Annotated in this window: 52 protein-coding genes and 4 tRNA genes (2 of these 56 only partly in view); 44 read left to right on the top strand and 12 right to left on the bottom strand. The window is 67.4% G+C overall.

What is annotated here, in order from left to right; genetic code table 11:
- On the top strand, positions 1-350 hold the final stretch of the coding sequence (locus tag ACWDTI_RS16345) for a polyprenyl synthetase family protein (RefSeq protein ID WP_449739150.1). It extends 667 nt beyond the left edge of the window; 350 of the gene's 1,017 nt are visible here — the last part of the coding sequence; its start codon lies off the left edge, out of view; the stop codon is at positions 348-350.
- Positions 351-440: 90 nt separating this feature from the next.
- On the top strand, positions 441-1,304 hold the full coding sequence (gene htpX / locus ACWDTI_RS16340; protein ID WP_449739149.1) for a zinc metalloprotease HtpX: 864 nt from the start codon (positions 441-443) through the stop codon (positions 1,302-1,304).
- A gap of 340 nt (positions 1,305-1,644) precedes the next feature.
- Here htpX and ACWDTI_RS16335 read toward each other — a convergent pair whose 3' ends face one another.
- Positions 1,645-2,136, bottom strand: a complete 492-nt coding sequence (locus ACWDTI_RS16335; protein WP_449739148.1) for a YajQ family cyclic di-GMP-binding protein — start codon at positions 2,134-2,136, stop codon at positions 1,645-1,647.
- 77 nt (positions 2,137-2,213) lie between these two features.
- Here ACWDTI_RS16335 and ACWDTI_RS16330 point away from each other — a divergent pair, with 77 nt between their 5' ends.
- The 6 genes from ACWDTI_RS16330 to ACWDTI_RS16305 all read left to right on the top strand — a co-directional run bounded on the left by ACWDTI_RS16330 (position 2,214) and on the right by ACWDTI_RS16305 (position 4,958).
- On the top strand, positions 2,214-2,897 hold the full coding sequence (locus ACWDTI_RS16330; RefSeq protein WP_449739147.1) for an SRPBCC family protein: 684 nt from the start codon (positions 2,214-2,216) through the stop codon (positions 2,895-2,897).
- 85 nt (positions 2,898-2,982) lie between these two features.
- Positions 2,983-3,063 (top strand) — tRNA-Tyr (locus ACWDTI_RS16325).
- A gap of 129 nt (positions 3,064-3,192) precedes the next feature.
- A tRNA-Thr gene (locus ACWDTI_RS16320) sits at positions 3,193-3,265 on the top strand.
- Positions 3,266-3,286: 21 nt separating this feature from the next.
- Positions 3,287-3,360: transfer RNA gene (locus ACWDTI_RS16315), tRNA-Met, on the top strand.
- Positions 3,361-3,445: 85 nt separating this feature from the next.
- The gene (gene rpmG, locus ACWDTI_RS16310) at positions 3,446-3,613 is read left to right on the top strand and encodes a 50S ribosomal protein L33 (RefSeq protein ID WP_003929651.1); all 168 of its coding nucleotides are present in this window, start codon (positions 3,446-3,448) and stop codon (positions 3,611-3,613) included.
- 250 nt (positions 3,614-3,863) lie between these two features.
- Positions 3,864-4,958, top strand: a complete 1,095-nt coding sequence (locus ACWDTI_RS16305) for a fused (3R)-hydroxyacyl-ACP dehydratase subunits HadA/HadB (protein ID WP_449739146.1) — start codon at positions 3,864-3,866, stop codon at positions 4,956-4,958.
- Positions 4,959-5,315: 357 nt separating this feature from the next.
- Here ACWDTI_RS16305 and ACWDTI_RS16300 read toward each other — a convergent pair whose 3' ends face one another.
- Complete coding sequence (locus ACWDTI_RS16300; protein ID WP_449739145.1) at positions 5,316-6,275, bottom strand: DMT family transporter; 960 nt, start codon at positions 6,273-6,275, stop codon at positions 5,316-5,318.
- On the opposite strand from ACWDTI_RS16300, the gene ACWDTI_RS16295 reads away from it, so the two are divergent.
- The 6 genes from ACWDTI_RS16295 (at position 6,274) to rplA (ending at position 10,964) form a co-directional block, all read left to right on the top strand.
- Positions 6,274-7,677 (top strand): aminotransferase-like domain-containing protein, encoded by a 1,404-nt coding sequence (locus tag ACWDTI_RS16295; RefSeq protein WP_449739144.1) that lies wholly within the window; start codon positions 6,274-6,276, stop codon positions 7,675-7,677. The two genes, ACWDTI_RS16300 and ACWDTI_RS16295, sit on opposite strands and share 2 nt — an antisense overlap.
- 347 nt (positions 7,678-8,024) lie before the next feature.
- Positions 8,025-8,097: transfer RNA gene (locus ACWDTI_RS16290), tRNA-Trp, on the top strand.
- A gap of 38 nt (positions 8,098-8,135) precedes the next feature.
- Positions 8,136-8,585, top strand: a complete 450-nt coding sequence (secE, locus tag ACWDTI_RS16285) for a preprotein translocase subunit SecE (RefSeq protein WP_449739143.1) — start codon at positions 8,136-8,138, stop codon at positions 8,583-8,585.
- A gap of 70 nt (positions 8,586-8,655) precedes the next feature.
- Complete coding sequence (gene nusG, locus ACWDTI_RS16280; protein WP_449739142.1) at positions 8,656-9,543, top strand: transcription termination/antitermination protein NusG; 888 nt, start codon at positions 8,656-8,658, stop codon at positions 9,541-9,543.
- A gap of 72 nt (positions 9,544-9,615) precedes the next feature.
- Positions 9,616-10,050, top strand: coding sequence for a 50S ribosomal protein L11 (gene rplK, locus ACWDTI_RS16275; protein ID WP_449739141.1), 435 nt, complete (start codon positions 9,616-9,618; stop codon positions 10,048-10,050).
- A 197-nt stretch (positions 10,051-10,247) separates the two neighbouring features.
- Positions 10,248-10,964, top strand: coding sequence for a 50S ribosomal protein L1 (rplA, locus tag ACWDTI_RS16270; RefSeq protein ID WP_449739140.1), 717 nt, complete (start codon positions 10,248-10,250; stop codon positions 10,962-10,964).
- Between the two features lie 72 nt (positions 10,965-11,036).
- Here rplA and ACWDTI_RS16265 read toward each other — a convergent pair whose 3' ends face one another.
- Together ACWDTI_RS16265 and ACWDTI_RS16260 are read right to left on the bottom strand one after the other, a co-directional pair.
- A complete protein-coding gene (locus tag ACWDTI_RS16265) occupies positions 11,037-11,360 on the bottom strand; it encodes a transcriptional regulator (RefSeq protein ID WP_449739139.1) in 324 nt (107 codons plus the stop codon).
- Complete coding sequence (locus ACWDTI_RS16260; protein ID WP_449739138.1) at positions 11,357-11,821, bottom strand: hypothetical protein; 465 nt, start codon at positions 11,819-11,821, stop codon at positions 11,357-11,359. Before ACWDTI_RS16260 ends, ACWDTI_RS16265 begins: the two co-directional genes overlap by 4 nt.
- A 155-nt stretch (positions 11,822-11,976) precedes the next feature.
- On the opposite strand from ACWDTI_RS16260, the gene ACWDTI_RS16255 reads away from it, so the two are divergent.
- The 5 genes from ACWDTI_RS16255 (at position 11,977) to ACWDTI_RS16235 (ending at position 16,125) form a co-directional block, all read left to right on the top strand.
- Complete coding sequence (locus tag ACWDTI_RS16255) at positions 11,977-12,885, top strand: ABC transporter ATP-binding protein (RefSeq protein WP_449739137.1); 909 nt, start codon at positions 11,977-11,979, stop codon at positions 12,883-12,885.
- Positions 12,875-13,654 carry an ABC transporter permease subunit gene (locus ACWDTI_RS16250; protein ID WP_449739136.1) on the top strand — a complete coding sequence of 260 codons (780 nt, stop codon included), beginning with the start codon at positions 12,875-12,877 and terminating at the stop codon, positions 13,652-13,654. Before ACWDTI_RS16255 ends, ACWDTI_RS16250 begins: the two co-directional genes overlap by 11 nt.
- A 165-nt stretch (positions 13,655-13,819) precedes the next feature.
- On the top strand, positions 13,820-14,773 hold the full coding sequence (locus ACWDTI_RS16245; RefSeq protein ID WP_449739206.1) for an L-lactate dehydrogenase: 954 nt from the start codon (positions 13,820-13,822) through the stop codon (positions 14,771-14,773).
- A gap of 118 nt (positions 14,774-14,891) precedes the next feature.
- On the top strand, positions 14,892-15,167 hold the full coding sequence (locus ACWDTI_RS16240) for an excalibur calcium-binding domain-containing protein (RefSeq protein WP_449739135.1): 276 nt from the start codon (positions 14,892-14,894) through the stop codon (positions 15,165-15,167).
- Between the two features lie 127 nt (positions 15,168-15,294).
- Positions 15,295-16,125 carry a DUF2786 domain-containing protein gene (locus ACWDTI_RS16235; protein ID WP_449739134.1) on the top strand — a complete coding sequence of 277 codons (831 nt, stop codon included), beginning with the start codon at positions 15,295-15,297 and terminating at the stop codon, positions 16,123-16,125.
- Between the two features lie 9 nt (positions 16,126-16,134).
- On the opposite strand, the gene ACWDTI_RS16230 is transcribed toward ACWDTI_RS16235, so the two are convergent.
- Positions 16,135-17,100 carry a hypothetical protein gene (locus ACWDTI_RS16230; RefSeq protein ID WP_449739133.1) on the bottom strand — a complete coding sequence of 322 codons (966 nt, stop codon included), beginning with the start codon at positions 17,098-17,100 and terminating at the stop codon, positions 16,135-16,137.
- Between the two features lie 82 nt (positions 17,101-17,182).
- Here ACWDTI_RS16230 and ACWDTI_RS16225 point away from each other — a divergent pair, with 82 nt between their 5' ends.
- Genes ACWDTI_RS16225 through ACWDTI_RS16215 form a run of 3 tightly spaced genes read left to right on the top strand, consistent with a single transcriptional unit; the run spans position 17,183 to position 20,065 of the window.
- The gene (locus tag ACWDTI_RS16225) at positions 17,183-17,686 is read left to right on the top strand and encodes a TIGR04338 family metallohydrolase (protein WP_449739205.1); all 504 of its coding nucleotides are present in this window, start codon (positions 17,183-17,185) and stop codon (positions 17,684-17,686) included.
- Between the two features lie 16 nt (positions 17,687-17,702).
- Positions 17,703-18,779: a hypothetical protein gene (locus ACWDTI_RS16220; RefSeq protein ID WP_449739132.1), complete on the top strand. Its 1,077-nt coding sequence runs from the start codon at positions 17,703-17,705 to the stop codon at positions 18,777-18,779.
- The gene (locus tag ACWDTI_RS16215) at positions 18,776-20,065 is read left to right on the top strand and encodes a methyltransferase family protein (protein ID WP_449739131.1); all 1,290 of its coding nucleotides are present in this window, start codon (positions 18,776-18,778) and stop codon (positions 20,063-20,065) included. The genes ACWDTI_RS16220 and ACWDTI_RS16215 overlap by 4 nt, the downstream gene beginning before the upstream one ends.
- 332 nt (positions 20,066-20,397) lie before the next feature.
- On the opposite strand, the gene ACWDTI_RS16210 is transcribed toward ACWDTI_RS16215, so the two are convergent.
- Both ACWDTI_RS16210 and ACWDTI_RS16205 read right to left on the bottom strand, forming a co-directional pair.
- Complete coding sequence (locus ACWDTI_RS16210) at positions 20,398-22,434, bottom strand: CocE/NonD family hydrolase (protein WP_449739130.1); 2,037 nt, start codon at positions 22,432-22,434, stop codon at positions 20,398-20,400.
- A gap of 165 nt (positions 22,435-22,599) precedes the next feature.
- On the bottom strand, positions 22,600-23,790 hold the full coding sequence (locus tag ACWDTI_RS16205) for a glycoside hydrolase family 76 protein (RefSeq protein WP_449739129.1): 1,191 nt from the start codon (positions 23,788-23,790) through the stop codon (positions 22,600-22,602).
- A gap of 281 nt (positions 23,791-24,071) precedes the next feature.
- Between ACWDTI_RS16205 and rplJ the strand changes: the two genes are divergently transcribed.
- From rplJ to ACWDTI_RS16130, 15 genes are all read left to right on the top strand, one after another.
- Entirely contained in the window at positions 24,072-24,596 is a 525-nt protein-coding gene (gene rplJ, locus ACWDTI_RS16200; protein ID WP_449739128.1) for a 50S ribosomal protein L10, read from the top strand.
- A gap of 82 nt (positions 24,597-24,678) precedes the next feature.
- Positions 24,679-25,071: a 50S ribosomal protein L7/L12 gene (gene rplL, locus ACWDTI_RS16195; protein WP_449739127.1), complete on the top strand. Its 393-nt coding sequence runs from the start codon at positions 24,679-24,681 to the stop codon at positions 25,069-25,071.
- A 334-nt stretch (positions 25,072-25,405) separates the two neighbouring features.
- A complete protein-coding gene (locus ACWDTI_RS16190; protein ID WP_449739126.1) occupies positions 25,406-26,632 on the top strand; it encodes an ABC transporter ATP-binding protein in 1,227 nt (408 codons plus the stop codon).
- A complete protein-coding gene (locus ACWDTI_RS16185) occupies positions 26,629-27,435 on the top strand; it encodes an MlaE family ABC transporter permease (protein ID WP_449739125.1) in 807 nt (268 codons plus the stop codon). Before ACWDTI_RS16190 ends, ACWDTI_RS16185 begins: the two co-directional genes overlap by 4 nt.
- A gap of 57 nt (positions 27,436-27,492) precedes the next feature.
- Entirely contained in the window at positions 27,493-28,311 is an 819-nt protein-coding gene (locus tag ACWDTI_RS16180; protein WP_449739204.1) for an MlaE family ABC transporter permease, read from the top strand.
- A gap of 2 nt (positions 28,312-28,313) precedes the next feature.
- Complete coding sequence (locus ACWDTI_RS16175; protein WP_449739124.1) at positions 28,314-29,666, top strand: MCE family protein; 1,353 nt, start codon at positions 28,314-28,316, stop codon at positions 29,664-29,666.
- Complete coding sequence (locus ACWDTI_RS16170) at positions 29,663-30,745, top strand: MCE family protein (RefSeq protein WP_449739123.1); 1,083 nt, start codon at positions 29,663-29,665, stop codon at positions 30,743-30,745. The genes ACWDTI_RS16175 and ACWDTI_RS16170 overlap by 4 nt, the downstream gene beginning before the upstream one ends.
- A gap of 3 nt (positions 30,746-30,748) precedes the next feature.
- Positions 30,749-31,855, top strand: coding sequence for an MCE family protein (locus ACWDTI_RS16165; RefSeq protein WP_449739122.1), 1,107 nt, complete (start codon positions 30,749-30,751; stop codon positions 31,853-31,855).
- Positions 31,852-33,159: an MCE family protein gene (locus ACWDTI_RS16160; protein WP_449739121.1), complete on the top strand. Its 1,308-nt coding sequence runs from the start codon at positions 31,852-31,854 to the stop codon at positions 33,157-33,159. Before ACWDTI_RS16165 ends, ACWDTI_RS16160 begins: the two co-directional genes overlap by 4 nt.
- Before the next feature lie 11 nt (positions 33,160-33,170).
- The gene (locus ACWDTI_RS16155; RefSeq protein WP_449739203.1) at positions 33,171-34,547 is read left to right on the top strand and encodes an MCE family protein; all 1,377 of its coding nucleotides are present in this window, start codon (positions 33,171-33,173) and stop codon (positions 34,545-34,547) included.
- Between the two features lie 55 nt (positions 34,548-34,602).
- Positions 34,603-35,847 carry an MCE family protein gene (locus tag ACWDTI_RS16150; RefSeq protein WP_449739120.1) on the top strand — a complete coding sequence of 415 codons (1,245 nt, stop codon included), beginning with the start codon at positions 34,603-34,605 and terminating at the stop codon, positions 35,845-35,847.
- 42 nt (positions 35,848-35,889) lie between these two features.
- On the top strand, positions 35,890-36,516 hold the full coding sequence (locus ACWDTI_RS16145; protein WP_449739119.1) for a hypothetical protein: 627 nt from the start codon (positions 35,890-35,892) through the stop codon (positions 36,514-36,516).
- Positions 36,516-37,550 (top strand): hypothetical protein, encoded by a 1,035-nt coding sequence (locus ACWDTI_RS16140; RefSeq protein ID WP_449739118.1) that lies wholly within the window; start codon positions 36,516-36,518, stop codon positions 37,548-37,550. The genes ACWDTI_RS16145 and ACWDTI_RS16140 overlap by 1 nt, the downstream gene beginning before the upstream one ends.
- Positions 37,551-37,924: 374 nt before the next feature.
- Entirely contained in the window at positions 37,925-41,413 is a 3,489-nt protein-coding gene (rpoB, locus tag ACWDTI_RS16135; protein WP_449739117.1) for a DNA-directed RNA polymerase subunit beta, read from the top strand.
- A 39-nt stretch (positions 41,414-41,452) separates the two neighbouring features.
- Positions 41,453-45,409, top strand: coding sequence for a DNA-directed RNA polymerase subunit beta' (locus ACWDTI_RS16130; protein ID WP_449739116.1), 3,957 nt, complete (start codon positions 41,453-41,455; stop codon positions 45,407-45,409).
- A gap of 205 nt (positions 45,410-45,614) precedes the next feature.
- Here the strand turns inward: ACWDTI_RS16130 and ACWDTI_RS16125 are convergent, their stop codons facing one another.
- The 3 genes from ACWDTI_RS16125 to ACWDTI_RS16115 form a co-directional block, all read right to left on the bottom strand.
- Entirely contained in the window at positions 45,615-46,718 is a 1,104-nt protein-coding gene (locus ACWDTI_RS16125) for an amidohydrolase family protein (RefSeq protein WP_449739115.1), read from the bottom strand.
- 6 nt (positions 46,719-46,724) lie between these two features.
- Positions 46,725-48,056 carry a glutamine synthetase family protein gene (locus ACWDTI_RS16120; RefSeq protein ID WP_449739114.1) on the bottom strand — a complete coding sequence of 444 codons (1,332 nt, stop codon included), beginning with the start codon at positions 48,054-48,056 and terminating at the stop codon, positions 46,725-46,727.
- A gap of 72 nt (positions 48,057-48,128) precedes the next feature.
- A complete protein-coding gene (locus ACWDTI_RS16115; RefSeq protein WP_449739113.1) occupies positions 48,129-48,569 on the bottom strand; it encodes a MarR family winged helix-turn-helix transcriptional regulator in 441 nt (146 codons plus the stop codon).
- A 102-nt stretch (positions 48,570-48,671) separates the two neighbouring features.
- Here ACWDTI_RS16115 and ACWDTI_RS16110 point away from each other — a divergent pair, with 102 nt between their 5' ends.
- Entirely contained in the window at positions 48,672-49,751 is a 1,080-nt protein-coding gene (locus ACWDTI_RS16110) for an epoxide hydrolase family protein (protein WP_449739112.1), read from the top strand.
- Between the two features lie 80 nt (positions 49,752-49,831).
- Here the strand turns inward: ACWDTI_RS16110 and ACWDTI_RS16105 are convergent, their stop codons facing one another.
- Complete coding sequence (locus ACWDTI_RS16105; protein WP_449739111.1) at positions 49,832-50,596, bottom strand: TetR/AcrR family transcriptional regulator; 765 nt, start codon at positions 50,594-50,596, stop codon at positions 49,832-49,834.
- Between the two features lie 112 nt (positions 50,597-50,708).
- Here ACWDTI_RS16105 and ACWDTI_RS16100 point away from each other — a divergent pair, with 112 nt between their 5' ends.
- Together ACWDTI_RS16100 and ACWDTI_RS16095 are read left to right on the top strand one after the other, a co-directional pair.
- Positions 50,709-52,163 carry an MFS transporter gene (locus tag ACWDTI_RS16100; protein ID WP_449739110.1) on the top strand — a complete coding sequence of 485 codons (1,455 nt, stop codon included), beginning with the start codon at positions 50,709-50,711 and terminating at the stop codon, positions 52,161-52,163.
- A 139-nt stretch (positions 52,164-52,302) separates the two neighbouring features.
- The gene (locus ACWDTI_RS16095) at positions 52,303-53,115 is read left to right on the top strand and encodes a hypothetical protein (RefSeq protein WP_449739109.1); all 813 of its coding nucleotides are present in this window, start codon (positions 52,303-52,305) and stop codon (positions 53,113-53,115) included.
- 16 nt (positions 53,116-53,131) lie between these two features.
- Here ACWDTI_RS16095 and ACWDTI_RS16090 read toward each other — a convergent pair whose 3' ends face one another.
- Positions 53,132-53,503, bottom strand: coding sequence for a VOC family protein (locus tag ACWDTI_RS16090; protein ID WP_449739108.1), 372 nt, complete (start codon positions 53,501-53,503; stop codon positions 53,132-53,134).
- 242 nt (positions 53,504-53,745) lie between these two features.
- Between ACWDTI_RS16090 and ACWDTI_RS16085 the strand changes: the two genes are divergently transcribed.
- From ACWDTI_RS16085 to ACWDTI_RS16070, 4 genes are all read left to right on the top strand, one after another.
- On the top strand, positions 53,746-55,407 hold the full coding sequence (locus ACWDTI_RS16085) for a flavin monoamine oxidase family protein (protein WP_449739107.1): 1,662 nt from the start codon (positions 53,746-53,748) through the stop codon (positions 55,405-55,407).
- A 2-nt stretch (positions 55,408-55,409) separates the two neighbouring features.
- Positions 55,410-56,207, top strand: coding sequence for a carbon-nitrogen hydrolase family protein (locus ACWDTI_RS16080; RefSeq protein WP_449739106.1), 798 nt, complete (start codon positions 55,410-55,412; stop codon positions 56,205-56,207).
- A 269-nt stretch (positions 56,208-56,476) separates the two neighbouring features.
- The gene (locus tag ACWDTI_RS16075; RefSeq protein ID WP_449739105.1) at positions 56,477-57,223 is read left to right on the top strand and encodes a hypothetical protein; all 747 of its coding nucleotides are present in this window, start codon (positions 56,477-56,479) and stop codon (positions 57,221-57,223) included.
- Between the two features lie 232 nt (positions 57,224-57,455).
- Positions 57,456-57,671, top strand: the start of a protein-coding gene (locus ACWDTI_RS16070) for a DNA polymerase IV (protein WP_449739104.1). The gene runs 939 nt beyond the window's last position; the window shows 216 of its 1,155 coding nt (coding positions 1-216); it begins with the start codon at positions 57,456-57,458; the stop codon falls past the right edge of the window.

Raw genomic sequence — 57,671 nt, 5'->3', positions numbered from 1 at the left:
ACATCAGCTCGGCGTCCGGCGACTCCGGCAAGACACCGGGCACCGACCTGCGGGAAGGCGTCCACACGCTGCCGGTGCTCTACGCCCTGCGCGCCGATGACCCGGCGTCGGCGCGACTGTCCGAACTGCTGCTCGACCCGAAGACCGGGCAGGCGAAGCCGGTCACCGACGACGCCGCGGTGGCCGAGGCGATCGAGGTGCTCAACGCGTCGTCGGGCATGGCCGCGGCCCACGACCGGCTGCGGGCCTTCGCCGACGAGGCGCGCGAGGTTCTCGCCGAACTGCCGGCGGGGCCGGCGCACACGGCGCTGTCGTCGTTGGTGAGCTACACCATCGACCGGACGGGGTAGCGGGCGGGAAACTCTGCCGATCATCCGTTCGTTTGCGACAGTGAGAGAGGCCCGCCGACCGGTGGGACCGCGTCGTGGATCGAGGATCTGATGCATTTCAACGGCCTGAAGACAGCGGGTCTGATGATTCTGATGTCGGTGATCATCGTGTTCATCGGGTCGCTGTTCCGAAACCCGACGATCCTGTGGTTCTCGGTGATCCTCGCGGTCGGCACCAACGCCTACGTCTACTTCAACTCGGCCAAGCTGGCGTTGCGGTCGATGCATGCGCAGCCGGTGACCGAGGTGGAGGCGCCGGTGCTGTACCGGATCGTTCGCGAGCTCGCGACCACCGCCCGGCAGCCGATGCCGGCGCTCTACATCAGCCCGACCGAGTCGCCGAACGCGTTCGCGACCGGCCGGAACCCGAAGAACGCCGCGGTCTGCTGCACCGCGGGCATCCTGCGCCTGCTCAACGAGCGCGAGTTGCGTGCGGTGCTCGGGCACGAGCTGTCGCACGTGTACAACCGCGACATCCTGATCTCGTCGATCGCCGGGGCGATGGCCTCGGTGATCACCGGCCTGGCGAACATGGCGTTCTGGTTCGGCGGCAACCGCAACGGTCAGGGGCCGGGACTGCTCGGAGTGCTGCTCATCTCGCTGCTCGGTCCGCTGGCGGCGACGTTGATCAAGATGTCGGTGTCGCGCTCACGCGAGTATCAGGCCGACCAGTCAGGTGCCGAGCTGTCGGGCGACCCGCTGGCGTTGGCGTCGGCGCTGGCCAAGATCAGCGGCGGCATCGACCAGGCGCCGCTGGCGCCGACGCCGCAGCTGGAGTCGCAGTCACATCTGATGATCGCCAACCCGTTCCGCGGGGGCGGCATGGCCAAGATGTTCGCCACCCACCCGCCGACCGCCGACCGCATCGCCCGCCTGCAGGAGATGGCGCGGCGGGGGCCGCATTCGGGGCGGTAGCCACCGTCGAGTGGGCGTCGTTCCGTGTCGACTGGGCGCCGTTTTTCGTTGACCGGGCCCCCAGCGCGGGCGGGGGTGCCGCAGTGCTCACTCGGCTGCTAGGTCCGACGGGGCATGTCGTGACCGATGAGTAGCGGAACGCAGCCAATCCGGGTGCCTACTCGACTGTGACGGGCGCCCGGTCGACGGAAGTGAGCGCCCACTCGACGGTGAGGAGCGCCCAGTCGACGGTGAGGAGCGCCCAGTCGACGGGAGGGAGCGCCCAGTCGACGGGAGGGAGCGCCCAGTCGACGGGAGGGAGCGCCCGGTCGACGGGAACGGGCGCCCAGTCGACGGGGCTCTACCGGTAGTTCACGAACTGCAGCGCGATCCCGAAGTCCTCGCCCTTGAGCAGTGCGATGACGGCCTGCAGGTCGTCGCGCTTCTTGCTCGACACCCGCAGCTCCTCGCCCTGGATCTGCGCCTTGACGCCCTTGGGGCCGTCGTCGCGGATCTTCTTGGAGATCTTCTTGGCGTGCTCGGAGTCGATGCCCTCGACGATCTTGCCGCTGATCTTGAAGGTTTTGCCGGACGCGGCGGGTTCGCCGGCGTCGAAGGCCTTGAGCGAGATGTCGCGGCGGATCAGCTTCTCCTTGAACACCTCGAGGCCTGCCTGGACGCGTTCCTCGGCGTCGGAGGTGATCACGATGGTCTCGTCGCCGGACCATTCGATGCCGGTGTTGGTGCCGCGGAAGTCGTAGCGCTGCGACAGTTCCTTGGCGGCCTGGTTGAGGGCGTTGTCGACCTCCTGGCGGTCGACCTTGCTCACCACGTCAAACGATGAATCAGCCATGCCTGACACCCTATCGGGCGCCTCGGACAGGTCGTTCGGCTCTGTCGATTCCCACCATGTGGCGAGAGAATTCAGACATGGGCAGCATCACCAGACGAGGCATCGGCGCCGCTGCGGCGGTCGGGCTGATCGGAGCCACATACGCGGGGGTGGTCCGCCCCCACATGCTCCGGTGGGGCGCGCTCGAGGAGGAGGTCGACGAGGACTTCCCCGACGCGGGCATCGTGCCCGACGGAACCCGCAGCGCGACCATGGCCACCAGCATCGACGCGCCGCCGGCCGCGGTCTGGCCATGGCTGGCGCAGATGGGCACCGACCGCGGCGGCTGGTACAGCTGGGATCGCCTCGACAACTGGGGCCGCCACAGCGCCACCCGCATCCACCCGGAATGGCAGGACGTCACGCTCGGCGACCGCTTTCTCGGCACCCCCGACGGCAGCCAGGCGTGGGAGGTCGTCGCCTGTGAACCGCAGCGGTTCCTCGCCCTGCGCATGACGCTGGACGGCAAGGGCCGACAGTACGACCCGGCCGACGGGCGGCCGTCGTCGTACACCGATTCGACGTGGAGCTTCTGGTTGCGACCGCTGCCCGACGACCGGACGCGGCTGGTGGTCAGCGGCTACTGGGCGTTCGAGCCGCGCTGGCTCAAACCGATCATCAGCACGCTGATGCTCGAACCGTCGCACTGGGTCATGCAGACCCGGCAGTTTCACAATCTGAAGCGGAGGGTGGCTGACAGCCGCGTGGTGAACAGTCGCTGAACTGCGGGTTTGCGCTGACCTGCGGTAGTCGTTGTATTCTTCACGGCGTTGTTCTTGCGGTCGCAACCCGGCCGAGGGGACACACGGCAGATTGCCCGAGCGGCCAATGGGAGCGGACTGTAAATCCGTCGCGAAAGCTACGCAGGTTCGAATCCTGCATCTGCCACAACGAGGTGAATCGCTGGATTTCGGCGCTCGCCACCGGTCGTCGTGAGGCGATTTGGTGAGCGCCTACTCCGGTGTGTAATCTCGTTAAGGCTCTCGAGCCGCCCACGCGAGTGGGTGACCCGGGCACGCCCCCTTAGCTCAGTCGGCAGAGCGTTTCCATGGTAAGGAAAAGGTCGACGGTTCGATTCCGTCAGGGGGCTCGCTGGACCTCCAGTCCACATGGCGGTGTAGCTCAGCTGGTTAGAGCGCACGACTCATAATCGTGAGGTCGAGGGATCGAGTCCCTCCACCGCTACAAAGCGGCTCCGACCAGCTTGGAGCCGAACTGCTAGAAGGGCGAGCCGAGCCCGCCGACGTACCACCCGAAAGAAGGCAACGACGTGGCCTCCTCAACAGATGTCCGCCCCAAGATCACCTTGGCGTGCGAGGTGTGCAAGCACCGTAACTACATCACGAAGAAGAACCGCCGGAACGATCCCGATCGCCTCGAGATCAAGAAGTTCTGCCCGAACTGCGGCAAGCACCAGGCGCACAAAGAATCGCGCTGACGACTCCGTCGTAGGAGTGGTGCTGACGATTTCGTCGTCGGAATCGCGTTGACGACTCGGTGACCCGGTCGCACCGGCGACTCGTCACAATTTCAGACTTGACCACGGGCTGTCTCGCATATCGCGAGGCAGCCCGTGACCATTGGATAAGCTGCACGTCAATCGGGCAGCGCATCGGATGGCAGCCCGTGACCCGCATTCGCGAGAGTCGTGCCGTCGAGGCGCAGGGCGCAGCGAAGGAGCGAAAAGCATGACACAGATCACCGACGGGGAGCTCGCCGAGCGGATCGGGAGCGTGAAAGACGGCCCGAAGTTGACTCCGGAAGAGATCGCGGCCCACACCAAGGAACTGGTGGGCTTCAAGTACACCGTCGACGACTATTACGAGATCGGCCGCGAGGAAGTCCGCAAGCACGCGCTCGCCGTGCAGGACGCGCACCCGACCCACTGGAGCGAGGAAGCGGCCCGCGAGATGGGTCACGACACCCTCATCGCCGCACCCACCTACGTCTCAGTGCTCGGCATCATCGCCCAACGCAGACTGTTCGAGGACGTCGTCACCGGCTACGACCTGTGGCAGATCATGCAGACCGACCAGCGGCTGGTCTATCACCAGCCGATGAAGGTCGGCGACCAACTGGTGTGCGACGTGTCGCTGGACTCGTTCCGCCACATCACCAGTCCCGAGACGATCGACCTGATGGTCACCAAGAACGTCATCTGGAATCAGCACCACGAGCCGGTGATGACCACCTGGACGTCGCTGGCCGCGCGCCCCGGCTTGGAAGTCGATCCCGAGCTCGAGGCGTCTCTCGACCACGTGATGATGAAGATCGACAAGACCGGCGTCGCCGGCAAGACCGTGTTCGCCGACCCCGCCCGACTCGACGAGCCGGACCCCACCCAGAGCCCGGGTGCCTACGCCGCGATCGACTTCGACACGCTCACCGTCGGTCAGGAACTCAAGCCCAAGCGATTCCTGCTGACCCGCGGCAATCTGACCAACTACGCCGGCGTCGCCGGTGACCCCAACCCGATCCACTTCTCCGACCACGTGGTCAAGGCGGCCGGCATGGATGACGTCGTCGCCCACGGCATGCAGACGATGGGCCTGGGCGCGACCTTCATCTCCGAGTTCATCGGCGACCCGGCCGCGTTCTGCGAGTACAACGTGCGCTTCACCAGCCCGGTGTACGTGCCCGTCGACGACAGCGCGGCGGTCGACTTCACCGGCAAGGTCAAGTCGCTCGACCCGGAGACCCGGCGCGGCACGATCGCGATCGTCGCCAAGCAGGGCGACCGTAAGATCTTCGGGCGTGCGCAGGCGGTTATTCAGTTCAACTGACCCTTTGATCCTTCGTCCATCGGACTTGGGTTCCGGTCGTTGACCAGGATTCCCGCTTGTTGGGCGTGATTCCCGGTCGTTGAGCTTGCTTTCTGGTCATTGACCGTGCCTTCAGGTCATTGAGCTTGTCGAAATGCGACGTTTCGACACGCTCGCTCGGCTGGCGCCTCGCGGGCTGCTCAACGAGCGGTGGGTGCGACGGGCGGGTGAGCTTCACGAGCGGGCGGGCGCGACGGGCTGGTGGGCTCGGCGGGGCGGTGGGCGCGACGTTTCGACACGCTCGCTCGGCTGGCGCCTCGCGGGCTGCTCAACGAGCGGTGGGCGCGCGACCGCGAGTGTGCTTGACGGGCGGGTTGTTCAACGGGCGTGTGTGCTCAAGGCGCGGGTGTGCTCGACCAGCGATGGGGGCGCAACCACCCGACTCCGCACGGTGAACGCGGCAGTCGCGATCACGGCGAGGCCGCCGACGACCAGCGCCGCGGTGAGGTGTTCGTCGAGCAGCAGTATCGACCACAGCACCGACAGGATCGGCTGGACCAGCTGGACCTGGCTGATCGTCGCCATCGGCCCGATGGCGAGGCCGCGGTACCAGGCGAAGAAGCCGAGGAACATGCTGACCGCGGACAGGTAGGCGAAGGCGGCCCACTGGCCGGTCGTCGCGTGTGGGGGAGCGACGTCGAGTCGCCAGAGGCTGAGCGCGGTCATGATCGGCGACGCCAGCACCAATGCCCAGCTGATGGTCTGCCACGATCCCAGCTTCCGCGACATCAACCCGCCCTGCGCATAGCCGAGCGCACCCAACCCGACCGCGCCGAACAACAACAGGTCCGCGACACCGATCCCGCCGATCGACCCGTGGGCGGCGACGGTGAAGCCGATCGTCGCCAGCACGCCGCAGCCGGCGCCGATCCAGAACCGTCGGCTCGGGCGCTCGCCCGCCATCGTCACGGCAGCGACAGCGGTGGCGGCCGGCAGCAATCCGACGACGACAGCCGCGTGGCCGGCGTCGGTCGATTGCAGCGCGAGCGAGGTCAGGATCGGGAATCCGGCGACCACCCCGAGCGCCACGGGGACCAGTCCCAGCCATTCGCGCGGGGTGGGTACGCGGGCACCGCCGATCAGCAGGGCGCCGGCGGCCAGCACCGCGGCGATCACTGCGCGGCCACACCCGATGAACAGCGGGTCGAGCCCGCCGACGGCGATGCGGGTGAAGGGGATGGTGAACGAGAACGCCGCCACACCCACCAGGCCCCAGAGTGCACCAGAGCGGGAAAGCGCTGAGCGACTGGGTGCGATAGCGCTACTATCAATACTCATGTCAGACGATAGCAGTTCGCGGATAGCGCGTCACCTACGTTCCCTGGCGGCGGCTGCCGACGCCGGGGCCAAGCTGCCGTCGACGCGTGTGCTCGCCGAGCAGTTCGGTGCCGGGCCGGTCACCGTGCAGCGGGCACTGGCGCAGCTCGTTGCCGAGGGAATCGTCGAAACCCGTTCGGGCAGTGGAACATTCGTGCGGAAGCGGAACGTCTTCGCGGCACCGGTGGATGTCTCGTGGCAGACCGCCACGCTGGGGCCGGAACGATCCGGCACTCCGGTCATCGGCTCGAGCATGCGGCAGATCCCGCACGACACCATCGCGATGCACAGCGGGTATCCCGACGCCGACCTCATGCCGCTCCGGGAGGTGCGGAGTGCTTTCGCCCGGATGGCGAAGCGCGACGACGCGTTCATCCGGCCCCCGACGGCCGGGCTCCCCGATCTGCGACGCTGGTTCGTCGACGATCTCGGCTCCGACGGCTGGCGCGACACCGACGCGGTGATCGCCTCCGGTGGACAGGCCGCGCTGGCCGCGACCTTTCGTGCACTCACCACGCCCGGCGACGCCGTCGTCATGGAGTCCCCGACGTACTGGGGAGCGATCGCCGCGGCGCGGCAGGCGGGGCTGGTGATCGTGCCGGTCCCGCGCACCGACGGGGCGCCGAGCGCATCCGACCTCGACGACGCGTTCGCCACGTCGGGCGCCCGGTTGGCCTACGTGCAGCCGACCTTCGCCAACCCGACCGGCGACGTGTGGACCCCGGCCCAGCGCGAGGCCGTGCTCGCCGTGGTGCGCGATCATCGGGCGTTCGTCGTCGAGGACGACTGGGCACACGACTTCGCGATGGACGGCCCGGCCCCGTCGCCACTGGTCTGCGCGGATTCGGGCGGCCACGTGATCTACATCCGATCGCTGACCAAGAGCCTGTCGCTGAGCGTGCGCGTGGCCGTGCTCATCGCCCGCGGCCCGGCCCGGGCGCGGATCGAGAACGCGCTCACGGTGTCGGACATGTACGTCGCGCCGGTGCTGCAGGCGGTGGCGCTCGACGTGGTGTCGCGTCCCGCCTGGCACACCCATCTGGCGCGGCTGCGCCGCGCGTTGCAGGCACGACGCGACGCACTCGTGGGTGCGCTCGGGGCGGGCGCGCCGATGATCGAGGTCGGCGCGGTGCCGCGGGGTGGGCTCAACATCTGGGCGGCGCTACCCGCCCACGGCGCCGACGGCACTCCGACCGACCCCGACGCCGTCGCCGCGCGAGCCCTGGCGGCCGGACTGGCCGTCGCGCCCGGCTCCGAGTGGTTCCCCGCCGAGGCGACGGGTCCCTTCGTGCGGCTCAATTTCGCCGCGGCGTCGCCGGATCGGTATGACGAGGCGGTGGAGATTCTCGTGCGATCGCTGTGACACGGACTTCCGGCCGGCACTGTGCCGGTGGTGGCTCGCGCAAGTGGGGGCACAGCGCGATCACACGACAATTATTGTCGCGAGATCGCGCAGAGCGCCCACTTACGCGGGAGACCCGGTTCCAGCGTCCACGGTCCCCCTCGGCAGGGGTCCGGGCGGTCCCAACCGGGTATGCGCGACGGGTATGGTCGAAGAGGGCGAAGGGTGGTCGGAAACCGGTTTTGGGTTCGGTCCACCCCGTGCTCTACACTGAAGTGTCAGGTTGATTCTTGACTTGCGCGCTGCCCATAGGGTGGCGCGTTGGTTTTGTCGGGAGTCAATCGACGGCGACCACCCGTTGGTCGCAAAGGGGCGTAGCTCAACTGGCAGAGCAGCGGTCTCCAAAACCGCAGGTTGCAGGTTCAAGTCCTGTCGCCCCTGCCCTGGAGAGGGCACACGTTGACGAGAGGACCTCGAAGGTGAGCAAGCGAGATCGAGCTGCCCGCGCCAAAGAAGCCGCGGACGAGACCGCGGCCGAAGCGGCCGCGGACGGGCTCGAGGCTCGCGACGACGCCGACGACGCGGAGCAGTCCGAGCTCCGGCCGTCCGGCAAGCGCTCGACTCGGGGTCGCCGATCGACGACGAGTGCCTCGACCACCGGCGGCGACGCGGATTCCGATTCCGGTTCCGACGTCGCGGTCAAGGAACGCAAGAAGAAGGCGCCTGCGGGTGAGAGCCGAAATCCGTTCATCCGGATCTGGACTTTCCTGCGGCAGGTCGTCGCCGAACTGAAGAAGGTCATCTGGCCGACTCGTCGGGAGATGATCACCTACACGATCGTCGTCCTGATCTTCGTCATCGTGATGACCGCCTTCATCTCCGGCCTCGACCTGGGCTTCGCCAAGCTGGTGCTCTGGGCGTTTGGCTGAGTCGGCCCGCACGCGGGTCACGACGCCGGCAAACCGTGAGCACCGAACCGACAGAGGAGCGTGGGCTGCAGTGAGCACCCCGGAGAACGAGATCGAGGCCTTCGAGGTCGACACCGTCGACGTCGTCGCCGCTGACGATGCCCTGGATCAGGACGCCTCGGATCAGGGTGTCGTGGACGAGACCACCGACCCGGGCGTCGAAGCGCAGTACGAGGCCGCCGAAGACGACGAAGCCGCCGTCGAGGGTGGCGAGGCGGCCGTGGAGGCTGCCGAGGACGCCGAGTTGATCGCGGCCGTCGACGAGGCCGTCGAGGAAGCGTTGCCGGCCGAGGACGCCGATCCCGTCGAGGAGCTGCGCAAGCAGCTGCGTCGTGCGCCGGGCGAGTGGTACGTGATCCACAGCTACGCCGGGTACGAGAACAAGGTGAAGGCCAACCTCGAGACCCGTGTCCAGAACCTGGACGTCGGTGACTACATCTTCCAGGTCGAGGTGCCGACCGAAGAGGTCACCGAGATCAAGAACGGCCAGCCGAAGAAGGTCAACCGCAAGGTGCTGCCCGGCTACATCCTGGTGCGCATGGACCTCAACGACGAGTCGTGGGGCGCGGTGCGCAACACCCCCGGGGTGACCGGATTCGTCGGGATGACCTCCAAGCCGTCGCCGCTGACCCTCAACGAGGTGATGCAGTTCCTCATGCCGCGCGTCGAGGCCAAGAAGCCGGCCGCCGCGAAGGGCGCGGGCGAGGGTGCCGAGGTCGCCTCGGCCGCGTCGGCCCCGGTCATCGAGGTCGACTTCGAGGTCGGCGAGTCGGTCACCGTCATGGACGGCCCGTTCGCGACGCTGCCCGCGTCGATCAGCGAGGTCAACGCCGAGCAGCGCAAGGTCAAGGTGCTGGTGTCGATCTTCGGTCGTGAGACGCCGGTGGAGCTCAACTTCAATCAGGTCGAGAAGATCTAGCTCGGCCCGAATCAAGACTTTCACGTCTCCAGCGGGCGTGGATTTGCAAGGAACAAACAAGGAACAAGAGAGATGCCTCCCAAGAAGAAGAAGCTCGCCGGCATCATCAAGCTCCAGATCCAGGCAGGCGCGGCCAACCCGGCTCCGCCCGTGGGTCCGGCGCTTGGTCAGCACGGCGTGAACATCATGGAGTTCTGCAAGGCGTACAACGCGGCGACCGAGTCGCAGCGTGGCAACGTCATCCCGGTCGAGATCTTCGTCTACGAAGATCGCTCCTTCGACTTCAAGTTGAAGACCCCGCCGGCCGCGAAGCTCCTCCTCAAGGCCGCCGGCCTGCAGAAGGGCTCCGGCGAGCCGCACACCAAGAAGGTCGGCAAGGTGAGCATGGACCAGGTCCGTGAGATCGCCAAGACCAAGGCCGAGGACCTCAACGCCACCGACATCGACCAGGCCGCGAAGATCATCGCCGGTACCGCACGGTCGATGGGGATCACCGTCGAGGGCTGAGGCTTCGACAAGCTCAGCCGGCGGTAAACGTCGGCGAGTGACCTCGATACGGCGCGTCGCTTTCGCTGGATGCCTACTCGATCAGCGAGGCAGGACCTCGTTTCGACAAGCTCAACGAGCGACGCACGCGTGGGAGGGCCGGCTCGGCCCACTAACCACCAACCCGAACAAGAACCACACGGAGAAAGAACAGAGCAATGGCACAAAAGAGCAAGGCCTACCGCGCCGCCGCGGAGCAGGTCGATCGCACCAAGCTGTACAGCCCGCTGGAAGCTGCGCAGCTCGCGAAGGACACGTCGTCGAAGAACACCGACTCGACCGTCGAGGTCGCCATCCGCCTGGGCGTCGACCCGCGCAAGGCTGACCAGATGGTCCGCGGCACCGTCAACCTGCCTCACGGCACCGGTAAGACCGCCCGCGTGATCGTGTTCGCCACCGGCGACAAGGCCGCCGAGGCCACCGCGGCCGGCGCCGACGAGGTCGGCGCCGAGGACCTGATCGAGAAGATCCAGGGCGGCTGGCTGGACTTCGACGCCGCGATCGCCACCCCGGACCAGATGGCCAAGGTCGGTCGCATCGCGCGCGTCCTCGGACCGCGCGGCCTGATGCCGAACCCGAAGACCGGCACCGTGACCCCCGACGTCACCAAGGCCGTCAACGAGATCAAGGGCGGCAAGATCAACTTCCGCGTCGACAAGGCAGCCAACCTGCACTTCGTCATCGGCAAGGCGTCGTTCGACACCAAGAAGCTGGCCGAGAACTACGGCGCCGCCTACGACGAGATCATGCGTGCGAAGCCGTCGGCCGCGAAGGGTCGCTACATCAAGAAGGTGACTGTCTCCACCACCACGGGCCCGGGCATCCCGGTCGACCCGGCGGTGACGCGGAACTTCGCCGAAGAGCCGCAGGCCTGACGTCCTGACAGTTCGACAGACCCCCGGTCGCATGCGCGGCCGGGGGTCTTCTGTTGTTGGGGGGACCTGCTATCAAAGGACGTCGCCGACGATGGCGCGCAGCGCGGCGATGTGTCCGGTGAACGCCGTCCGCCCGGTGTCGGTCAGTCGTGCGCGCAGCCGGCGCCGGCCGTGATGCGTGCGGCGTTCGACGCTGACGTAGCCCGCCTCCTCCAGCGTCGAGAGCTGTTTGGACAGCGCCGAGTCCGACAATCCCAGCCGTTCTTTGAGATAGGCGAACTCCGCCCAGTCGGCGGCGGCGAGCGTGGCGACCAGCGACAGCCGGGTCGTCGGATGGATGAGTTCGTCGAACCGCGCGGCGGGCTCGTTCGTTGTGCGCGCCGGTTCTGCGGTCATGCGCCGAACCGATGCCGCAGCGCGCGAAGCAGATCGGGCTCGCCGAATCCGATGACCAGTCCGACGATCACTCCGGCCCACAGCGAGGGGTGCCCGGCGCCGTCGGCGTCCAGGGCTATCGCGGCGGCGATCGTGAATGCCACCGCCGCGAGCAGGATTCCGATGATCAGAAAAGGAATGCGACGGTCGGCGACAGCCCTGCTCACCTGGAGATGACGGCTGGCGCGCGTGCCGTCGAACAGCCTCGAGGCCACCATCGAGTGGGCGACGGCGAAGACGATCGTCGCCACGGTGGTGACCCAGGCCGGAGCGAACTGGCCGATCGCGCCGAGCGCCATCCACCCGCCCGCCATGCACCACCAGTAGGCGCGGGGGAGTCCGATCTCGGCGGTCACCTGCTGCTCCGCGCGTTCGGCCGCCGCGAGGGCGGCGCGAGCCTGTTCCGGCGTCGGGCTCGACATCTCCCGCACCTCCTCGCTTGACTTTCCCTGCTGGAAAGTAACAATCCACTTTCCCATCAGGAAAGTCAAGGTCGGTTGCCCGACAATCCACCGTGACGTCCCGTGCCGGCGGAGAATCGGGTCATGCGGGTCGACCATCAGGAGAGGAGCACGACGTGACGCCGCCGATCGTCATCGAGCACCTGACCAAGACCTTTGGTGCCGGACGGGGGATCACCGATGTGGGCCTGACCGTCGAGGACGGCGAGGTGTGTGGATTCCTCGGGCCCAACGGAGCGGGCAAGTCGACGACGATCCGCTGCCTGCTGGGCCTGTATCGACCCGATGGCGGACGGGCACTGGTGTTGGGGCACGACATCGCCCACCGAGGCGCCGAGTACCTGCGACGCGTGGGATATCTGCCCGGCGAATTGACGTTGCCGGGTTCACTCAGCGGCGGCGATGTCCTCGCGCGCTTCGGCCGCATGCGTGGCCTGACCGACACCACCTACCGTGACGAACTCTGCGAACGGCTCGGCGTCGAACTCGAGCGGCCGATCCGCACCTTGTCCAAGGGGAACAAGCAGAAACTCGGCATCGTGCTGGCCTTCATGCATCGACCGGATCTGCTGGTGCTCGACGAGCCGACCTCGGGCCTGGACCCACTGCTCCAGGACGAATTCGCGGCGCTGGTCGGTGAGTTCGTCGAGGCCGGCCGAGCTGTGCTGCTGTCGTCCCACGACCTCGCCGAGGTCCAGCGACTCGCGCACCGGGTCGCGATCATCCGGTCCGGACAGATCGTCGTGAACGACACCGTGGAGGCATTGCGGGCCAATTCGCCGGGCAGCATCGAACTGGATTTCTCGCACGACGTCGACGTGACGATGCTCGGCGGCCTGCCGGGGGTGACGATCCGCTCGGCGAGCCCCCGACATGTCGTGCTGACCCAGACCGGGCCGGTGGGCCCGGTTCTGTCGGCGATCGCGTCCCTGGATCCCGACATCATCACCGCACGCCCGGCCGACCTCGACGAACTGTTCCTGCGCGTCTATGACCACGGGGGAGGTGGGATCGGTGACCACTGACCTGATCCGACTCGATCTGCGATTGCGACGCCGGATGCTGATCGGGACCGCGGTCGGCGCCGCGGTCTACCTGCTGATCATCGTCGCGATGTATCCGTCCTTCAAGAACGACACGTCCCTCGACGCGATGATCAGCTCCAAGGCGGCCGTGTTCGGCTTTTCGGGCTCGATCACCTCCCCGGCGGGATGGCTGAACGCCAACATGTACGCGAACTTCGGGCCGATGCTGGCGCTGCTGCTGGCCATCGGGTACGGCGCGGGGGCGATCGCCGGACAGGACGCCGACGGCAGTCTGGGGCTCGTCGTCACGCTGCCCGTCACGCGGACCACGGTGCTCGCCCACAAGGCGGTCGCCTTGCTGGTGGTCTGCCTGGTCGTGCCGATCGCGTCGTTCGTCGTCTGTCTGGCCGGTCCGCGCTTCGAACTCACGCCCGACTGGGCGGCGCTGGCCGGTGTGACGCTGGCCTTGACGTTGCTGGCCTACGATTTCGGTGCGCTGGCGCTCCTGGTCGGGGCGGCCACCGGGAATCGGGGGATGGCCCTCGGTGTGGCCGGCGCCGCGGCGGCCGCCTCCTACCTGATCAGTTCGTTGGCGATGGTGATCAACGCCGTCCACGCGATCCGGTGGATCTCACCGTTCTACTGGTCCGTCGGCGACAACCAACTGGTCGACGGGGTCAGCGCGGGCGACATCGCGGCCCTTCTCGGGCTTGCGGTGGTGCTCGTCGGGGCGGCCGTGGTGGCCTTCCGGCGACTCGACGTGCACTGATCCGGCGCTCTGCCGCACGCCGGGTTCGGTGAGGTGAACGTTGGATGCCGGATACGCAGTTTGTGCGGCACCGCGCACCGAAAGCGACTAAGACTGAAACTTGCACGTCGCGATAGGTGACCGAACACCCGAACTCCCCGAAACACGAGGTGATGGACGATGTCGATGGATAAGCGCAACACCAAGATGGCGATCATCGGAGCGGGGGCGGTGGGCACCGCGGTGGCCTACTCGTCGCTGATCCGCGGTGTCGCGCGGACCGTCGCGATGATGGACATCAACAAGGCGAAGGTCGAGGCGGAAGCGCTCGACATGTCGCACGGCCTCGAGTTCATCCCGCGCGCCGACATCCTCGGCAGCGACGACATCGAGGTGTGTCGGGATGCGGACGTCGTCGTCTTCACCGCGGGTGCCAAGCAGAAGCCCGGACAGTCGCGGCTCGAACTCGCCGAGGCGACCATCGGGCTGACCCAGAAGATCATGCCCGGAGTGCTGAAGGTGGCGCCCAACGCCATCTACATCATGGTCACCAATCCGGTCGACATCGTCACCTACGCGGCGCTCAAGTACAGCGGGCTGCCCAGCAATCAGCTGTTCGGTTCGGGCACCGTGCTCGACTCGTCGCGACTCCGGTTCCTCATCGCGCAATACACCGGGGTGGCGGTGCAGAACGTGCACGCCTACATCGCCGGCGAGCACGGCGACACCGAGATCCCGCTGTGGAGCACCGCGTCCATCGGCGGACTCCCGCTGCTGGAATGGCAGCCGCTGCCCGGGCATGAGCCGCTCGATGAGAAGGCGCGCAACGAGATCCACCACGAGGTGGTGCACGCCGCGTACAAGATCATCGAGGGCAAGGGTGCCACCAACTACGCCATCGGCCTGGCCGCCACCCGCATCGTCGAAGCCGTTCTCGACGACGAGCACCGCATCCTGCCGGTATCCACCGTCGCCGAGGGGTTCGCCGGACTCGAGGACGTCTGCCTGTCACTGCCGTCGCTGGTCGACCGCAACGGGGCCAGCCGCCGGCTGGAGATCCCGCTGTCGGCGGACGAGCGCGCGGGTCTGATGAAGTCGGCGGAGACGCTGCGGGGAATGCAGTCGAAGTTCGGGCTGTAGCCCCGCGTCCCTTCTTCACGTCAGCGCATGGGATGATTGCTGACCGTAACTCTTGTCGTTGTGGTCGGGCGCTGGCTTTATCCCAGTGCGGGCACTTTGTGTGAAGAAGGAAGTCGTGATGCGTCGCTCGGGGACGATGATGGTCGGACTGATGATGGCCGTGGGCGCTGTGGGCCTGGCGCCGGTAGTGGCAGACGCCCCGGCCGCGGCCGCGACGACGTACAAGAACTGCAAGGCGCTCAACGCCGACTACCCGCACGGTGTCGGCAAGTCGGGGGCGGTGGATTCGACCTCGGGCACCCCGGTCACCGACTTCACCGTCGACGACGACCTCTACAACGCGAACCCCGGCCGTGACCGCGACGGCGACGGCATCGCCTGCGAGAAGCACTGACGTTACGGATCGGTCAGGGCTGTTGCAGCTCAAGCGATTTGGTTGGCTGCATCGGCGCCTGACGATGCTGCGGTCCAGGAGTGGCTGCGCGCGGGAACCGCGTGGGCGCGGGTAACGTCTAAGAATCATGCGCGACGACAAACTCCTCACCCGCATCTCCGCCCTGTTGCGGCAGGCGGAGAACACCGACAATCCGCACGAGGCCGAGACGTTCATGCAGGCCGCCCAGCGGCTGGCCACCGCGTCGTCGATCGATCTCGCGGTCGCGCGGGCGCATGATCCGGCGCAGCGCAAGAGCACCACTCCGATCTCTCGGCAGGTCACCATCGGGGAGGCCGGTAAACGGGGTCTGCGCACGTACGTCCAGCTGTTCGCGGCGATCGCGCGGGCCAACGACGTGACGGTCGATGTCGCGGGCAATTCGACGTTCGTCCTGGCGTACGGTTTCGAGTCCGACATCGACACGTGCGAGGCGCTGTACACCTCGCTGGTGGTGCAGATGGTGGCGGCCAGCGACACATACCTGCGGTCCGGCGCCTACAAGGGCGAGGAGTTCTCCCGGGTGGTGACCCGCGGATCCGGTTGGCGCGCAAGGCGAGTCGTCGAGACGAAGCCGCTGTCTCCGATCACCGCCCGGCTGAACTTCCAGTCCGCGTTCGCCGAGCGGATCGGCAAGCGGCTCAGTGAGGCGCGCGAGGCGGCCCGCGACGAGGCGTTCAACGCGGATCCCGACGGTGAGCGCACACCGAGTTCGACGGCTGTCGCCCTGCGCAACAAGGAGATCGAGGTCTCCGATTTCTACAAATCCGAATCCACCGCACGCGGCACGTGGCGACCCGCGAGTGCGTCTGCCGGATATTCGGAGGCGGCACGGCAGGCCGGGGACCGGGCGGGCCGCAACGCCAAACTCGGTCCGAACCGCGAATTCGGTGGCGCGCATGGTGCGTTGGAGAGATGAGTCGTGGGCTCAGTCCGGTCGGGTCGTCGCGAGCGCGTCGGGGTCGTGCGCGTCGAGCCAGGACTGCTGGCTGTTGGGCGGCGGCGGAAACGCCTTGGGCACTCCGAGGCGTGTACGCATCCAGCGCCCGATGATCCCCTCGTCGCGCAGCAGCGCATGCACGACGATGACGCTCACCACGACGATGTAGGCGAAGAAGAACAACCAGCTGATCGCGACGAACACGACGCCGAGGGTGCCGAAATGACGGGTTGTCTCCCGCACGACATGCGGCAGCACGAAACGGCTTCCCACCAGATACGCCGTGACGAACACGCTGGTGAAGACTCCCGTAGCGGTCAGCAGTCGGATCGGCACCTGGCTCGAGATCAGGAGCCGAGGCAGCAGTGTCCACATGACCGACCAGATGACGAAGGTTGCGGCCGTCTCGAGGACGACGCCGAGCGTGCCGTAGCCGGCGATCGTGAACCCGGTGAGGTTGATGCCGTGCAACTTCGTGCTGAAACCCTGCGCGACAACCCCCAACGGGATCACGAACAGGACCACCACCCATCGCCACCAGCCGGAAATCGGGAGCTTGCGGACCTGCCAGATGGACACATACATCCGGCCCAGGGCCCGCGACAGCGATGTCGCGCCGGCGATCGTCATGAGCACGCCGATGATGCCGTAGATCGTGAACGAGTCGGGCGTCGTCATGGACATGGCATCGACGCGCTGGGGGTCGACACCGAGCTCGGAGAGCGCCTGGGACATCAGCTTGCTGCCCGGGGTCGCGCTGAGCAGGATGACGATCGGCAGGATGGAGGTGAACGCCTGCGCCGCCAGGGTCATCGCCCGATCCGTGACATCGTTGACCGCGAAGTCGTGCAGCACCCGCAGTGCCGGACGGGCGCCCGGCAGCGCTACCGCCCGTTCGGCGAGCGCCAGCCCCCGATCGCGGGCGCGGGCGATCATGACGCTAGGAGAGTTCACCTCGGTCGGCTCCTTCCCCGGCGCGCATCCCGATCGGACGGCTGCCGGTCAGATCGTAATGCGTGCCCGCGGCCGAGGCGTGATGCGGGCGCGTGACACCGCGCGCAGTCGCGTCTACGACGCGGAGCGACTCGTGTTCCGGTTGTTCGACCGTGCGGACGAGGCCCGGACGGTGCAACTGGTCGGCACCGAGCTCACCTTGCCGGTCGAGGCCCGCTTCGGTTCGGTCGACTCGGTCCGCGGTCACGTCGACCGGGTGCTGGCCATGCCGGCCGTGCGGGCGCGGTTCACCCGTGCCGCACACCCGGTGGCCGTTCGCGAACGGCGCGGGGATCGATCGGCCCACTACTCCCGCACCGCCGACGGCGACGCCGAGATCGCGATCCCGTCGTCGCGGGACGGGCGGTGGGCGTTGCGGGAGCTCGTCGTGCTGCACGAACTGGCCCATCACCTCGACGATTCCGGCGGACCCGCCCACGGCCGGGAGTTCGTCGTCTGTCTGATCGACCTGGTCGGATTGGTGCTGGGACCGGAGGCGGCGCTGGTTTATCGTGTCATCTTCAGTGACAGCGGCGTGGGGCCCTGATGTCGGACGGGGTGGGATGAGCGAACCGCTGAACGGAGGCGACGAGGAACCGGCGGTTGATGCCGGACCCGGCAACCCGGATCGGCCGCCTGACGGCGCAGAGCGAAGGTATCGGCCGACCGGCGCCCAGTGGGCGGTGGCGGGCGCGATCGTGGCCTTCGGCGCGGGGTTCGTGCTCTACCACGTGCTCAAGGGCAGCGGGCTGGGGCAATCGGCAGCGCTGTATGTGGGGATTCCGCTCGTGCTCGCGGTGGTCCTGACGCTCACTTCACCGGCCCGGAGGCCCGCGGGAATGGCGATGAAGGTGACGACGATCCTCCTGCTGCTGTCGATCCCGGTGCTCGGCGAGGGTGCGTGCTGCGTGCTGCTCGCGGCACCGATCTTCTACTTGTTCGTCTACGTCGGTGCGACGCAGGTCGCCACGCTCCGCGCTCGACGTCAGCGCGGGCCGGCGGTGTTCGTGCTGCCTGCGCTGTTGATGGTGATGGCCCTCGAGGGCACCACGCCGTGGCTGACGATGCCCGGCGACGCCACCGTGTCGGCAAGCCGAGTCGTCGAGGTGCCGGCGGATCAATTCGCCACGGCACTGGCCGCCCCGCTGCAATTCGACGACCAACGGCCCGGCGGTGTGCTCGCGATCGGATTCCCGAACCCGACGGCCGACTCCGGTGGACTCGACGTCGGCACGCGACGCGTCATCCGGTTCTCCGGCGCCCATCATCGACACGGCCCCACGGTGCAACATCACTGGGGCACGGCAGCGTCCGCGCTGACGCTCGAAGTGACCTCGCGGACCGCGTCGTCGGTCTCCTTCCGCGCGGCAGCGGACTCGACACCACTGGCGACGTGGCTGCGCTGGCGTGATATCCGCGTCACCTGGGACGAAGTGGACGCCGTCCATACTCGTGTGCGGTGGGAACTCGGATACACCCGGCTGTTGTCGCCGGCGTGGTACTTCGGTCCGATCGAACGCGTGGTGACCGGCCGCGCCGCCGACTACCTGATCAGCGCGATCGATGTCGGCGCGGCTACCGGCGGTCCGTCGGCTCCGGCCGATCCGATGCCGGCGATGCCCGGGATGACACACGCGTGACCGCGGTGCCAGAGCTGGGGGAGTGGGTCGGCAACGGGGGCATCCGTGCGCTGGTGGCACTGGTGCCGCTGGTCGCCGCCGCCGGCCTCTGGTGGGCGGTGCCCGATGTTCGACGCCGCGCGGCTGCGGTGCTGGCCCTGCTCTGGAATCTGATCGGGCTGGCGGCGGTCAACCTGCTCGCCTCGGCCGCCGGATGGTGGTCATTCGGGACGACCGGCGGCGCGTTGTTCGGGCTGCCGGTCGACATGCTGATCGGGTGGGCGGTGCTGTGGTCGGTCGTGCCGGTTCTGGCGGCGCGGTGGATTCCACCGGTCTATCTCGGTGTCGGTCTCGTGGTCCTCGACCTGCTCGCGATGCCGATGCTCGAGCCGGCGGTGGTGCTGGCGCCGGAGTGGTGGTGCGGTGAGGTGATCGCTGTGGTGACCTGCCTGCTGCCGGGGATGGCGCTGGCCGAGGCAACCGCGCGGCGCCGAGCGTTGCGGATGCGTGTGGGTCTTCAGGTCGTGCTGTTTTCGGTGCTGCTCTTGGGGGTGATCCCGGCGGTCGCCGTCGAGTTGTCCGGTCGGTCCTGGGGGCGGGTGCGGGAGGGCCTTGGTGGACCCGTCGATGCGGTTGTTTTCCAGCTCGTCGGCGTGGTGGCGCTGATCGCGGTGACGGCCGTCGTCGAGTTTGCACGGCACGGGGGCACCCCGTATCCGTGGGATCCGCCGACCCGCCTGGTCACCACCGGTCCGTATGCCTTCGTGGCGAACCCCATGCAGCTGTGCGGCACGGTGATCCTCGCGCTGCTCGGCGTGGTCTTGTGGCTACCGGCATTGGCCGCAGCGGCGCTGATCGCCGCGGCGTTCTCCTCCGGTCTGGCCGCATTCGTCGAAAATGATTCGCTGACAACGAGATTCGGACGTGAATGGGCGGAGTATCGACAGCGCGTGCGGGTGTGGTGGCCGCGGTGGCGGCCGGCCGGTGTCGGTGCCCCGGCCCGCGTCTACCTTGCGCGGGGCTGTGATCCGTGCAGCGACCTCGCGACCTGGGTCGTCGACCGGCACCCAGTCGGACTCGACGTGCGTGTCGCCGAGGAGCACCGCGAACCGTTGCGGCGGATGCGCTATGAATCGCCGACCGTGCGCTACGACGGGGTGCGGGCCTTCGGGATGTGCCTGACCCACCTGACCCTGGCGTGGGCGATCGTCGGGTGGGTTGTCGCGCTGCCGGGCATCGGGCACGCGCTGCAGGTGCTGGTCGATGCGGCCGGGGGCGGACCGAGGGAGATCGCGCGAGATCGGTGAGCCGGGGTGCATGGTCGGCGGCGGAGGGCGCTCGATCGACGGGCAGGGCGCACGGTCGACCGGGTTGGGTGCCGGCTCGACGGGTGGGGCGCACGATCGACCGGTTGGGTGCCCAGTCAACGTGGGAGGACGCCCAGTCGACGGGGGAGGACGCCCAGTCGACGGGGGAGGACGCCCAGTGGACGGGGGAGGACGCCCAGTGGACCGGAGAGGACGCCCAGTGAACGGGGGAGGATGCCCAGTGGACGGGGGAGGATGCCCAGTGGACGGGGGAGGACGCCCAGTGGACCGGGGAGGACGCCCACTCGACGAAAACGCCCGACCGGCGTCTGCTACCAGTTGCCGCCCGAGCAGAACGTGAGGTAGCTGGGGTGATGCGGGTCCAGCACGAGCCGCTGGCGGCGACCGCGGGCCTTGATCAGGTCGGGCACCACGGTCAGATACCGGGGGAAGCTCGCGGCGTAGACGTCCACCCGCAGCCGGTGTCCGGGTTCGAGAACCGCATCGGTCGGCACCAGATCCACATCGATGCGCACCGGTTCGTCGGCCGGCACGGGGAGCTTGCGTTTGTGCGACAGGTAGTGGTGCGCCGCGAGCAGGCTGCCGTCCGACGCGTAGGTCGACGCCGACGGGTCCAGCGCCCGATTCGACGACGACAACGCGCCGTTGGTGAGCACCGTCGACGTCCCGTCGGGGGCGACGTCGTTGACGGTGACCGCCCAGATCGCCTCGTGCGCGGTGGTGGCGACGTTGAGGCGGAGGTTCATCGCGCCGCTGATCGTCGTCGATTCGGTGACGGGTTCGGTGGTGAACGAGAGGCCGCCGCGCTCCTGGAAGCGCGCATCGCGGGTGAAGGCGCGGCCGAACACCATCGCGGCGCCGGCGGTCACCTGCGTCATGTCGCGTGACACGGCGCCCCGGATGTCGGCCCGTACCGTCAGCGACGACACATGATCGACCGGCGTGGCGGTCAGCGAACCGTCGTGCACGCAGTGGTCGGCCGTGCCCGACGGCGCCTCGTGGAGGTAGAGCCGGTGCGGCAGGACCCCGGTGCGGGGGAAACTCGGCCCCGACGTCCACGCGCCACCCTGCTGCAGCATGGTGACCGGCCCGTAGTACTCGACACCGTTGCGGTGGCCCTTGAGCCAGCGGTCGAACCAGGCGCGTTCGAGCACGTCGAGACGCGGGGGGTCGAACTTCCCGCCGTAGCCGGAGCCGACGTCGAAGTGGTAGCCATCGCCGACCACCATCTGCTTGCGGCCCGGCTCCATCTCCAGGCGCTCGTAGACACCGGTGGCGCTACGGCCGAACAGGTCGTGCCAAGCGCCGACGGTGAACGTCGGCACCTCGATGCGGTGCACCTTGGGATCGCGTTCGTCGAAGTAGGGGTCGTCGAAGATCCGGTCGTCGCGCGCGGTCAGGAAGCCCCAGAGCAGCGACGGCATCTCGGTGGCCGGCGACTTGATGCGGTCCACCGCCCAGCGCAACGCGTCGCCGCGGACGATGTCGCGGACCACGTTCGACGGATTCGGCACCCACTTGAGGAGATTGACCACCGACAGCCATGCCGGGATGAACGCCGACGGCATGCCGCCGGTGATGTAGATGTCGCGGACGATGTCGTCGCAGCCCTCGACGGCGAACACGGCCTTGAGCGCGGGTGGCCGCTTGTCGGCGGCCTGCAGCGAGTTGATGGCCGAATACGACCAGCCGGCCAGCCCGATGGTCCCGTCGCACCACTCCTGCTCGGCAACCCAGTCGATGATCTCCACCGAGTCCTGCTGTTCGCGATCGCCGAGGATCTGCCATTTGCCCTGGCTGGCGCCGGTGCCGCGGACATCGACGATGATCTGCGCGTACCCGCTGCGCACCAGATTGCGGTTGATGCCGAACACGTCGAACACCCCGCCGGCGATCGTTCGGGTCAGCCCGGTGAGGCCTTCGAGCGCGGTTCCCTTGCCGTCGATCGACCGGGACGCCGACGACAGCGCCTTGCCGAGCACCGGTGCGTGCAGCGTCTGGTCGAGGAAGTCGATGGCCGCCCGGTTGTACGGGTTGATGTTCACGATGGCGGGGTAGGGCGTGAGGACCGTCTGCCCGAACCGGTTGGCAGGCCGGATCACCGTCGCGCGCAGTCGCACCCCGTCGCTCATGGTGAGCACGACGTCGCGGTCGATCGCGACCCGCGGGTACAACTGCTTGCCGTCGACCTGTTCGCGCCACCGGATCGCGTCGGCACCGCCGGTGGGGTCACCGAGCGGGAGCGCGCCGAAGCGGGGCGCGGACCCGGTTCCGATCGGTCGTGCGACACGCTCGCGTCGCGGGCGTCTGGCGGCGCCACCTGCAGTAGCGTCCAACTGGTACGTCACGGTGCATCACCCTGCCTCAGGCGTGGGGCACCACTGCGCTCGCGAGGGCACCTTTGCCTGCTCGTCACCCGGCACTGTCCTGCCGGAGCGGGGTGAGGCAATGCACACTGTGGCATTCATCACCCGCCGGATGAGGATAGCCCAGCGTAGATATCGGATCGCTAACTAGGTGGGCTCGGTTTGGTGATGCTCCGGCAGCCGCAGTTCGACGGCCGCGGCCGCCTCGAGCGCCATCCACGCCGACAACTGCACTGACAGGTCCCGTTCAGCGATGGCCGACGAATTGACCGCACCCCCGATGAGCTGCGCCTTTGTGCCTGCGGCGCCGGGGATTTCGGCCTCGCGATGCCAGTCCGCGGAGAACACCGGGCCGTGCGGGGTGTCGGCGCGGGTCGCCCACGCGGCATCGGCGGTCGCCGTCACCAGGTGGGCCGCCCGGCGGCGCAGGTCGGTCCCCTGCTCGACATCGACGGGGAGGTCGGTGGCGATCAGTGCCAGATAACGGGCGAGGATCCCCATGAACAGGCCGCCGTCGCCGCCGCCCGCACCTCGGATGATCCCGTCCGGACACTCGTGGGCCTCCACCGCGGTCAGCAGGCGGTCGATGCGGTCGACGTGCACCCGGTCTCCGGTCCGCCGCGCCAACTCCACCTCGGCCCCGAGCACCACGCCCTGGCAATACGTGTAGATCGCGGTCACCTTCTCGAGCGGCTCGCCCCGGGCCGCGGGCTTCACCCCGTCGATGATCAAGTGCGACGTCGGGTCGATCAGGGTGGCGTCCATCCAGTCGGCGATCGCGACCGCCCGGTCGAGATGGCCGGTGCGCGCGACCAGGATCGCGGCCGGCCCGTTGGCCGGGGTGTTGAAGAAGAGGTCCATCTTCCGCCACGGGATGCCGCCGCCCAGCTCGGGAACCCACGCACCCAGCATCTCGCCGGTCAGCGTCCGCACGGCGGTGGCATGGTGCAGCCCCAGGTGCCGGTCGGCCCGCTCGATCGCCAACCCCAGCCAGGCCATGTCGTCGTAGTAGTTGTTGGTCCAGCGGCCCAGGTTGCGCAGCCGGATGCCGCGCAGGAGGCGGTTCACGTCGTCGGCGATCTCCGGGTCGAAGGAGTGGTCGCCGGGCGGGCGGTGGATCGCGGCGTCGACCAGCAGGTCGACGAGGTGGGCATGCCACCAGTAGTGCCACATGCCGAACCTGCTGCGCAGCCCGACCGGCCATGCCACGGACGCCAGCCGCGTGCCGGGCAGCCACATCATGTGGCCCAGATGCCGCTGCGTGACGGCGGCCTCGGCCGCCGCCGCACGGTCGTTCGCCGATGTCGGCGCAGGTCGCGATTTGGATTCGTCGCCCACGGTCGGGTAGATTATCCGCTCGGTGTGACGCGCAACCGTGCGTCGTATCGGTTCGACCAGAGACCGTCGGTCATCGGGATGTCCCGATCGAAGGTACTCCGCAGCCGCAAGGCTCCGCGGAGACGGCCCACGCAGGGAGAACGAGGATTGATCCGACGCGTTCGCGCGTCTTGTTCACGCCCCGTGCCTTTCTGTGTGCCGGGGCGTTTGTCGTTTCAGACGAACTCCCTCTCGGCTGTGGTCGGACCCGACCCAACTCCAGTGAAGAGAGGAGGCGAAGTATGGCCAAGTCCGACAAGGTCGCCGCAGTCGCGGAGATCAGCGAGCAGTTCAAGGGCTCCAGCGCAACGGTCGTCACGGAATACCGTGGCCTGTCCGTCAGCCAGATCACCGAATTGCGTCGTTCCCTCGGTGAGGGCACAACCTACTCCGTCGCCAAGAACACCCTGGTCAAGCGTGCCGCCGTCGAGGCGGGCGTGGAAGGGCTCGACGAGCTGTTCACCGGTCCGACCGCGATCGCCTTCATCGAAGGTGAGCCGGTGGTGGCCGCGAAGGCGATCAAGAACTTCGCCAAGGACAACAAGGCTCTGGTCATCAAGGGCGGGTACATGGACGGCAAGCCGCTGTCCGTGTCCGAGATCGAAAAGATCGCCGACCTCGAGAGCCGTGAAGTGCTGTTGGCCAAGCTCGCCGGTGCCATGAAGGGCAACTTGGCAAAGGCTGCCGGTCTGTTCAACCAGCCGGCTTCGCAGGTCGCGCGTCTTGCCGCGGCCCTGCAGGAGAAGAAGAACGAAGCCGGCGAGTAGTTCGCGCCGCACAAAACCAATCCCCAGCGCACGGGGATAAACCAGATCCCCCCGCATGGGGAATGACAGGAAGGACGCCATCATGGCGAAGCTCACCGCTGACGAGCTCATCGATCAGTTCAAGGAACTGACCCTGCTGGAGCTCAGCGATTTCGTGAAGAAGTTCGAAGAGGTCTTCGAGGTCACCGCCGCCGCTCCGGTCGCCGTTGCCGCTGCCGGTGCTCCGGCCGCTGCCGGTGGCGCTGAGGCCGCTGCCGAGCAGGACGAGTTCGACGTCGTGCTCGAGGGTGCGGGCGACAAGAAGATCCAGGTCATCAAGGTGGTCCGTGAGATCGTCTCCGGCCTGGGCCTGAAGGAAGCCAAGGACCTCGTCGAGAGCGCTCCGAAGCCGATCCTGGAGAAGGTCGACAAGGACGCCGCCGAAGCTGCCAAGGCCAAGCTGGAAGAGGCCGGCGCCTCGGTGTCCGTCAAGTAAGACGCACCAACGAACGATGGCCCGCGGGTGAACCACCCGCGGGCCATCGTCGTCTCCATCGCCTGTCGGTCGGCGCGATTGTGACCGGGCACCCTCTTTGCGTTTCCGATGGCATCGGCTACGCTCATCCCCGCGACAAGTTACCGGTGGGTAAGCACCGTCGGGGGTGACAGGGTCGTCGTTGGGGAACCGGGTCGATCGTCCAAATCGCCGTTGCCGCCGCATGTGGGTATCGGCGCACGTCGGTTAGAGTGACCCCAACCACAATTGTCACCAGTACGTGTGTGGTCGCGTCGACCGCCCGCGGGGGGCAGCGGATGTCTGGGAGGATGCAGTGGGTGTTGAGGTCAGCGTCGAGGGGCTCACCAAATCGTTCGGGTCGCAGAACATCTGGCGTGATGTCACGCTGACCCTGCCGGCCGGGGAGGTGTCGGCGCTGCTCGGCCCGTCGGGTACCGGCAAGTCCGTGTTCCTCAAGACCCTGATCGGTCTGCTGCACCCCGAGCAGGGCTCGGTGATCATCGACGGCACCGACATCACCCAGTGCTCGGCCAAAGAACTCTACGAGATCCGCAAGCTGTTCGGCGTGCTGTTCCAGGACGGCGCGCTGTTCGGGTCCATGTCGCTCTACGACAACATCGCGTTCCCGCTTCGTGAGCACACGAAGAAGAAGGAGAACGAGGTCCGCGACATCGTCATGGAGAAGATCGACCTGGTCGGTCTGGCCGGCGCCGAGGACAAGCTGCCGGGTGAGATCTCCGGCGGTATGCGCAAGCGTGCCGGTCTGGCGCGCGCGCTGGTGCTCGACCCGCAGATCATCCTGTGCGACGAGCCGGACTCGGGTCTGGATCCGGTGCGTACCGCCTACATCTCTCAGCTGCTGATCGACATCAACGCGCAGATCGACGCGACGATCCTGATCGTGACGCACAACATCAACATCGCGCGCACCATCCCCGACAACATCGGCATGCTGTTCCGCAAGGAGCTGGTCATGTACGGCCCGCGCGAGCAGCTGCTCACCTCCGATCAGCCCGTCGTGAAGCAGTTCCTCTCCGGTGACCGGTTCGGTCCGATCGGCATGTCCGAGGAGAAGGACGAGGCCGTTGCCGCGCAGGAGGCGGCGATGCAGGCCGCGGGTATCTCCGGTGGCGGCACCAAGGACGACTTCTCCGAGATCATCCCGCAGGTGCAGCCGAATCCCGGGATGCCCGAGCGCAAGGCCATCAAACGTCACCGCGAGCGTGTGCTGGAGCTGCTGCCGTCGCTGCCGGAGAACGCCCAGCGCGCGATCCGCGAGTCGATGGAAGAAGAGGACCGCATCCGCGCGGAGTCCCGCGAGGCGGTCGCCAACGGCGCGGTGCCCAGCTCCGAGGAGGGCGCCGACGGCGGTGACCAGGGCGAGTGGACCGGCGCGGATCAGGGCGAGAACCGGTCCGACGATTACGCCGGCGACGACGCACCGACCCAGACCTGGGAAGTCCCCGAGGGCGACACCCAGCAGACCGGCCGGCAGCAGGACACCCAGCAGTTCGAGAACACCCGGGGTCGCCGAGGATGAGCAGCGCCACCACGCGTGGCGTTGATCGGATCGCACAAGCCGGCACGGGGGCACTCGCCCAGACCGGCAATATCGTGCAGCTGTTCGTCGATGTGGCCCGCCAGACGTTCGTCCGCCCGTTCCAGTGGCGCGAGTTCATCCAGCAGGCCTGGTTCATCGCGAGCGTCACGATCCTGCCCACCGCCCTCATCGCGATCCCGTTCGGCGCGATCGTCTCGCTGCAGACGGGTTCGCTCATCAAGCAGCTCGGTGCCGAGTCGTACACCGGTGCGGCCAGCGTGCTCGTCGTCATCCAGCAGGGTTCCCCGCTGGTGACGTCGTTGCTGGTGGCCGGTGCGGCCGGGTCCGCGGTGGCCGCCGACCTGGGATCGCGCACCATTCGCGAAGAGATCGACGCCATGCAGGTGCTCGGCATCAACCCGATCCAGCGTCTCGTCGTGCCCCGCGTGCTGGCGATGGTGCTCGTCGCGATGCTGCTCAACGGGCTGGTCGCGGTCGTCGGCATCGGCGGCGGGTATTTCTTCAACGTCGTCGTGCAGGGCGGTACACCGGGCGCCTACCTCGCGTCGTTCGGTGCCCTCGCACAGCTACCGGACCTCTACGTGTCCACGTTCAAGGCGGCGATCTTCGGTGTCCTCGCCGGTGTGGTCGCCGCCTACAAGGGTCTCAACCCGAAGGGCGGTCCCAAAGGCGTCGGCGACGCGGTCAACCAGAGCGTCGTCATCACCTTCCTGCTGCTGTTCCTCGCCAACCTGATCATCACTGCGGTCTACCTGCAGATCGTCCCGCCGAAGGGATCCTGAGTGTCCGACGGTGGAGTGACGATCGCGAAGTCGCGTCCCGAGTACTACTGGTACGAGATGCGCAAGTGGGCGGGCAAACCGCTCAAGGTGCTCGACGGCGCCGGCGAACAGATGTCGTTCTACGGGCGCACGCTGGCGTGGATTCCGCGGACGCTGGTGCACTACACCCGCGAGGTGCTGCGGCTGCTCGCCGAGGTGGCGTTCGGGTCGGGCGGTCTCGCGGTCATCGGCGGCACCGTCGGCGTGATGGTCCTGATGTCGGGGTTCACCGGTGTCGTCGTCGGGCTGCAGGGCTATTCGGCGCTGGATCAGATCGGTTCACAGGCACTGACCGGATTCCTGTCCGCCTACGTCAACACGCGTGAGGTGGCGCCGCTGGTCGCCGGCCTCGCGCTGTCGGCGACCGTGGGCTGTGGGTTCACCGCCCAACTCGGTGCCATGCGGATCTCCGAGGAGATCGACGCCCTCGAGTCGATGGCCGTGCCGTCGATCCCGTTCCTGGTCTCCACCCGCGTGATCGCCGGGTTCATCGCCGTCATCCCGCTCTACGTCCTCGGCCTGCTGTCGGCCTATCTCGCGTCCCGGGTGATCACCACCGTGTTCAACGGACAGTCGGGCGGGTCCTACGACCACTACTTCAACCTGTTCCTGCCACCCGCCGACGTGCTGTGGTCGTTCGGCAAGGTGCTGGTGTTCGCCTTCGTGATCATCCTCGTGCACTGCTACTACGGCTACTACGCGTCGGGCGGCCCGGCCGGCGTGGGTGTCGCGGTCGGTCACGCCGTCCGCGCCGCGCTCGTGCTCATCGCCATCCTCGACTTCTTCCTCGGTCTCGCGATCTGGGGCACCACCACCACCGTGCGAGTGGGGGGCTGAGCGTGTCGACCCTGCGTCGCCGGCTCCTGGGGCTGGTGTTCTTCATCGTCGTGGCGTTGTTTCTGACACTGACGATCATGAAGTTCAACAAGAACTTCACCAGCTTCACCGACGTCACGCTCGTCACCGATTCCACCGGCAACTCGCTGCCGACCAACGCCGATGTGAAGGCGCGCGGCGTCGTCGTCGGCCAGGTCCGCGACGTCGAACCCACCCCGGATGGCAAGGTCGCGGTCACGTTGGGACTCACCCCCGAGATGGCCGATCAGCTTCCCACCTCGACCACCGCGCGCATCCTGCCGAAGACGTTGTTCGGCGAGCGATACGTCGCGCTCCAGGTGCCCGACGACGTGTCCGGTTCGACGCTGTCGACGGGCGACACCATCCAGACCGACCAGAGCGGCAACGCGCGCGAGGTTCAGGACCTGTTCGACAAGCTGCTGCCCGTGCTGCAGGCCATCCCGCCGCAGGATCTCAACGTCACGCTGACCTCGCTGTCGCAGGCCCTGTCGGGTCGCGGCCAGCAGCTCGGCGTCACCTTCGACGAGCTCAACACCATCTTCGGCCGGATCAACGACAACATGCCGGCCCTCGAGGGCACGTTGCGCGGGCTGTCCAGTTTCTCCCAGACGTATTCCCAAGCGCTGCCCGACGTGATCGACGCACTCGACAATTTCCGCACCACCAGCAACACCATCGTCGAGCGCCAGGAAGATCTGCGCACGCTCATCTCGACGCTCGGCGTCGCGACCACCGACCTCACCGCGTTCCTCCAGCAGAACCGCACCGACCTGATCGACCTCGCCGTCGACTCCGAGCCGTTCCTGGTGGGTCTGGCCAAGCAGTCGCCGACCTTCACCTGCACATTCGCGAACTTCGCGGCGCTCATCCCGGAGTCGCGGGTGATCGTCGGGGAAGGCACCGCGAACCCGGGCGTGCACGTCAATCTGACCTTCGTCAATCCGCGCGGCCGTTACCTGCCCAACCAGGACGAGCCGCGGCTGTTCGACGTCGATCCGCCGGCCGTCTGCTACGAACCGGCGCGCAACGGGCGCCCGTTCCCGCAGTATCCGGGCGGCGGGCTCGCCGACGGCTCGTATCAGCCGCCGTCGCGCAACGCGGGGCCCCGGAATGTGCCGACCTTGCCGCAGCCCCAGTTCTCCGCACTGCCGTCCGGTTCCATCCACCCCGCGCGGAACACGCTGCGTCCCAACGCCTTCGATGATCCCGACTACGTCAAGCAGCTCAAGGTCATCTACGGCGGCGCCGGGGGTGTGGACCCCGAGCAGGTGCCGACGTGGGTGGCGATGATCGGCGGCGCATCACTGCAGGGAGCGCAGGTCACCATCCGATGAAATCCATCACCGGACCGCTGATCAAACTCATCACCTTCGCCGTGGTGACGGTGGTCGCCACCAGCCTGCTCGCGTTGACGATCGCCAACGCCGGCGGCGACGGCGACAGCGACTACCAGGCCGTGTTCTCCGACGCCGCGATGCTCAACAAGGGCGACGACGTCCGGATCGCGGGTGTGCGCGTCGGGCAGGTCACCGGCGTCGAGGTCTACGACCGCAACAAGGCGATGGTCACGTTCAACGTCGACCGCGACACGCTGCCTCAGGGCACCCAGCTCTACATCCGCTACCGCAACCTGACCGGCCTGCGGTATCTGGCGCTCGAGCGTGGGGCCGGTGACCCCAACCAGGTCGTCAACACCGGTTACACCTTCGGCACCGACCCGCAGGACCCCGACACCCATCCGGCGGTCAACCTGACCGAACTGTTCAACGGCTTCAAGCCACTGTTCCGGGAACTGTCCGCGGCCGACGTCAACACCCTCTCCGAACAGATCATCAAGGTGTTCCAGGGGGAGAGCGGCACGGTGTCGCAGCTGATCAGCAGCACCGCCGACCTGACCAACGCGATCGCCGACCGCGACGCGGTGATCGGTCAGCTGATCACCAACCTGTCCATCGTGCTCGACACCGTCAACCGCCACGACGACCAGTTCACCGCGCTCCTCGACAACACCGAACAATTGGTGACCGGCCTTGCTGCGCAACGCAATTCGGTGGGGTCGGCGATCACCTCGGTGGCCAACCTGACGTCGGTGACGGCGTCCATCCTGGGCCCGACCCGCCCCGCCATCCAGGGCGACATCGCCGGGCTCAAGGCGCTGAGCGACCAGATCAACGCCCGCGACGCCGACGTGCAGCAGATCCTGACGACCCTGCCCATCAAGCTGCAGAAGGTCGGGCGGGCCGCGACGTTCGGTTCGTGGTTCCAGTTCTATCTCTGCGGCATCGACGTGGTCGCCGGTAACGGCAAGTCGACGCTGCTGACGCAGCCGCTCATCCCGTTGCCCGACATCAACCACGTCCTCTACACCAGTGCGGCCACCCGCTGCTGGAAAGACGAAAGGCCGGGTGGCTGACCCGTGGCTGACGATCAGGACAGCCGGCGCGACGACGCGCCGGACGAACCCGACGCCGAGGCGCCGGCCACGCCGCCGTCGCATGCGCATCGACGCTTCGCCGGCCGCCGTAGCCCGGTCAGCATCGGGGCCATCGGCATCCTGGTGATCTTGATGATGGCGGTGTCGTCGTTCTATCTGAACTCGTTGCCGCTGATCGGTGCGGGTGCGCGGTACACCGCGAAGTTCACCGAGGCCGCCGGACTGAAACCGGGTGCCGAGGTGCGGGTGGCCGGGGTGAAGGTCGGCGAGGTCGACGGCGTATCGCTCGACGGTGACCGCGTCGACGTCGAGTTCCGGGTCAACAACACCTGGATCGGGGACCAGACCCAGGCGTCGATCCAGATCAAGACGATCCTCGGGCAGAAGTATCTGGGCCTCAACCCGCGCGGCAGCAAACCCGCCGACCCCGACGTCCCGCTCACCGACACCGTGTCGCCCTACGACGTCATCGAGGCGTTCTCCGACGCCACCAACCAGATAGAGGACCTCGACACCGACCAGCTTGCCGACTCGCTGCGGACCCTGTCGGACACGTTCTCCGGTACCGCGGGCGACATCGGCCCGGCGCTCGACGGCATCACCCGGCTGTCCGCGACTATCGCGAGCCGCGACCAGGAAGTGCAGCACCTGCTCGACGCGACCAAGACCACCTCGGCGATCCTCGCCGACCGCAATCAGGAGTTCGTGCGGCTCATCGCCGGGGCGGGACAGCTGCTCGACGAACTCAACAACCGGCAGCAGAGCATCTCGCAGCTGCTGGCCAGCACCACGACGCTCTCGACCGCGTTGACCGGCATCGTCCGGGACAACGAGGCGCAGATCGGGCCCGCGCTCGACTCGCTCAAGGGCGTGACGACGCTGCTGACCAAGCAGAACGAGAATCTGCGCCAGACGATCACCTACATGGCGCCGTTCTACCGGCTCTACGCCAACGTGCTCGGCAACGGCCGCTGGTTCGAGAACGTGGTGACCAACCTGCTGCCCCCGGCGTTGCCGCAGCAGAACACCACCCGGCCGCCCAACATGAAGAAGAACCTCAACATCGGCGGAACGGAGGCCGGCGGATGAGCACCGCACCCGACCTGCGTAACACCTCCGGACCCGGGCGGTGGTTCACCCCGCGGCACATCGTGCTGCTGGTTCTCGGCGTGATCGTCGCGCTGATCGCGGCCGGCGTGCTGTGGTGGGCCTTCTCGTTCGTCGGCACCACCAAGATCACCGCGACCTTCGCGCGCAGCGTCGGCATCTACGAGGGATCCGACGTGCGGGTGCTCGGTGTGGCCGTCGGCAAGGTCGACTCGATCACCCCGGAGGGTGACAAGGTCACCGTGACGATGACCGTCGACCGGGGCGTCGACCTGCCCGCCGACGTGCGTGCGGTGCAGATCATCCCGTCCGTCGTCGCCGACCGGTACGTCCAGCTGACCCCGGCGTACTCCGACGGCCCGAAGGCCTCCCGCGACATCACGCTCACCGAGGACCAGACGATGGTTCCCGTCGAGGTCGACCAGATCTACGCCAGTGTGCAGAAGCTGTCCGAGGCACTCGGCCCGCAGGGCGCCAACGCCGACGGCGCGGTCAGCGACGTCATCACCACCGGCGCCGACAATCTGCGCGGCAACGGGGAGAAGCTCGGCTCGGCGATCGAGCAACTCTCCAAGGCCACCACGACCCTGTCCGATTCGCGGGGCAACCTCGTCGACACCATCAAGAACCTCAACGTGTTCGTCGGGGCGTTGCGGGAGAACGACGCACAGGTGCGGCAGTTCAACACGCAGATGGCGTCGTTCAACCAGTTCCTGGCCGGCGAGCGCACCCAGTTGTCGACGGCGCTGAACAAGCTGTCGTTCGCGCTCGGCGACGTCGCGACCTTCGTCGAGGACAACCGTGACCAGATCGGTCAGACGGTCAAGGACCTCGAGCCCACCACCCAGGCGCTCCTGGACAACAAGAACCAGCTCAAGGAGATCCTGACCGTCCTGCCGGTCACCATCAGCAACCTGATCAACGCCTACGACGCCGAATCCGGGACGCTGCAGATGCACCTGACCATTCCCGATCTGCAGGACCTGATCGGTGCGCAGTGCCGTCTGCTCGACCTCGGCAAGCTGCTGCCCGGCAATCCATCGGCGACCCAGTTCAGCAACACGCTGCGGCCGTTGATCACCCAGTGCGAGAACCTCGGCATGCAGATCCAGCAGGGTGTGCTCGAGCCGCTCCTGCCCGTGCTGCCGTTCGGCATCATGAGCAACAACAAGCTGCAGAAATACCCGGCGCCGGGTACCAACCCGGGCAACCCGGACCCCAACCTCCAGGTCGGACCGACACCGACACCGACGCCGACCCCGTCCGCGCGACCCGGGGGTAACTGATGCGAAAACTGTTGTCTCGCAATCTGCTCCGTGGCCTGGCGGCCGGCGCGATGGTGTCGGCGGTGCTGGTCTCCTCGGCCTGCAGCAGCAACGGGATCCAGTCGATCCCGCTGCCCGGCGGTGTCGACACCGGAGAGGCCGCGCGCACCTACCAGATCCAGTTCAACGACGTCCTCGACCTCGTCCCGCAGTCGATGGTCAAGAAGGACGGCATCCCGGTCGGCCGTGTCGAGTCCGTCGTGGTGCCGGACGGGCAGTGGTACGCGCAGGTCACCATCAAGGTCAAGAACGCGATCAACCTGTCCGACGAGGCCGGTGCCGCGGTGCAGCAGACCTCCTTGCTCGGCGAGAAGTTCGTCGCGCTGACCGAGCCGCCGAACAGTCAGTCGTTGCCGCGTCAGGACCCGGCGCAGCCCATTCCGCTGGACCGCACCCGGACGGCCACCGACATCGAGCAGGTGCTCGGTGCGCTGTCGATGCTGCTCAACGGTGGCGGGCTCAACCAGTTGGAGCCGATCGTCACCGAACTCAACAAGGCGCTCGCCGGGTCGACCGGCGAGCCGTGCAAGGTGACGCCGAAGGGCACCGACTGTCCCGTGTTCCGGAGTCTGCTGGAGAACACGTCGACGCTGATCACCCAGCTCAGCCGGCAACGCGACGACATCATCAGCGCGATCGACGGTCTCGCCCGGCTGTCCACGCGGGCGGCCAGGCAGAAGACGCAGATCGAGAACATCCTCCGAGATCTCCCGGCCGGCGTGGCGGTACTCGAGGAGCAGCGGCCGCAGTTCGTCGACCTGCTCACCAAACTCGACAAGCTGGGACAGGTCGGCACCGACGTGCTGACCAAGTCGCGAGACGCGCTGATCACCGATCTCAAGGCACTCCGGCCGGTGTTGACGCAGCTGGCCAAGGCGACGCCCGATCTGATCACGGCCGCCCCGTTGATGCTGACGATCCCCTTCCCCGACTGGATCCTGCCCGCGGTCCATGGCAGCTCGACGAACCTGTTCATGACACTCGACCTGCGGACGCTCAACCAGCTCGAAGCCCTCGGCGTCGGGCAGGGGACACCCAGGTATTCGCCGCCCAAACGTCACTATGTGCCGGTGAACCCACAGAATCCGTACATCGGCGGCAACGGCCCGCGCTACGGGTGGCCCACCATCACGTTGCTGCCGCCCGCACCCAACTCCGTGCCGGGGCCCAACACGCCGCCGTCGGGTGGCACGTATCCGATGAATCCGGCCGCCGCCACCACGACGGCACCCGCCTCCGCGTCGGCGACGAGCGGCCCGAACCCCGGCCAGTACACGCTGATGCCGCCGCCGCGCCCGGGCCAGCGGTTCCTCGAGGGCACGCTGTCGATGATCGGGGCGCAGCAATGAGCAGGTCAGTGGCCCTGTCGGTCGTCACGTCGCCGGCACAGAGCGGAGCGCGCCCATGGTGACCAAAACCGCGCGCATCCAGCTGATCGTGTTCGTCCTCGTCGGCGTGCTGGCGATCGTCTACGTCGGCGCGAAGTACGCCCGCCTCGACAAGCTGTTCGGGTTCAACCAGTACACGGTGACCGCGCAGTTCGGCGACACGTCGGGCGGCATCTTCACCAACGCGGAGGTCACCTACCAGGGCGTGCCCGTCGGTCGCGTCGGCAACCTGACGCTGACCAAGACGGGTGTCGACGTCGCACTCGAACTCAACAGCTCCGGGCCGCAGATCCCCGACTCGGCCACCGCCGTGGTCGCCAACCGGTCGGCGATCGGTGAGCAGTTCATCGACCTCCAGCCGACGTCGTCGCAGGGGCCGTACCTGTCGGACGGGTCGGTGATCACCAAGACATCGGTGCCGCCGCCGCTCGACGACGTCGTGTCCTCGGCGATCGACTTCACGTCCTCGATCCCCATCGACGACCTGCACACGGTCGTCACCGAACTGGGCAAGGCGTTCAACGGTCAGGCCGACAACCTGACCCGGCTGATCGATTCGCTGTCCAAGCTGTCGCGGGCCGGGTACGACAATCTGGGTCAGACGATCTCGCTGCTGCAGAACTCCGACGTGGTGCTCTCCACCCAGGCCGAGCAATCCGACGAGATCCTGACCTGGTCACGCAACCTGGACGTGGTGACCGCGACGCTGGCGTCGTCGGACCCCGACCTGCGGCGCCTGTTGACCACCGGCACCGCGTCGGCCACCCAGATCTCGGCGCTGCTGCAACAGAGCGGCGGCGACATCACCACCGTCGTCCATCAACTCGCCGAGGTCGCACGCACCGTCGAGCCGGCCGGTTACGCCACGTCGGCGACGTTCGCGATGCTGTCGGCGCTGTCCGCGGGCAGTGCGTCGCCGGCGCCGGGAGACGGTCAGATCCACTTCGGTGTCGTGCTCGAGACCAACAACCCGCCCGCCTGTACGCGCGGCTACGAATCGACCAACGAGATGATCCGCAAGATCAAGGAACAGAACCCGAACTTCGACATCAACTACGACGACTTCCCGTTCAACACCCAGGCGCAGTGCTCGGTGCCGGTGGGCAACCCGACGGGTGTGCGCAGTGCGAATCGGGCACAGCTCGCCAATCCGGCCTATCCGCAGCCGTGGGACAACACCCCGAAGAAGGACCCGGACAAGCTCAACCTGAACCCCCTCGCGCGGCAGTTGGCGTTCCTGCTGGGAGTGCGTCCGAAGTGATGTTTGGCAATCTCACATCCGCGACCGATACAGTGGCCGCCGATGACGAGTAGCAAGACTTCCGCCGCCACCTCCACCGGCCGCGTCGTCGCGAGTGTGGTCGCGGTGCTCGCCGTGATCGTCGCCGCGGTCTGCGCGGTGTGGTTCGGGTACCGCGGCTATCAGGCGTATTTCGTGGAGAAGCCGATCCAGTCGGCGCGCGACGATTCCGTCGCGGCGGCCGAACAGGCGATCATCAACGTCACCACCGTCGACCCCAAGAACACCGCCGACTGGAAGCGCCGGGTCGACGCGTCGCTCACCGGCAAGGCCCTTGGCCAGATCAGTGCGCAGGACGTGTCGAACCTGAACTCGATGATCACCCAGGCCGGGCCGGAGGCCGCGTCGCTGACGTCGCGGCTGGTGCGCAGCGCGCCGTCGGAGGTCAACGCCGACGACGGCAAGGCGAAGGTTCTGGTGTTCGTCGCCGCCACGTCGAAGCGCGCGAACGAAGCCGGGGTCACCCGCACGATGGGCTTCTCGGTGTCGATGACCAAGGTCGGCGATGAGTGGAAGGCCGAGGACATCGCGCCGCTGGACGCGATGAGCTTCGACCAAGCGGCCGCGGAGTCCACGAGCACACCGGACGCATCCGGTGCATCCGGTGCGCCCGCTGGGGGAGGTAACTGATGGCCGCCAACCCACGTCCGCCGCGTCGCAAGGCGTCGCGTCCGGTCACGCGCCGCGTCGCCGGCCGTCCCCACGCCTCCGGCGGCCCCACCCAGCCGGCGCCACCCGCCGACGGCAATCTCGAGTCCGCCGACAACAACCCGGTCGCCGCTGACAGCAACCCGGTCGCCGCTGACAGCAACCCGGTCGCCGCTGACAGCACGGCGGTCGTCGTCGACTCCGGCACCCAGTCGGTCGAGGACGACGCACTGTCGACGGGGGCGAGCGCCCAGTCGACGGGGGTGAGCGCCCATTCGACGGGGGAGAGCGCCCAGTCGACCGAGACCGACGCCCACTCGACGGAGACCGACGCCCAGTCGACGGAGACCGACGCCCAGTCGACCGGGGAGACACCCAAGCCGGCTGGCAAGAGCCGTCCGGTCGCGCGGGTCTCGACCCTGCGCCCCGCCAACGAAGCTCCCGCGCCGGCCCCGGGCCGACCCTCCCGATCCGACGCATCGCGCGGCTCGCCGTCGGTCTTCCCGTTCGGCAAGACCACCCTGGTGGTGCTGGGTGCCGTGGCCGGGGTCCTGGCGGTGTTCGCGCTGATCGCGGGCCTGCATCCCGGCGCGAAGATCGGCCCGAACAAGGCGTTCATCGACCAGGCGGGCACGACGCAGCTGACCTCGCAGGCGTCGACCAAGCTGTGTCTGGCCAATTCCGCCGACGCCACCAGCGTGCAGAACTTCGACGCCTGGGCGGCCAAGACCAAGGACGTGCTGACCGGCAAGGCGCTGACGCAGTTCAACGACCTGATCAAGGCCCAGAAGGATGCGCTGACCCAGGTCAAGGCCAAGAACGACTGCCGGATGGACGCGCTCGGCGTGCAGCATATGGCCGGTTCCGACGACGGCGCGACGGCCCAACTCGTCGCCTCGATGATCGTCTCCGGCTCGCAGAACGGCGTCGTCACGCAGAGCATCTCGCCGCGGTATCAGGTCAACATGGTCAAGCGCGGTGACCAGTGGCTCATCGCCGACGTCCTCGATCTGTGACGTCGGCAAACACCGTGCAGATCCAGCGAAACCGGACGTTGAGGGTTCCGATGCCGCCGAACACCACAAATCTGCGACAAAATCGCGCGTAGCGCTTGACGAATGCGCCTCGGCGGGCCAGTCTGTCAGCAATGATCAACGCGAAGGCAGCCACCGGCGCGAGATCTTTTCAAGACGCGACTTGACAAAGTGCGTCTATTTTCTGCTACAGTTGGACGTTGCGCTGGCTGCCTCCTGTCCATCTACTGATCCTTCCTCGAGCCACCTTGCTTTGCGTGTCTTGTGGGCGATCGTCGGAAATCAGGTGCCACCGGCGAACGGCCCATCAAGCCAAACCGAGCTAGGTAGAACACTTCGTGTTGGAAGGACGCATCTTGGCACTCGACCGCCAGTCCACCTCAACCATCCCCGGCGCGCCGAAGCGCGCATCTTTTGCAAAGATCAGCGAGCCGTTGGAGGTCCCCGGCCTCCTCGATCTGCAACTCGATTCCTTCGAGTGGCTCGTCGGGTCCCCCGAGTGGCGCGCCAAGGCGATCGCCCGCGGTGACGACAACCCGACCGGCGGCCTCGAGGACATCCTCCACGAATTGTCCCCGATCGAGGACTTCTCCGGCTCGATGTCCCTCTCCTTCTCCGAGCCGCACTTCGACGAGGTCAAGGCCTCCGTCGAGGAGTGCAAGGACAAGGACATGACCTACGCGGCGCCGCTGTTCGTCACCGCGGAGTTCATCAACAACAACACCGGTGAGATCAAGTCGCAGACCGTCTTCATGGGCGACTTCCCGATCATGACCGACAAGGGCAGCTTCATCATCAACGGCACCGAGCGTGTCGTGGTGTCCCAGCTCGTCCGCAGCCCCGGCGTGTACTTCGACGCCGCGATCGACAAGACCACCGAGAAGACCCTGCACACCGTCAAGGTCATCCCGGGCCGTGGCGCCTGGCTGGAGTTCGACGTCGACAAGCGCGACACCGTCGGCGTGCGCATCGACCGCAAGCGCCGCCAGTCGGTCACCGTGCTGCTCAAGGCGCTCGGCATGACCAACGAGGAGATCGCCGACCGGTTCGGGTTCTCCGAGATCATGATGTCGACCCTGGAGAAGGACACCACCGCCAACCAGGACGAGGCGCTGCTCGAGGTCTACCGCAAGCTGCGTCCGGGCGAGCCGCCGACCCGCGAGTCCGCCGAGAACCTCCTCGAGAACCTGTTCTTCAAGGAGAAGCGCTACGACCTGGCCCGCGTCGGCCGCTACAAGGTCAACAAGAAGCTCGGTCTCACCGCCAACCCGATGACCGGCGAGTCGGTGCTGACCCGCGAGGACATCGTGGCGACCGTCGAGTACCTGGTGCGTCTGCACGAGGCCGACCCGCACACCACCAGCTACATGACCGTCCCGGGCGGCGTCGAGGTGCCGGTCGAGGTCGACGACATCGACCACTTCGGCAATCGTCGTCTGCGTACCGTCGGCGAGCTGATCCAGAATCAGATCCGCGTCGGCCTGTCGCGTATGGAGCGTGTCGTGCGTGAGCGCATGACCACCCAGGACGTCGAGGCGATCACCCCGCAGACCCTGATCAACATCCGTCCCGTCGTGGCGGCGATCAAGGAGTTCTTCGGCACCAGCCAGCTGTCGCAGTTCATGGACCAGAACAACCCGCTGTCGGGTCTGACCCACAAGCGTCGCCTGTCGGCGCTGGGCCCCGGCGGTCTGTCCCGTGAGCGCGCCGGCCTCGAGGTCCGCGACGTCCACCCGTCGCACTACGGCCGCATGTGCCCGATCGAGACCCCTGAGGGTCCGAACATCGGTCTGATCGGTTCGCTCTCGGTGTACGCGCGGGTCAACCCGTTCGGCTTCATCGAGACCCCGTACCGCAAGGTCGTCGAGGGTGTCGTCACCGACGACATCCAGTACCTGACCGCCGACGAGGAGGACCGCTACCTCATCGGTCAGGCCAACACCAACTACGACGGCACCGGCCGTATCACCGACACCCGCGTCCTGGTCCGCAAGAAGGGCTCGGAGGTCGAGTTCGTCGGCGCGAGCGAGGTCGAGTACCTCGACGTGTCGCCGCGTCAGATGGTGTCCGTCGCGACCGCGATGATCCCGTTCCTCGAGCACGACGACGCCAACCGCGCCCTGATGGGTGCGAACATGCAGCGTCAGGCCGTGCCGCTGGTGCGCAACGAGTCGCCGCTGGTCGGTACCGGTATGGAGTTGCGTGCCGCCGTCGACGCCGGTGACGTGGTGGTCTCCACCAAGTCCGGTGTGGTCGAGGAGGTCTCCGCCGACTACATCACCGTGATGGCCGACGACGGCACCCGCGACACCTACCGGATGCGCAAGTTCGCCCGCTCCAACCACGGCACGTGCGCCAACCAGCGTCCGATCGTGGACGAGGGACAGCGCGTGGAATCCGGCCAGGTCCTCGCCGACGGCCCCTGCACCGAGAACGGTGAGATGGCGCTCGGCAAGAACCTGCTGGTCGCGATCATGCCGTGGGAGGGCCACAACTACGAGGACGCGATCATCCTGAGCCAGCGGCTCGTGGAGGAGGACGTGCTCACCTCGATCCACATCGAGGAGCACGAGATCGACGCCCGCGACACCAAGCTCGGTGCCGAGGAGATCACCCGGGACATCCCGAACGTCTCCGACGAGGTCCTCGCCGACCTCGACGAGCGCGGCATCGTCCGCATCGGTGCCGAGGTCCGCGACGGCGACATCCTGGTCGGCAAGGTCACCCCGAAGGGCGAGACCGAGCTGACCCCGGAAGAGCGTCTGCTCCGGGCGATCTTCGGTGAGAAGGCCCGCGAGGTCCGCGACACCTCCCTGAAGGTGCCGCACGGCGAGACCGGCAAGGTCATCGGCGTCCGCGTCTTCAGTCGCGACGACGACGACGATCTCGCACCCGGCGTCAACGAGCTGGTCCGCGTCTACGTCGCCCAGAAGCGCAAGATCCAGGACGGCGACAAGCTGGCCGGCCGCCACGGCAACAAGGGCGTCATCGGCAAGATCCTCCCCGCCGAGGACATGCCGTTCCTGCCCGACGGCACCCCGGTCGACATCATCCTGAACACCCACGGTGTGCCGCGTCGTATGAACATCGGCCAGATCCTGGAGACCCACCTCGGGTGGATCGCCAAGGCCGGCTGGAACATCAACGTCGCCAACGGTGTGCCGGACTGGGCGTCGCGTCTGCCCGAGGACATGTACTCGGCGGAGCCGGACACCAACACCGCCACCCCGGTGTTCGACGGTGCCCGCGAGGAGGAGCTGACCGGACTGCTGTCCTCGACGCTGCCGAACCGCGACGGCGAGGTCATGGTCAACGGCGACGGCAAGGCCACCTTGTTCGACGGCCGTTCCGGTGAGCCTTTCCCGTACCCCGTGTCGGTCGGCTACATGTACATCATCAAGCTGCACCATCTGGTCGACGACAAGATCCACGCGCGTTCGACCGGTCCGTACTCGATGATCACGCAGCAGCCGCTCGGTGGTAAGGCGCAGTTCGGTGGTCAGCGCTTCGGTGAGATGGAGTGCTGGGCCATGCAGGCCTACGGCGCCGCCTACACCCTGCAGGAGCTGCTGACCATCAAGTCGGACGACGTGGTCGGCCGCGTGAAGGTCTACGAGGCGATCGTCAAGGGCGAGAACATCCCGGAACCGGGTATCCCGGAGTCGTTCAAGGTGCTCCTCAAGGAACTCCAGTCGCTGTGCCTGAACGTGGAGGTGCTGTCGTCCGACGGCGCCGCCATCGAGATGCGCGACACCGACGACGAGGATCTCGAGCGGGCCGCCGCGAACCTGGGCATCAACCTGTCGCGCAACGAGTCCGCGACGGTCGACGACCTCGCCAACTGACCCTCACCGACCAGACACAAGAGCCACGAAAGGTAACAAGTGCTCGACGTCAACTACTTCGATGAACTGAAGATCGGTCTCGCCACGGCCGACGACATCCACAACTGGTCATACGGTGAGGTCAAGAAGCCGGAGACCATCAACTACCGCACGCTCAAGCCCGAGAAGGACGGCCTGTTCTGCGAGAAGATCTTCGGACCGACTCGCGACTGGGAGTGCTACTGCGGCAAGTACAAGCGCGTGCGCTTCAAGGGCATCATCTGCGAGCGCTGCGGCGTCGAGGTGACCCGCGCCAAGGTGCGTCGTGAGCGGATGGGCCACATCGAGTTGGCCGCCCCGGTCACCCACATCTGGTACTTCAAGGGTGTGCCGAGCCGTCTCGGCTACCTGCTCGACCTGGCGCCGAAGGATCTCGAGAAGATCATCTACTTCGCCGCCTACGTCATCACCTCGGTGGACGACGAGCTGCGCCACAACGAGCTCTCCACCCTCGAGGCCGAGATGGAGCGCGAGAAGAAGACCGTCGCCGACCAGCGCGACCTGGATCTGGCCGAGCGTCAGCAGAAGCTCGAGGCCGACCTGGCCGAGCTGGAGGCCGAGGGTGCCAAGGCCGACGTGCGCCGCAAGGTGCGTGACGGTGCCGAGCGCGAGATGCGTCGCATGCGTGATCAGGTGCAGCGTCAGCTCGACGATCTCGAGGAGATCTGGGACCGCTTCGCCAAGCTGTCGCCGGGTGAACTCATCATCGACGAGAAGCTCTACCGTCAGCTCGACGAGCGTTACGGCGAGTACTTCACCGGTGCCATGGGCGCCGAGGCGATCAAGAAGCTCCTCGAGAGCTTCGACATCGACGCCGAGGCCGAGTCGCTGCGCGAGACCATCCGCAGCGGCAAGGGCCAGAAGAAGCTGCGTGCGCTCAAGCGACTCAAGGTCGTCGCCGCGTTCCAGCAGTCGGGCAACTCGCCGCTGGGCATGGTGCTCGACGCCGTGCCGGTGATCCCGCCGGAGCTGCGTCCGATGGTTCAGCTCGACGGTGGCCGCTTCGCCACCTCGGACCTCAACGATCTGTACCGCCGCGTCATCAACCGCAACAACCGCCTCAAGCGACTGATCGACCTCGGTGCCCCCGAGATCATCGTCAACAACGAGAAGCGGATGCTGCAGGAGTCGGTCGACGCCCTGTTCGACAACGGTCGTCGCGGCCGTCCGGTCACCGGACCGGGCAACCGCCCGCTGAAGTCGCTGAGCGATCTGCTCAAGGGCAAGCAGGGTCGTTTCCGTCAGAACCTGCTCGGCAAGCGTGTCGACTACTCGGGCCGTTCGGTCATCGTCGTCGGCCCGCAGCTGAAGCTGCACCAGTGCGGTCTGCCCAAGCTGATGGCGCTCGAGCTGTTCAAGCCGTTCGTCATGAAGCGTCTCGTCGACCTGAACCAGGCGCAGAACATCAAGTCGGCCAAGCGCATGGTCGAGCGTCAGCGCCCGGCCGTGTGGGACGTCCTCGAAGAGGTCATCGCCGAGCACCCGGTGCTGCTCAACCGTGCACCGACGCTGCACCGCCTCGGTATCCAGGCCTTCGAGCCGCAGCTGGTGGAAGGCAAGGCCATCCAGCTGCACCCGCTGGTCTGTGAGGCGTTCAACGCCGACTTCGACGGTGACCAGATGGCCGTGCACCTGCCGCTGAGTGCGGAGGCGCAGGCCGAGGCGCGCATCCTGATGCTGTCGTCGAACAACATCCTGTCGCCCGCGTCGGGTCGTCCGCTGGCCATGCCGCGTCTGGACATGGTGACCGGCCTGTTCTACCTGACCACCCTCAAGGAGGGTGCGGCAGGCGAGTACACCCCGGCCACCGGCGACGACATCGAACGCGGTGTCTACTCGAGCCCCGCCGAGGCCATCATGGCCGTCGACCGCGGTGCGCTCACCGTGCAGTCGGCGATCAAGGTGCGGCTGACCGATCAGCGTCCGCCGGCCGACATCGAGGCCGCCGAGTTCCCCGACGGCTGGCGCTACGGCCAGCCGTGGGAGCTGGAGACCACGCTGGGCCGGGTGATGTTCAACGAGCTGCTGCCGATCGAGTACCCGTTCGTCAACGAGCAGATGCCGAAGAAGCGTCAGGCCGTCATCATCAACGACCTCGCCGAGCGGTACCCGATGATCGTGGTCGCGCAGACCGTCGACAAGCTCAAGGACGTCGGCTTCTACTGGGCCACCCGTTCGGGTGTGACCGTGTCGATGGCCGACGTGCTCGTGCCGCCGGCCAAGGCCGAGATCCTCGACAAGTACGAGGAGCGGGCCGACGGCCTGGAGCGCAAGTTCCAGCGCGGCGCGTTGACCCCGGACGAGCGTCGTGACGCCCTCGTCGAGATCTGGAAGCAGGCCACCGAAGAGGTCGGCCAGGCCATGGAAGCCCACTACCCCGACGACAACCCGATCCCGATGATCGTGAAGTCGGGCGCGGCGGGCAACATGACCCAGATCCGTTCGCTGGCGGGCATGAAGGGTCTGGTGACCAACCCGAAGGGTGAGTTCATCCCGCGTCCGATCAAGTCCTCGTTCCGTGAGGGCCTGACCGTGGCCGAGTACTTCATCAACACCCACGGTGCTCGAAAGGGTCTGGCGGACACCGCACTTCGTACCGCCGACTCGGGTTACCTGACCCGTCGTCTGGTCGACGTGAGCCAGGACGTCATCGTCCGCGAGACCGACTGCGCGACCGAGCGTGGCATCACCACGACCATCGCCGAGAAGATGCCCGACGGCACCCTGATCCGCGATGCGCATGTGGAGACCTCCACCTACGCCCGCACGCTGGCGACCGACGCCCTCGACGAGAACGGCAACGTCATCGTCGAGCGCGGTCACGATCTCGGCGACCCCGCGATCGAGGCGCTGCTCGCCGCCGGCATCACCCAGGTCAAGGTCCGTTCGGTCCTGACCTGTGCGACCGGCACCGGTGTGTGCGCGATGTGCTACGGCCGTTCGATGGCGACCGGCAAGCTCGTCGACATCGGCGAGGCCGTCGGCATCATCGCCGCCCAGTCGATCGGTGAGCCCGGTACCCAGCTGACCATGCGTACCTTCCACCAGGGTGGCGTCGGTGACGACATCACCGGTGGTCTGCCGCGTGTGCAGGAGCTCTTCGAGGCGCGCGTGCCCAAGGGTGTCGCGCCGATCGCGGAGGTCTCCGGCCGGGTGCGTCTGGAGGACGACGACCGCTTCTACAAGATCACCATCGTCCCCGACGACGGTTCGGAAGAGGTCGTCTACGACAAGATCTCCAAGCGTCAGCGTCTGCGTGTGTTCAAGCACGACGACGGCAGCGAGCGTCTGCTCGCCGACGGTGACCACGTCGAGGTCGGCCAGCAGCTCATGGAGGGCTCGGCCAACCCGCACGAGGTGCTCCGCGTGATGGGTCCCCGTCAGGTGCAGGTCCACCTGGTCAACGAGGTCCAGGAGGTCTACCGCAGCCAGGGTGTGTCGATCCACGACAAGCACATCGAGACCATCGTGCGTCAGATGCTGCGTCGCGTGACGATCATCGACTCCGGTGCCACCGAGTTCCTGCCCGGTTCGCTCACCGAGCGCTCCGAGTTCGAGGCGGCAAACCGTCAGGTCGTCGCCGAGGGCGGCGAGCCGGCGGCCGGTCGTCCGGTGCTCATGGGTATCACCAAGGCCTCGCTCGCGACCGAGTCGTGGCTGTCGGCGGCCTCCTTCCAGGAGACCACCCGCGTGCTCACCGATGCGGCCATCAACAGCCGCAGCGACAAGCTGATCGGTCTCAAGGAGAACGTGATCATCGGTAAGCTGATCCCGGCCGGCACCGGCATCAACCGGTACCGCAACATCCAGGTTCAGCCGACCGAGGAGGCGCGGGCCGCGGCCTACGCCGTGCCGTCCTACGACGACACCTACTACAGCCCGGACGGCACCTTCGGTGCCCCCGCCGGTGCTGCGGTGCCGTTGGACGACTACGGGTTCTCCAACGACTACCGGTAGTCATCGTGACGGCGGAGTAGTACCCGAGGGTGTTGACCTCCGCTGATCGATCTCGATACGCCACTCACTACGTTCGCGGCTACTCGATCAACGAAGAATTTCGCTGATCGAGTAGCCCGAGGCGCTAGCCGAGGGCGTATCGAGATCACGCAAGCCGAACACGCAACGGCCCCCACACCTTTCGAGGTGCGGGGGCCGTTTGTCGTCACAGACCATAAACCCGCCGCGCATTCCGGAACCCGATCAACTCACCGACCCGCAGAGCGTCGTCGACACTCCACGCCCCGTCGTCGACGAACCCCTGCAGCACTGTGGCCAGCCCGTCGCGCCAGAGCGCGGACCCGAGGTAGTGCAGCTCGGCGGGGCCGAACGCGTCCGACGAGTACAGGATCTTGCGGAACGGCGCGAGTTCCATCGTCCGCCCGATGAGCTCCGGCGACCGTGCGCCGAGATGATTCACGGCCAGTCCGACGTCGACGTAGACGTTGCTGAACGCCTGCGCGAGGTAGCCGGCCTCCCGTTCATACGGGTAGCAGTGCAGCAGCATCACCGGGGTCGCTCCGGACTCGCGCAGGAAGTCCAGCAGCAGAAGAGGATTGGTGCGATGCAGGTCGGCGTCGCGGTCACCGAGACCCACGTGGAGCTGCAGCGGTTTGCCGAGCCGCAGTCCGCGATGCAGGCCGAACCGCAGCAGTGCGCGCTCGGTGAATCGGCCCCCGGAATCTCGCCACCGGCGCGCAGCCTCCTCGACCTCGGGTGCGGCCGGGTCCGACAGATCCCCGTCGAAGCCGCCGCGGTAGGCCAGGATCGACTTGGTGCCGACCGCGGTCGCGGCACGTCCGGCGAGCATGTCGTCGAACGCATCGACATACGAACCGCCCTGTGCCACAGCGAGTTCGGCGAGCGACTCGAGGCGGACGATCTCGTGGGCCGCCCCACCCGAGAGCGTCGCCAGGGTGTCCGGATCGGCGACGCCGGCCAGACCGGTGTCGACGACCCAATCCGCCACCCCGGCCGCACCGAGGAACCGCACGGCGACGTCGCGCTCCGAGAGCTCGCTCCGGCGTTGCCAATACGCGTCGGGGTCGGCGTGCGGCGCGAGTCCGAGGACCGGCGCGCACCACCGGCGGATGGCGAAGCCGATCTGGGAGTCGAACGGCGCGTCGTCGGCGGCCACCGGTTCGGTGTTGCCCTCGTTGAGCGCGTTCTCGAAGCGCGCGCGGTCGCCGTCGGAGGTCCAGCATCCGTGGACGTGGTGATCGACGAGCGACAGTCGGGAGACGTGTTCGGCGATGCGGCCCGTCGTCACAGGGGGTCACACACTCCAGGCGAGCCGGAACCGGTCGGCCAGCATCTGCGGGTCGTGGTCGGGGAAGTGCTCGATCTCGTAGGTGCGGACGGCGACCAGCGAGTCGACCGCCGGGTCGCCGAGGATCTCCCGCAGCCTCGACGAGGTCGCCATCGCGTCGACGATGTGGCGCTGATCCGCCGACAATGCGCGGATCCCCGCGGCGTCACGCTCCGCGGCGCTCAGGGTGGCCGGATCGACCGTGACCTCGGGCGGCAGAGGTCGCCGCCCCGTGATGCCGGCCAGGGCCGCTCCCAGGATGGCGGCGGTGGCGAAGTACACGTTCGCCGACGGATCGATCGCCTTGACCTCGACGTTGGCGCCGCGCGGGGTCGCCGGCGATTGACCGATCACCCGCACCGCTGCCTCACGATTCTCCACACCCCAGCAGGCGAACGCCCCGGCCCAGCTCCCGGGCAGCATCCGCAGCCCCGAGACGACCGACCCGCACAGCACACCCTGCAGCTCCACCATCGCATCCACGACGCCGGCCACCGCGTGTTCGCCGTCAGCGCTCATTCCGGCGGCGCCGCCACCCGCGGAGAAGAGCGGCTCGTCGCCACGGAATAGCGAGAAGTGTTGGTGCGCACCGCAACCGACATCGTCGGCGAACGGCTTCGGAGAGAAGCTGACACGGATGCCGTGCCGGCGGGCCACCCGGCCCACGATGATCCGGGTCAGGACGAGTTGATCCGCGGCGGCGATCGGATCACGCGGCTCGATCGAGATCTCGAACTGCGACAGGCCGTACTCCGGATGCAGTTGCTCCACTCCGACGCCGGCCACCGCGCAATCCGCCAGCACGTCGCGCACGAACTGCTCGTGCTCGAGCACGCCGGCCGCACCGTAGGGCGCCCACAGATCTGACGGAAGGTGCTCGCCGCGTGGCCCTACCAGCACGAACTCGAGTTCGTGGCCGACGAGCGCGCGCAGGCCGGCATCCGCAAGTGCGCCGACGACCCTCCTCAGCGTGCCGCGCGAGCACTGGGGAATCGGATCGCCGCTCTGGTCGAAGAATTCTCCCGGCGCCCAGGCCAGGGTGGGCTCCAGCGACGCCATCGCGTCGAGATCCGCCCGGATCCGCTGGTCGCCGACCACACTCGTCAGGTCGGAGAACGCGATCCCGGACTGATCGACACAGAATGCGTGCCACGTCGGGCTCGCGCCGAGCCCGGCCGACGCGAACACGGGGGCCCGCGCCTGCGGGACGGTCTTGGCGAGGATGAGGCCCGCCGGATTCACGATCGTCCCGATCAGCGTGGTCGGCTCCGTATTGGGAGAACCTGACGGCGACGACATGACTCACAGTCTCGTGCACCGGCGGCTCCGGCGTGCGTGAACCGGCGGACATGCCGCAATGTCTCGTCGTCGTCAACGGCCCGAATGGTGCTCGAGCAGCCGGGTCAGCAATCGGTTCAGGGTCTCCCGGTCGGCCCGATTCAGCGGTTCGAGCAGCGACTCCTGTGCGTCCGCGAGTCCGTCGTCGAGCCGCCGCAGCTGTCGTCCGCCGGCCCTGGTGAGTGACACGATGTTGCGTCGTCGGTCATCCGGATCGGCAGCGCGCTCCACATACCCTTCGTCGGCGAGTTCGTTGATCGCGGCAACGACGTCGCTGCGGTCCATGGCGCAGCGACGTCCGAGGTCGGCCTGGCTGGCCGCTCCGAACTCCTTCAGGGCGGCCAGGATGCGGTAGTGGTATCCGCGGGCACCGGCCTCGTCGAAGGCACCCGCGGAGAGTCGTTGGGCATGGACGGCCAGTTGGGTGAGCAGCCAGCTCGACTTCGACGACAAGCGCTCGGGGACGTCTTCCATGTCCGCAACCCTACAACGTTGGCGCTACCAACGAACTGTGCGTATCGTTGGCTAAACCAACGTTGGTGACACCAACGAATATCGTTCCGAGGAGAGAAGCCGATGATCACGCCGTACCGCATCGACATCCCGCAGGCCGACCTCGATGATCTGAGGGACCGTCTCGCCCGCACACGCTGGCCCAACGAGGTCGACGGCGCCGGCTGGGACTACGGCTTCCCCCTGAGTCGCCTCCGCGAGCTCGCCGACCACTGGCGCACCTCCTACGACTGGCGCGTCCACGAGGCGCGGCTCAACGAGCTCGACCACTTCACCAGCGAAATCGACGGGCAGAAAATCCATTTCGTCCACGTGCGATCGACGGACGCGAATGCTCTCCCGCTGATCCTGACGCACGGATGGCCGGGTTCCTTCCTCGAGTTCGTCGATGTGGTCGAGCCGTTGTCGCGCGATTTCCACCTGGTCATCCCGTCCATCCCGGGATACGGCTTCTCGGGGCCGACCCACGAACGCGGCTGGGACATCGTCCGCATCGCACGCGCCTGGGCCGAACTGATGAGCAGGCTCGGCTACCGACGCTTCGGCGCACAGGGCGGTGATTTCGGTGCGGGGATCTCGCAGGCGCTCGGCGCCGTCGCCCCGGAGCGCGTCGTCGGGGTGCACGTCAACTACCTACCGATGCGCCCCGACCCGGACGCCGATGTCGAGTTCTCCGCGACCGACGAGGCCCGGCTGGAGAAGGTGCGGGCACTCATGGCCAATCGCCCACCGTTCCAGGCGCTGCAGGCGCTGACCCCGCAGACCATCGGATACGCGTTGACGGATTCCCCGGTCGGTCAACTCGCCTGGATCGCCGAACGGTTCGCCCAGTGGACCGACCCGACGACGCCGATCGACGACGACCGGTTGCTGACCGACGTCACGCTGTACTGGCTCACCGCGACAGCGGCGTCGTCGGCCCGCCTGCACCATGACGCCCCACGCCGAACCGAACCGTGCCCGGTGCCGATGGGTGTGGCGGTGTTCGCCCACGACATCACCCAGTCCATCCGTCCTCTCGCCGAGCGTCGCTTCGACATCCGGCACTGGTCGGAGTTCGATCGCGGTGGGCACTTCGCGGCGATGGAGGTGCCCGAACTGTTCGCCGACGACGTCCGCGACTTCTTCTGCTCGATCGCCTGAGCGGCCGAGGGCGGGCGGGGGAGATCCGGCCCGCGGGCGGGGCGCGCCGGCCCGGCTGGGGGATTGCCGGGCCGTAACCGCTACGCGGAGTCGCCGGCGAATCCATCCGCCTGCAGGCGGATGCCGGCCAGCAGCAGTTCGAGTCCGGCGCGGAACTGATCGATGTCCTGGTGACCGTCGAACTCGTCGACGATGTAGTGCATGAAGGGGAAGCTCTCCGGGTCCAGCGCCCGCCAGTTGTCGGCGATCCCGTGCAGGTACGTCTCGGCGGGCACCGAACCGTCGACCACCTCCTCGGGAGGTTGCTGACCCAGGTCGGCGGCCACGCCGATGACGTACCCGAGGATCGCCGACACCGCGTGGAAGCACTCCCGGGGTGGCAGATGCAGCCGCATCGCCTGTTCGCCGATGCGCTCGTAGAGGGCCAGCGCGTTGGACTGGATCGTCGTGTTGCGCATGAAGTACGCGGCCAGCCACGGTCGCTGCTCGATCGCGGTGAAGACCGTCACCGCGATACCGCGGATGTTGTCGATGGGATCGCCGTCGTCGTTGCAGAACTCCTCGGCATCGGTGAGGATGCCCGCCACCACGTGGTCGGTTGCGCGGTCGAGCAATTCGTCCTTGTTCGACACGTACCAGTAGATGCTGCCCACCCCGCCGCCGAGTCGCGCGGCCAGCGACCGGAACGTCAGCGCCGCCTCGCCGGATTCGTCGAGCAGTGCGACGGCCTCCTCGACGACGGCCTCGAGGGAATGCGAGACCCGACGGCGGCCACCGCGCGTCGCGTTCCCGACCGCGGGTCGGGTCGTCGTGGGCGGGGCCGTGCGGCGTTGTCCGGGTGGCATGTCATCTATCCCATCACATCGGTGAGGACTGCTCTTGCATCGTATCGAACGGCGTTCTATTATCGAACCATGTTCGAAACTCGAACAACGTTCGATGAAAGGAGGAGGAACCATGAACTCGGTAACCCAAACCGTTCCGGCCCGGACCTACGGGTCGCTGCGAGCCGCGTGGATTCCACTCGCCGCCCTGTGCCTGGCCTTTTTCGTGGAGATGGTCGACAACACCCTGCTCACCATCGCGCTGCCGACCATCGGTCGTGACCTCGGCAGCGGCACCACCGCCCTGCAGTGGGTGACCGGTGCGTACTCGCTGACCTTCGGCGGTCTGCTGCTCACGGCCGGCTCGGCCGCCGACCGACTCGGCCGCCGGCGCGTGCTGCTGTACGGCCTCGCCGCGTTCGGGCTGATCAGCCTTGCGGTCATCGCCGTGCATACCGCCGGACAGCTGATCGCGCTTCGGGCGGCCCTCGGCGTCGCCGCGGCCGCGATGGCGCCGATCACAAACTCTCTGGTGTTCCGGCTCTTCGACTCGGAGCAGCTGCGGATGCGCGCGATGACGATCATGATCGTCGTCGGGATGAGTGGCTTCATCCTGGGGCCGCTGCTCGGCGGCACCGCGCTGGCCCACGTCAGCTGGGAGTGGCTGCTGGTGGTGAACGCACCGATCGCGCTGATCGCCTGGATCGGTGTTCGTCTGGGCGTGCCGGCCGACCGCCGCGAGGACCTGACCGACGACAAGCTGGACCTGCCCGGCGCGGTGCTGAGCATCGCCGCCATCGGCCTGGCCTGCTACACGCTGACCAGTGGCGTGGAGCACGGCTGGGTGTCGTTCGCCACGGTGGCCTGCGCGCTCGGTGCCGTGCTCGCGCTCGGCGCCTTCGTCTGGCACGAGCGTCGGACCGCGCAGCCGATGCTGGATCTGACCGTCTTCACCACCGGCACCGTGCGCGGTGCGGCCATCGCCCAGATCGGCACCTCGATCGCCATGGCCGGGGTGATGTTCGCCCTGATCCTGCACTTCCAATATGCCTACGGCTGGAGCCCGATGAAGGCGGGCCTGGCGAATCTGCCGATGATCATCACGATGATCGCGGCGACACCGATCTCCGAGGGCCTGGCCAAGAAGTTCGGGCACCGGATCGCGTGCCTGGTCGGCGCGGCATTCCTCGCCGGATCGCTGGTGGGTCTCGCGTGGGGAGTCGATCACGGCTACCTCGCGATCGCGGTGTTCATGGTCACGCTGACCATCGGGTTGCGGACGGTCATGACGATCTGTGCGGTCGCGCTGGTCGCAGCGATGCCCGAGAACCGGACCTCGATCGGTACCGCGCTCAACGACACCGCTCAGGAGGTCGGGACCAGCGTCGGGACCGCCGTCGTCGGCACGTTCATCGCCGCGCTGGTGACCGTGAGCCTGCCGACCGGCGTCTGGAGCAGCGACCTGGTCACGTCGTTCTTCGACGGCGAACGGATCACCTTCGCGGTGCTGGCGGTCATCGTCGGATTCGTCGCGGGACTCGGTGCGCTGACACTCACCAACTCCCACGAGACCGAAGAGCCGCACTGATCGCCACCCCCCGGCCCATCGATCGGCCGAACGACCCACGGCCCCTGCGTTTTACGACGCAGGGGCCGATGTCGTACGGTCAGGGTCCGGTGGCAGAGGGGGAGCCGTGCAGGACGATCGCGGGTTTGACGATGACTTCGTGCCCATTGCGGAGTCCGACGACGCCCAGCGGTCCGCTTCGGCGACGCCGCCGAGTCTGGATGACCGGAGAAACAGCATTCCGGACCCCGGCGGCGCCCGCGGTTCCGCATCGGCGCTGATCTTTCTCGGTGTCGGCGCGCTGGTCGTCTTGCTGCTGGTGGTCACGGTCGTCGTCGGTCCGACGAGAGTCGATCTGCCCACCGGGCATTCCGCGCAACATACGCCGTCGATGAGCACCACCTTGTCCGCCTCGAGCTGGTCGCCGACGCCAACACCGGAACCTAGCGTGGCGGCCATCGACGGCGGCCCGGGCCCGGTGGCCGGCAACAACTTCAGCGCCGCCGACGACCCGTACAAGGTCGGGCCGAAGAACATGCCGTTCGCGTTCGCCTTCCCGGCCGGCTGGGACTGCATGTATTCGACGCTGTCATCGGTCAACACGACCGGCGGCTACACCTGCTTTCAGAGCGACCGCACCACCGGCGGGGGCGAGAGTCGTGTGGGTGGACGAATCGGCTATCAGCGATGCGCGGCCGTGTGCACGCCCGCCGAGATCGCCGAGGTCGGGACGCAGATGCGGATCGTGCCCGACGATTGGCGCCAGATCGATCCGTCGACGACCTTCGCCGAGCGGACCGGCGAGATGGCCGACAATCCGATGCCGCAAACCCGCGTCGGCATGCGCTACGCGTACGCGCCCGGCGGTCGAGGCGAACCCACGGTCATCGCCTTCGCGGTGCTGACCGGCGACTCGGGGTTCCGCGACACCATGCTCAAGGTGCTCAACAGCGTGCGCGCCAACGCGCGGTGACCCCGTTCGCACCGAATCACTGCGCGTACCGGTACGGCAGATACTGCACGTTCCAATGGTTCCCGTCGGGATCGTCGAAGTAGACGAAATGGCCCCACGGCTGGACGTCGACTTCGCTGACCTCGATACCCGCCTCGACCAGGTGGTCGCGTGCCGCGGTGATGTCGGAGACACACAGCATCAGCGTCCCGACGTTCGGCGGTGCGCCCTCGACGATGCCCTTCCCGAACGCGATCGAGCAGCCCGATCCCGGCGGGGTCATCTGGACGAACCGGATGTCGTCCGACGGCGACTGGTCGTGGTCGGGGAAGCCGACGCGGGTGTAGAACTCCTTCGCCCGGTCGACGTCGGTGACCGGCAGAAACGCAACCTCGAGTGTCCAGTCCATGATGCTCACCTCTCGTTGTTCGATCGTTGTTCGATCGTTGGTCTGTGACCAGCATGCGCGTGATTGCGGACGGCTCCGGTCCTAGATGGCGCCCTATGTCGACGCGCAAGTGACCCCTTCGACACGCTCGCTCGTTCCTCGCTCGCTGCTCAGGGAGCGGGGGAGAGCCTCAGGGAGCGGGGGAGAACCTCAGGGAGCGGGAAGACCACGCGCCCGACGAGTTCTCCCCATACGCTCTGACTGTGCAGCCCGACCGCCCAGTGACCATCTTCGGACCCGATTTCCCGTTCGCCTACGACGACTGGGTCACCCACCCGGCGGGCATCGGCAGCCTGCCCGACGACGCACTGGGGGCGGAGGTCGCGATCATCGGCGGCGGCATGGCCGGCATGGTCGCCGCGTACGAGCTGATGAGGATCGGTCTGCGGCCGGTTGTCTACGAACCCGAACGTATCGGGGGCCGGTTGTGGTCGGAGCACTTCGTGCCCGGCGAACCGGAGATCGCCGAGATGGGCGGGATGCGCTTCCCGGTGTCGTCGTCGACCTTCTTTCATTACGTCGACACGTTCGGCCTGCGGTCTGAGCCCTTCCCGAACCCGTTGACCGAGGCGGCCGGCAGCACCGTCATCGACCTGGGCGGCGAAACCCATTACGCGCGAACGCTCGACGACCTGCCGCCGATCTACCGGGAGATCGCCGACGCGTGGGACACCGCGCTGGAGCGGGTGTTCGGGTTCTCCGGCCTGCAGGATGCCATCCGCGACCGCGACTCCGTGCGGCTCAAAGAACTGTGGAACCGGCTCGTCGTCGAGTGGGACGACCGCAGCTTCTACGACTTCCTTGCCACCTCCGACGAGTTCGGCTCCCTGTCGTTCCGGCATCGGGAGCTGTTCGGTCAGGTCGGATTCGGTACGGGCGGATGGGATTCCGACTTCGCGAACTCGATGCTGGAGATCCTGCGGGTGGTCGTCACCAACTGCGACACCGAACAGCATCTGATCGTCGGCGGCGTCGAACAGGTGCCGCGGCGCCTGTGGTCGGACAGCCCGGCACGAATCCGGCACTGGCCCGTCGGGACGAGCCTGTCGTCGCTGCACAGCGGGGTACCCCGCGCCGGGGTCGCCGCCATCCGCAGGCTGGGGCCCGATCGCATCGAGGTCGTCGACCGGTGGGGCGACACCCGCGAGTTCCCGGCCGTCGTCGCGACCTGCCAGGCCTGGCTGCTGTCCACCGAAATCGATTGTGACGAAGCATTGTTCAGCCAGGACCTGTGGATGGCGCTGGACCGGACGCGTTACATGCAGTCGTCGAAGACCTTCATCATGGTCGACCGGCCGTTCTGGACCGATCGTGATCCCGGCACCGGCCGCGACACCATGAGCATGACGCTGACCGACCGCCTCACCCGCGGCACCTACCTGTTCGACAACGGACGCGACCGCCCCGGGGTGATCTGTCTGAGCTACACCTGGATGAGTGACGCCCTCAAGGTCCTGCCGCACCCGGTCGAGAAGCGAGTCTCGTTGGCGTTGGCGGCATTACGGAAGATCTATCCCGACGTCGACATCGCCGAACACATCGTCGGACGACCGTTGACGGTGTCGTGGGAGGCCGAGCCGCACTTCCTCGGCGCGTTCAAAGGGGCGCTGCCCGGCCACTACCGCTACAACACCCGGATGTACGGCCACTTCCACGGCCAGGACACCCTGCCCGACGACGAGCGCGGCATCTTCATCGCCGGCGACGACGTCTCCTTCATGCCGGCCTGGGTGGAGGGTGCGGTGCAGACCGCGCTCAACGCCGTCTGGGGCGTCCTCCATCACTTCGGCGGGAAGTGCCCCGCCGACAACCCCGGACCCGGAGACGTCTATGACCAGCTCGGCCCCATCGACATCGGACTGTGACAGTGAACGACACACATTCTCTCCGAATTGCGCTCTGGCAGTGCGAATCCCGACCAGAAGAGGTCGAGGAGAACCTCGGCCGCCTCGACGACGCCGCCGGACGGGCGGCGGCCGCGTCGGCCGATGTGCTCGTCACACCGGAGATGTTCGTGTCGGGGTACAACATCGGAGCCGGTGGCGCGCGACTCCGGGCCGACCCCCCGGACGGGCCGATCGCCCGACGGGTCGGTGAGATCGCCCGGGATCACGGTGTGGCGATTCTGTACGGGTGTCCCGAAATCGGTGACGACCTGGTGTACAACACGATTCGGCTCGTCGATCGGGACGGTGTGCAGCGCGCCGCCCACCACAAGACGCACCTCTACGGTGACCTCGATCGCGAGATGGTGACCGCCGGCGACACCCCACCCCCGGTGACCGAACTCGACGGGTGGCGGATCGCGATGATGACCTGTTACGAGGTGGAGTTCGGTGAGTTGGTCCGTTCGGCGGCCGTGCGTGGCGCCGATCTCGTCTGCGTGCCCACCGCGAACATGATCGAGTTCGACGCGGTTCAGCACGTCCTGTTGCCGGCCCGCGGCCTGGAGAGTCAGGTCTTCGTCGCCTACGCGAATTACTGTGGTGCCGAGGGGGATCTCACCTACGGTGGACGCAGCGAGGTCATCGCGCCGACCGGCGAGGCCCTCGCGATTGCCGATCGTGTACCGGAGATGCTCGTTGTCGACCTGAGTCGTGACCTGCTCGACGATTCGCGCTCCCGCAACCCCTATCTCGCCGATCGGCGACCCCAGTTGTATTGAGATATCTCTGGACACAGCGCTTTCCATACCTTACGGTTGCGTAGGAGTACAGGTTACTGCGCGGTAACCCTGCGCTCGTGGGGGTCGGAATCCACCTCGAATGTCATCGGCGGCGACCGTTGATGGTGCGAAGTGGGCACTCCGACAAGCAGTTTCAGCCAGGCTGTACGCATATCGCGGTCGACGACGGGAGTTCTCGGCCGCACCTGGACGTCGTGTGCCGTGTCGGGGCGGGTCGCGGCGGTGGCAGGATGCACCGGAGGGGACCCATGACCGACACATTTGCCGTCCGGCGCCCGCCGGATCTGATCGACGATCGACTACGCCGTCCCATGGCGCTGCTCGAGGCCATCGAGATCGACGAACTCATCGTCATCCCGGGCATCGACGCACTGCTCGACGCACCCGGCGAGTTCTCGCTGAGCTTCGACGCGTCGATCCGTCTGTCCGGGGTGTTGCGCAAACACGCGCACCGGGTGGGTGTCATGAAACGCATGATCATCGACCACCTCGACGAAACCGGCTGTGGCGCCGACCATCTGATGCGGGTTCCGTTGTCGCTGCCGGTGCGTGGTCTGCACTGCATCGTCGACGACCCACGGTGGCGGGACCGGCCCACGGAACTCGCCGCCGTGCGTGCCGCCTTCGCGTTCGTCGCCGTGCACGCACTCACCGATCCCACCGATTGTGGAACCGCATCTCGCTCGCTGACCCTGCGGCCCAGGCCCTTGCACGAGGAACGCGCCCTGCTGCGCAGCGTCGTCGCGACCGCCGCGCCCGGGCTGCACGACTCCGTCGGGCGGGCACTGATGCTGCACGTCAGGAAGGCGAGCGCCTTCTTCGCCGTCCCCGACACCGCGCGCGTGGTTGCCGCCGGCGGACGGACCGACCTCTCCTCGCTGCTCGCCTACAACCCCGATGCCCTGCGTGAGGCCTGCCGGGAGATCGGGTGGAACGAACGATCCGTGCGCATCGTGCCGCGGGGAGGCACCGGCACTGGCAGCGGCAGCGGCTGAGGGGCGCTTCGGCCCCGACGCGCTCACGCACACCGAGCGCTGAGCGGCGCTCCGGCATCGGCAGCGACTGAGGGGTGTCCCGGCCCCGACGCGCTCACGCACACCGAGCGCTGAGAGGCGTTCCGGCCCCAACGTGCTCACGCATACCGAGCGCTGAGCGGCGTTCCGGCCCCACCCGGTCACGCTCGCCGAGCGGCCGGGCAACGGCCGGTGTGACGGTACCCTGAAGGACATGGCCGAACCACAGCGGTATCGGTGGCTGCTGCACGTGGATCTCGACCAATTCCAGGTCTCGGTCGAGCGATTGCGGAGCCCCGAACTCGTCGGAGTCGCGGTCATCGTCGGCGGCAACGGCGACCCGACCGAGGCTCGCAAGGTGGTGACCTGCGCGTCCTACGAGGCGCGCGACGCAGGCGTGCGGGCGGGCATGCCCCTGCGGTCCGCCCAC

The sequence above is a fragment of the Gordonia sp. NPDC003424 genome (assembly GCF_053588655.1).
The sequence above is the reverse complement of the archived record's forward strand: the minus strand, read 5'-3'. Positions and strand labels throughout refer to the sequence as shown.

Excerpts from the sequence above, each read along its gene's own strand:
- htpX (WP_449739149.1), top strand. The coding sequence starts at position 441 with ATGCATTTCAACGGCCTGAAGACAGCGGGTCTGATGATTCTGATGTCG.
- ACWDTI_RS16335 (WP_449739148.1), bottom strand. The coding sequence starts at position 2,136 with ATGGCTGATTCATCGTTTGACGTGGTGAGCAAGGTCGACCGCCAGGAG.
- ACWDTI_RS16330 (WP_449739147.1), top strand. The coding sequence starts at position 2,214 with ATGGGCAGCATCACCAGACGAGGCATCGGCGCCGCTGCGGCGGTCGGG.
- ACWDTI_RS16305 (WP_449739146.1), top strand. The coding sequence starts at position 3,864 with ATGACACAGATCACCGACGGGGAGCTCGCCGAGCGGATCGGGAGCGTG.
- ACWDTI_RS16295 (WP_449739144.1), top strand. The coding sequence starts at position 6,274 with ATGTCAGACGATAGCAGTTCGCGGATAGCGCGTCACCTACGTTCCCTG.
- ACWDTI_RS16300 (WP_449739145.1), bottom strand. The coding sequence starts at position 6,275 with ATGAGTATTGATAGTAGCGCTATCGCACCCAGTCGCTCAGCGCTTTCC.
- rplK (WP_449739141.1), top strand. The coding sequence starts at position 9,616 with ATGCCTCCCAAGAAGAAGAAGCTCGCCGGCATCATCAAGCTCCAGATC.
- rplA (WP_449739140.1), top strand. The coding sequence starts at position 10,248 with ATGGCACAAAAGAGCAAGGCCTACCGCGCCGCCGCGGAGCAGGTCGAT.
- ACWDTI_RS16265 (WP_449739139.1), bottom strand. The coding sequence starts at position 11,360 with ATGACCGCAGAACCGGCGCGCACAACGAACGAGCCCGCCGCGCGGTTC.
- ACWDTI_RS16260 (WP_449739138.1), bottom strand. The coding sequence starts at position 11,821 with ATGTCGAGCCCGACGCCGGAACAGGCTCGCGCCGCCCTCGCGGCGGCC.
- ACWDTI_RS16245 (WP_449739206.1), top strand. The coding sequence starts at position 13,820 with ATGGATAAGCGCAACACCAAGATGGCGATCATCGGAGCGGGGGCGGTG.
- ACWDTI_RS16240 (WP_449739135.1), top strand. The coding sequence starts at position 14,892 with ATGCGTCGCTCGGGGACGATGATGGTCGGACTGATGATGGCCGTGGGC.
- ACWDTI_RS16235 (WP_449739134.1), top strand. The coding sequence starts at position 15,295 with ATGCGCGACGACAAACTCCTCACCCGCATCTCCGCCCTGTTGCGGCAG.
- ACWDTI_RS16225 (WP_449739205.1), top strand. The coding sequence starts at position 17,183 with ATGCGGGCGCGTGACACCGCGCGCAGTCGCGTCTACGACGCGGAGCGA.
- ACWDTI_RS16220 (WP_449739132.1), top strand. The coding sequence starts at position 17,703 with ATGAGCGAACCGCTGAACGGAGGCGACGAGGAACCGGCGGTTGATGCC.
- rplJ (WP_449739128.1), top strand. The coding sequence starts at position 24,072 with ATGGCCAAGTCCGACAAGGTCGCCGCAGTCGCGGAGATCAGCGAGCAG.
- rplL (WP_449739127.1), top strand. The coding sequence starts at position 24,679 with ATGGCGAAGCTCACCGCTGACGAGCTCATCGATCAGTTCAAGGAACTG.
- ACWDTI_RS16185 (WP_449739125.1), top strand. The coding sequence starts at position 26,629 with ATGAGCAGCGCCACCACGCGTGGCGTTGATCGGATCGCACAAGCCGGC.
- ACWDTI_RS16180 (WP_449739204.1), top strand. The coding sequence starts at position 27,493 with ATGCGCAAGTGGGCGGGCAAACCGCTCAAGGTGCTCGACGGCGCCGGC.
- ACWDTI_RS16170 (WP_449739123.1), top strand. The coding sequence starts at position 29,663 with ATGAAATCCATCACCGGACCGCTGATCAAACTCATCACCTTCGCCGTG.
- ACWDTI_RS16160 (WP_449739121.1), top strand. The coding sequence starts at position 31,852 with ATGAGCACCGCACCCGACCTGCGTAACACCTCCGGACCCGGGCGGTGG.
- ACWDTI_RS16150 (WP_449739120.1), top strand. The coding sequence starts at position 34,603 with ATGGTGACCAAAACCGCGCGCATCCAGCTGATCGTGTTCGTCCTCGTC.
- ACWDTI_RS16145 (WP_449739119.1), top strand. The coding sequence starts at position 35,890 with ATGACGAGTAGCAAGACTTCCGCCGCCACCTCCACCGGCCGCGTCGTC.
- ACWDTI_RS16140 (WP_449739118.1), top strand. The coding sequence starts at position 36,516 with ATGGCCGCCAACCCACGTCCGCCGCGTCGCAAGGCGTCGCGTCCGGTC.
- ACWDTI_RS16120 (WP_449739114.1), bottom strand. The coding sequence starts at position 48,056 with ATGTCGTCGCCGTCAGGTTCTCCCAATACGGAGCCGACCACGCTGATC.
- ACWDTI_RS16115 (WP_449739113.1), bottom strand. The coding sequence starts at position 48,569 with ATGGAAGACGTCCCCGAGCGCTTGTCGTCGAAGTCGAGCTGGCTGCTC.
- ACWDTI_RS16110 (WP_449739112.1), top strand. The coding sequence starts at position 48,672 with ATGATCACGCCGTACCGCATCGACATCCCGCAGGCCGACCTCGATGAT.
- ACWDTI_RS16105 (WP_449739111.1), bottom strand. The coding sequence starts at position 50,596 with ATGCCACCCGGACAACGCCGCACGGCCCCGCCCACGACGACCCGACCC.
- ACWDTI_RS16100 (WP_449739110.1), top strand. The coding sequence starts at position 50,709 with ATGAACTCGGTAACCCAAACCGTTCCGGCCCGGACCTACGGGTCGCTG.
- ACWDTI_RS16090 (WP_449739108.1), bottom strand. The coding sequence starts at position 53,503 with ATGGACTGGACACTCGAGGTTGCGTTTCTGCCGGTCACCGACGTCGAC.
- ACWDTI_RS16075 (WP_449739105.1), top strand. The coding sequence starts at position 56,477 with ATGACCGACACATTTGCCGTCCGGCGCCCGCCGGATCTGATCGACGAT.